The sequence below is a fragment of the Devosia sp. P1_H9 genome (assembly GCF_056405135.1).
On the sequence record NZ_JBFUCQ010000012.1, the window covers coordinates 55,615 to 108,476 of the forward strand.

64 protein-coding genes (2 of these 64 only partly in view) are annotated in these 52,862 nt (G+C 65.1%); 35 read left to right on the plus strand and 29 right to left on the minus strand.

Annotation, left to right across the window (positions count from 1 at the left end):
- From hrcA to AC1DYL_RS19550, 3 genes are all read left to right on the plus strand, one after another.
- A protein-coding gene (hrcA, locus tag AC1DYL_RS19540) for a heat-inducible transcriptional repressor HrcA (RefSeq protein ID WP_477174445.1) crosses the window boundary here: on the plus strand, window positions 1-568 show its 3' portion. 527 nt of this gene lie to the left of the window's left edge; only the last 568 of its 1,095 coding nucleotides appear in the window; its start codon lies beyond the left edge, outside the window; the stop codon is at window positions 566-568.
- A gap of 92 nt (window positions 569-660) precedes the next feature.
- The gene (grpE, locus tag AC1DYL_RS19545; RefSeq protein ID WP_477174446.1) at window positions 661-1,284 is read left to right on the plus strand and encodes a nucleotide exchange factor GrpE; all 624 of its coding nucleotides are present in this window, start codon (window positions 661-663) and stop codon (window positions 1,282-1,284) included.
- A 76-nt stretch (window positions 1,285-1,360) separates the two neighbouring features.
- Window positions 1,361-2,104: a class I SAM-dependent methyltransferase gene (locus tag AC1DYL_RS19550; RefSeq protein WP_477174447.1), complete on the plus strand. Its 744-nt coding sequence runs from the start codon at window positions 1,361-1,363 to the stop codon at window positions 2,102-2,104.
- An 11-nt stretch (window positions 2,105-2,115) separates the two neighbouring features.
- On the opposite strand, the gene AC1DYL_RS19555 is transcribed toward AC1DYL_RS19550, so the two are convergent.
- The 4 genes from AC1DYL_RS19555 to AC1DYL_RS19570 are packed head-to-tail and all read right to left on the minus strand — an operon-like array spanning window position 2,116 to window position 3,873.
- The gene (locus AC1DYL_RS19555) at window positions 2,116-2,469 is read right to left on the minus strand and encodes a hypothetical protein (protein WP_477174448.1); all 354 of its coding nucleotides are present in this window, start codon (window positions 2,467-2,469) and stop codon (window positions 2,116-2,118) included.
- An 18-nt stretch (window positions 2,470-2,487) separates the two neighbouring features.
- On the minus strand, window positions 2,488-2,841 hold the full coding sequence (locus AC1DYL_RS19560; protein WP_477174449.1) for a hypothetical protein: 354 nt from the start codon (window positions 2,839-2,841) through the stop codon (window positions 2,488-2,490).
- A gap of 8 nt (window positions 2,842-2,849) precedes the next feature.
- The gene (gene pncA / locus AC1DYL_RS19565; RefSeq protein WP_477174450.1) at window positions 2,850-3,482 is read right to left on the minus strand and encodes a bifunctional nicotinamidase/pyrazinamidase; all 633 of its coding nucleotides are present in this window, start codon (window positions 3,480-3,482) and stop codon (window positions 2,850-2,852) included.
- A 16-nt stretch (window positions 3,483-3,498) separates the two neighbouring features.
- Complete coding sequence (locus AC1DYL_RS19570) at window positions 3,499-3,873, minus strand: hypothetical protein (RefSeq protein ID WP_477174451.1); 375 nt, start codon at window positions 3,871-3,873, stop codon at window positions 3,499-3,501.
- A 202-nt stretch (window positions 3,874-4,075) separates the two neighbouring features.
- On the opposite strand from AC1DYL_RS19570, the gene AC1DYL_RS19575 reads away from it, so the two are divergent.
- From AC1DYL_RS19575 to AC1DYL_RS19610, 8 genes are all read left to right on the plus strand, one after another.
- Window positions 4,076-4,411, plus strand: coding sequence for a hypothetical protein (locus tag AC1DYL_RS19575; protein ID WP_477174452.1), 336 nt, complete (start codon window positions 4,076-4,078; stop codon window positions 4,409-4,411).
- Window positions 4,412-4,681: 270 nt separating this feature from the next.
- Window positions 4,682-6,589: a molecular chaperone DnaK gene (gene dnaK / locus AC1DYL_RS19580; RefSeq protein ID WP_477174453.1), complete on the plus strand. Its 1,908-nt coding sequence runs from the start codon at window positions 4,682-4,684 to the stop codon at window positions 6,587-6,589.
- Window positions 6,590-6,697: 108 nt separating this feature from the next.
- Window positions 6,698-7,150 carry a hypothetical protein gene (locus tag AC1DYL_RS19585; RefSeq protein WP_477151797.1) on the plus strand — a complete coding sequence of 151 codons (453 nt, stop codon included), beginning with the start codon at window positions 6,698-6,700 and terminating at the stop codon, window positions 7,148-7,150.
- A 288-nt stretch (window positions 7,151-7,438) separates the two neighbouring features.
- On the plus strand, window positions 7,439-8,470 hold the full coding sequence (locus tag AC1DYL_RS19590) for an alpha/beta hydrolase (protein WP_477174454.1): 1,032 nt from the start codon (window positions 7,439-7,441) through the stop codon (window positions 8,468-8,470).
- Between the two features lie 147 nt (window positions 8,471-8,617).
- A complete protein-coding gene (gene dnaJ / locus AC1DYL_RS19595) occupies window positions 8,618-9,739 on the plus strand; it encodes a molecular chaperone DnaJ (protein WP_477151799.1) in 1,122 nt (373 codons plus the stop codon).
- A gap of 102 nt (window positions 9,740-9,841) precedes the next feature.
- Entirely contained in the window at window positions 9,842-10,213 is a 372-nt protein-coding gene (locus AC1DYL_RS19600; protein WP_477174455.1) for a VOC family protein, read from the plus strand.
- A 60-nt stretch (window positions 10,214-10,273) separates the two neighbouring features.
- Window positions 10,274-10,846, plus strand: a complete 573-nt coding sequence (locus AC1DYL_RS19605) for an NADPH-dependent FMN reductase (RefSeq protein ID WP_477174456.1) — start codon at window positions 10,274-10,276, stop codon at window positions 10,844-10,846.
- Between the two features lie 36 nt (window positions 10,847-10,882).
- Complete coding sequence (locus AC1DYL_RS19610; RefSeq protein WP_477174457.1) at window positions 10,883-11,458, plus strand: histidine phosphatase family protein; 576 nt, start codon at window positions 10,883-10,885, stop codon at window positions 11,456-11,458.
- On the opposite strand, the gene AC1DYL_RS19615 is transcribed toward AC1DYL_RS19610, so the two are convergent.
- Window positions 11,455-11,907, minus strand: a complete 453-nt coding sequence (locus AC1DYL_RS19615) for a MarR family transcriptional regulator (protein WP_477174458.1) — start codon at window positions 11,905-11,907, stop codon at window positions 11,455-11,457. The two genes, AC1DYL_RS19610 and AC1DYL_RS19615, sit on opposite strands and share 4 nt — an antisense overlap.
- A 125-nt stretch (window positions 11,908-12,032) precedes the next feature.
- Here AC1DYL_RS19615 and pyrF point away from each other — a divergent pair, with 125 nt between their 5' ends.
- The 3 genes from pyrF to AC1DYL_RS19630 are packed head-to-tail and all read left to right on the plus strand — an operon-like array spanning window position 12,033 to window position 14,216.
- Window positions 12,033-12,731, plus strand: a complete 699-nt coding sequence (gene pyrF, locus AC1DYL_RS19620) for an orotidine-5'-phosphate decarboxylase (RefSeq protein WP_477174459.1) — start codon at window positions 12,033-12,035, stop codon at window positions 12,729-12,731.
- Between the two features lie 49 nt (window positions 12,732-12,780).
- Window positions 12,781-13,587, plus strand: a complete 807-nt coding sequence (gene dapB / locus AC1DYL_RS19625; RefSeq protein ID WP_477174460.1) for a 4-hydroxy-tetrahydrodipicolinate reductase — start codon at window positions 12,781-12,783, stop codon at window positions 13,585-13,587.
- A 14-nt stretch (window positions 13,588-13,601) separates the two neighbouring features.
- A complete protein-coding gene (locus AC1DYL_RS19630; protein ID WP_477174461.1) occupies window positions 13,602-14,216 on the plus strand; it encodes a 2,3-bisphosphoglycerate-dependent phosphoglycerate mutase in 615 nt (204 codons plus the stop codon).
- A 129-nt stretch (window positions 14,217-14,345) separates the two neighbouring features.
- Here AC1DYL_RS19630 and AC1DYL_RS19635 read toward each other — a convergent pair whose 3' ends face one another.
- Window positions 14,346-15,209: a methylated-DNA--[protein]-cysteine S-methyltransferase gene (locus AC1DYL_RS19635; RefSeq protein ID WP_477174462.1), complete on the minus strand. Its 864-nt coding sequence runs from the start codon at window positions 15,207-15,209 to the stop codon at window positions 14,346-14,348.
- 57 nt (window positions 15,210-15,266) lie between these two features.
- Window positions 15,267-15,755 (minus strand): DUF2244 domain-containing protein, encoded by a 489-nt coding sequence (locus tag AC1DYL_RS19640; RefSeq protein ID WP_477151808.1) that lies wholly within the window; start codon window positions 15,753-15,755, stop codon window positions 15,267-15,269.
- Between the two features lie 30 nt (window positions 15,756-15,785).
- Between AC1DYL_RS19640 and nth the strand changes: the two genes are divergently transcribed.
- Window positions 15,786-16,469, plus strand: a complete 684-nt coding sequence (nth, locus tag AC1DYL_RS19645) for an endonuclease III (protein WP_477174463.1) — start codon at window positions 15,786-15,788, stop codon at window positions 16,467-16,469.
- A gap of 129 nt (window positions 16,470-16,598) precedes the next feature.
- On the opposite strand, the gene AC1DYL_RS19650 is transcribed toward nth, so the two are convergent.
- A complete protein-coding gene (locus AC1DYL_RS19650; protein WP_477174464.1) occupies window positions 16,599-17,048 on the minus strand; it encodes a DUF2214 family protein in 450 nt (149 codons plus the stop codon).
- Between the two features lie 90 nt (window positions 17,049-17,138).
- Between AC1DYL_RS19650 and AC1DYL_RS19655 the strand changes: the two genes are divergently transcribed.
- Together AC1DYL_RS19655 and AC1DYL_RS19660 are read left to right on the plus strand one after the other, a co-directional pair.
- Complete coding sequence (locus AC1DYL_RS19655; protein ID WP_477174465.1) at window positions 17,139-17,738, plus strand: TetR/AcrR family transcriptional regulator; 600 nt, start codon at window positions 17,139-17,141, stop codon at window positions 17,736-17,738.
- Between the two features lie 78 nt (window positions 17,739-17,816).
- Complete coding sequence (locus tag AC1DYL_RS19660) at window positions 17,817-18,818, plus strand: adenosine kinase (RefSeq protein ID WP_477174466.1); 1,002 nt, start codon at window positions 17,817-17,819, stop codon at window positions 18,816-18,818.
- 125 nt (window positions 18,819-18,943) lie between these two features.
- Here the strand turns inward: AC1DYL_RS19660 and coaA are convergent, their stop codons facing one another.
- Genes coaA through AC1DYL_RS19695 form a run of 7 tightly spaced genes read right to left on the minus strand, consistent with a single transcriptional unit; the run spans window position 18,944 to window position 22,975 of the window.
- Window positions 18,944-19,894, minus strand: coding sequence for a type I pantothenate kinase (coaA, locus tag AC1DYL_RS19665; RefSeq protein WP_477174467.1), 951 nt, complete (start codon window positions 19,892-19,894; stop codon window positions 18,944-18,946).
- Entirely contained in the window at window positions 19,894-20,220 is a 327-nt protein-coding gene (locus AC1DYL_RS19670) for a phosphoribosyl-ATP diphosphatase (protein ID WP_477157410.1), read from the minus strand. Before AC1DYL_RS19670 ends, coaA begins: the two co-directional genes overlap by 1 nt.
- Window positions 20,217-21,026 carry an imidazole glycerol phosphate synthase subunit HisF gene (gene hisF, locus AC1DYL_RS19675; protein WP_477174468.1) on the minus strand — a complete coding sequence of 270 codons (810 nt, stop codon included), beginning with the start codon at window positions 21,024-21,026 and terminating at the stop codon, window positions 20,217-20,219. The genes AC1DYL_RS19670 and hisF overlap by 4 nt, the downstream gene beginning before the upstream one ends.
- On the minus strand, window positions 21,023-21,247 hold the full coding sequence (locus AC1DYL_RS19680; RefSeq protein ID WP_477174469.1) for a hypothetical protein: 225 nt from the start codon (window positions 21,245-21,247) through the stop codon (window positions 21,023-21,025). Before AC1DYL_RS19680 ends, hisF begins: the two co-directional genes overlap by 4 nt.
- Window positions 21,247-21,981 (minus strand): 1-(5-phosphoribosyl)-5-[(5-phosphoribosylamino)methylideneamino]imidazole-4-carboxamide isomerase, encoded by a 735-nt coding sequence (gene hisA / locus AC1DYL_RS19685; RefSeq protein ID WP_477174470.1) that lies wholly within the window; start codon window positions 21,979-21,981, stop codon window positions 21,247-21,249. The genes AC1DYL_RS19680 and hisA overlap by 1 nt, the downstream gene beginning before the upstream one ends.
- Window positions 21,978-22,628, minus strand: a complete 651-nt coding sequence (gene hisH, locus AC1DYL_RS19690) for an imidazole glycerol phosphate synthase subunit HisH (RefSeq protein WP_477174471.1) — start codon at window positions 22,626-22,628, stop codon at window positions 21,978-21,980. Before hisH ends, hisA begins: the two co-directional genes overlap by 4 nt.
- Window positions 22,625-22,975, minus strand: coding sequence for a DUF2628 domain-containing protein (locus AC1DYL_RS19695; RefSeq protein ID WP_477174472.1), 351 nt, complete (start codon window positions 22,973-22,975; stop codon window positions 22,625-22,627). Before AC1DYL_RS19695 ends, hisH begins: the two co-directional genes overlap by 4 nt.
- Window positions 22,976-23,098: 123 nt before the next feature.
- Between AC1DYL_RS19695 and AC1DYL_RS19700 the strand changes: the two genes are divergently transcribed.
- Both AC1DYL_RS19700 and AC1DYL_RS19705 read left to right on the plus strand, forming a co-directional pair.
- Window positions 23,099-23,257, plus strand: a complete 159-nt coding sequence (locus AC1DYL_RS19700) for a hypothetical protein (protein ID WP_477174473.1) — start codon at window positions 23,099-23,101, stop codon at window positions 23,255-23,257.
- A gap of 20 nt (window positions 23,258-23,277) precedes the next feature.
- Window positions 23,278-23,661, plus strand: a complete 384-nt coding sequence (locus AC1DYL_RS19705; RefSeq protein WP_477174474.1) for a hypothetical protein — start codon at window positions 23,278-23,280, stop codon at window positions 23,659-23,661.
- 3 nt (window positions 23,662-23,664) lie between these two features.
- Here AC1DYL_RS19705 and hisB read toward each other — a convergent pair whose 3' ends face one another.
- Entirely contained in the window at window positions 23,665-24,252 is a 588-nt protein-coding gene (gene hisB / locus AC1DYL_RS19710) for an imidazoleglycerol-phosphate dehydratase HisB (protein ID WP_477174475.1), read from the minus strand.
- Window positions 24,253-24,446: 194 nt separating this feature from the next.
- On the opposite strand from hisB, the gene hslV reads away from it, so the two are divergent.
- Genes hslV through hslU form a run of 4 tightly spaced genes read left to right on the plus strand, consistent with a single transcriptional unit; the run spans window position 24,447 to window position 27,335 of the window.
- A complete protein-coding gene (hslV, locus tag AC1DYL_RS19715; RefSeq protein WP_477174476.1) occupies window positions 24,447-25,007 on the plus strand; it encodes an ATP-dependent protease subunit HslV in 561 nt (186 codons plus the stop codon).
- Window positions 24,994-25,512, plus strand: coding sequence for a GNAT family N-acetyltransferase (locus AC1DYL_RS19720; RefSeq protein WP_477174477.1), 519 nt, complete (start codon window positions 24,994-24,996; stop codon window positions 25,510-25,512). Before hslV ends, AC1DYL_RS19720 begins: the two co-directional genes overlap by 14 nt.
- Complete coding sequence (locus AC1DYL_RS19725) at window positions 25,509-26,018, plus strand: N-acetyltransferase family protein (protein ID WP_477174478.1); 510 nt, start codon at window positions 25,509-25,511, stop codon at window positions 26,016-26,018. The genes AC1DYL_RS19720 and AC1DYL_RS19725 overlap by 4 nt, the downstream gene beginning before the upstream one ends.
- 6 nt (window positions 26,019-26,024) lie before the next feature.
- A complete protein-coding gene (hslU, locus tag AC1DYL_RS19730) occupies window positions 26,025-27,335 on the plus strand; it encodes an ATP-dependent protease ATPase subunit HslU (RefSeq protein WP_477174479.1) in 1,311 nt (436 codons plus the stop codon).
- Between the two features lie 48 nt (window positions 27,336-27,383).
- On the opposite strand, the gene AC1DYL_RS19735 is transcribed toward hslU, so the two are convergent.
- The 6 genes from AC1DYL_RS19735 to AC1DYL_RS19760 all read right to left on the minus strand — a co-directional run bounded on the left by AC1DYL_RS19735 (window position 27,384) and on the right by AC1DYL_RS19760 (window position 34,231).
- Complete coding sequence (locus AC1DYL_RS19735; protein ID WP_477174480.1) at window positions 27,384-29,126, minus strand: ABC transporter ATP-binding protein; 1,743 nt, start codon at window positions 29,124-29,126, stop codon at window positions 27,384-27,386.
- A gap of 109 nt (window positions 29,127-29,235) precedes the next feature.
- Window positions 29,236-31,200: a putative bifunctional diguanylate cyclase/phosphodiesterase gene (locus AC1DYL_RS19740; RefSeq protein WP_477174481.1), complete on the minus strand. Its 1,965-nt coding sequence runs from the start codon at window positions 31,198-31,200 to the stop codon at window positions 29,236-29,238.
- Window position 31,201: 1 nt separating this feature from the next.
- A complete protein-coding gene (locus AC1DYL_RS19745) occupies window positions 31,202-32,353 on the minus strand; it encodes an FIST signal transduction protein (protein WP_477174482.1) in 1,152 nt (383 codons plus the stop codon).
- Window positions 32,354-32,555: 202 nt separating this feature from the next.
- Window positions 32,556-32,915 (minus strand): helix-turn-helix domain-containing protein, encoded by a 360-nt coding sequence (locus AC1DYL_RS19750; RefSeq protein ID WP_477174483.1) that lies wholly within the window; start codon window positions 32,913-32,915, stop codon window positions 32,556-32,558.
- Window positions 32,912-33,490 carry a Smr/MutS family protein gene (locus AC1DYL_RS19755; RefSeq protein WP_477174484.1) on the minus strand — a complete coding sequence of 193 codons (579 nt, stop codon included), beginning with the start codon at window positions 33,488-33,490 and terminating at the stop codon, window positions 32,912-32,914. Before AC1DYL_RS19755 ends, AC1DYL_RS19750 begins: the two co-directional genes overlap by 4 nt.
- A gap of 24 nt (window positions 33,491-33,514) precedes the next feature.
- Complete coding sequence (locus AC1DYL_RS19760) at window positions 33,515-34,231, minus strand: Tim44/TimA family putative adaptor protein (RefSeq protein ID WP_477157398.1); 717 nt, start codon at window positions 34,229-34,231, stop codon at window positions 33,515-33,517.
- Between the two features lie 158 nt (window positions 34,232-34,389).
- On the opposite strand from AC1DYL_RS19760, the gene AC1DYL_RS19765 reads away from it, so the two are divergent.
- Together AC1DYL_RS19765 and secB are read left to right on the plus strand one after the other, a co-directional pair.
- Window positions 34,390-34,839, plus strand: a complete 450-nt coding sequence (locus tag AC1DYL_RS19765) for an FxsA family protein (protein WP_477151833.1) — start codon at window positions 34,390-34,392, stop codon at window positions 34,837-34,839.
- A gap of 74 nt (window positions 34,840-34,913) precedes the next feature.
- The gene (gene secB, locus AC1DYL_RS19770; RefSeq protein WP_477174485.1) at window positions 34,914-35,420 is read left to right on the plus strand and encodes a protein-export chaperone SecB; all 507 of its coding nucleotides are present in this window, start codon (window positions 34,914-34,916) and stop codon (window positions 35,418-35,420) included.
- A 6-nt stretch (window positions 35,421-35,426) separates the two neighbouring features.
- On the opposite strand, the gene dnaQ is transcribed toward secB, so the two are convergent.
- Genes dnaQ through AC1DYL_RS19790 form a run of 4 tightly spaced genes read right to left on the minus strand, consistent with a single transcriptional unit; the run spans window position 35,427 to window position 38,156 of the window.
- Complete coding sequence (gene dnaQ, locus AC1DYL_RS19775; protein WP_477174486.1) at window positions 35,427-36,137, minus strand: DNA polymerase III subunit epsilon; 711 nt, start codon at window positions 36,135-36,137, stop codon at window positions 35,427-35,429.
- Window positions 36,134-36,733 carry a dephospho-CoA kinase gene (gene coaE, locus AC1DYL_RS19780; RefSeq protein WP_477174487.1) on the minus strand — a complete coding sequence of 200 codons (600 nt, stop codon included), beginning with the start codon at window positions 36,731-36,733 and terminating at the stop codon, window positions 36,134-36,136. Before coaE ends, dnaQ begins: the two co-directional genes overlap by 4 nt.
- Entirely contained in the window at window positions 36,733-37,554 is an 822-nt protein-coding gene (locus tag AC1DYL_RS19785; RefSeq protein WP_477174488.1) for a shikimate dehydrogenase, read from the minus strand. The genes coaE and AC1DYL_RS19785 overlap by 1 nt, the downstream gene beginning before the upstream one ends.
- A 5-nt stretch (window positions 37,555-37,559) precedes the next feature.
- Window positions 37,560-38,156 carry a Maf family protein gene (locus AC1DYL_RS19790; protein WP_477174489.1) on the minus strand — a complete coding sequence of 199 codons (597 nt, stop codon included), beginning with the start codon at window positions 38,154-38,156 and terminating at the stop codon, window positions 37,560-37,562.
- A gap of 421 nt (window positions 38,157-38,577) precedes the next feature.
- Between AC1DYL_RS19790 and hemE the strand changes: the two genes are divergently transcribed.
- The 8 genes from hemE (at window position 38,578) to AC1DYL_RS19830 (ending at window position 47,232) form a co-directional block, all read left to right on the plus strand.
- A complete protein-coding gene (gene hemE / locus AC1DYL_RS19795; protein WP_477174490.1) occupies window positions 38,578-39,612 on the plus strand; it encodes a uroporphyrinogen decarboxylase in 1,035 nt (344 codons plus the stop codon).
- Window positions 39,613-39,615: 3 nt separating this feature from the next.
- Window positions 39,616-40,050, plus strand: coding sequence for a protoporphyrinogen oxidase HemJ (hemJ, locus tag AC1DYL_RS19800; protein WP_477157391.1), 435 nt, complete (start codon window positions 39,616-39,618; stop codon window positions 40,048-40,050).
- Window positions 40,051-40,228: 178 nt separating this feature from the next.
- Window positions 40,229-41,494 carry a transcription termination factor Rho gene (gene rho / locus AC1DYL_RS19805; RefSeq protein ID WP_055047046.1) on the plus strand — a complete coding sequence of 422 codons (1,266 nt, stop codon included), beginning with the start codon at window positions 40,229-40,231 and terminating at the stop codon, window positions 41,492-41,494.
- A 126-nt stretch (window positions 41,495-41,620) separates the two neighbouring features.
- A complete protein-coding gene (mnmE, locus tag AC1DYL_RS19810; protein WP_477174491.1) occupies window positions 41,621-42,943 on the plus strand; it encodes a tRNA uridine-5-carboxymethylaminomethyl(34) synthesis GTPase MnmE in 1,323 nt (440 codons plus the stop codon).
- 86 nt (window positions 42,944-43,029) lie between these two features.
- The gene (gene mnmG / locus AC1DYL_RS19815; protein WP_477174492.1) at window positions 43,030-44,892 is read left to right on the plus strand and encodes a tRNA uridine-5-carboxymethylaminomethyl(34) synthesis enzyme MnmG; all 1,863 of its coding nucleotides are present in this window, start codon (window positions 43,030-43,032) and stop codon (window positions 44,890-44,892) included.
- Window positions 44,892-45,524: a 16S rRNA (guanine(527)-N(7))-methyltransferase RsmG gene (gene rsmG, locus AC1DYL_RS19820; RefSeq protein WP_477174493.1), complete on the plus strand. Its 633-nt coding sequence runs from the start codon at window positions 44,892-44,894 to the stop codon at window positions 45,522-45,524. Before mnmG ends, rsmG begins: the two co-directional genes overlap by 1 nt.
- A 27-nt stretch (window positions 45,525-45,551) precedes the next feature.
- A complete protein-coding gene (locus tag AC1DYL_RS19825) occupies window positions 45,552-46,352 on the plus strand; it encodes a ParA family protein (protein ID WP_477151844.1) in 801 nt (266 codons plus the stop codon).
- A 10-nt stretch (window positions 46,353-46,362) separates the two neighbouring features.
- The gene (locus AC1DYL_RS19830) at window positions 46,363-47,232 is read left to right on the plus strand and encodes a ParB/RepB/Spo0J family partition protein (RefSeq protein WP_477174494.1); all 870 of its coding nucleotides are present in this window, start codon (window positions 46,363-46,365) and stop codon (window positions 47,230-47,232) included.
- 180 nt (window positions 47,233-47,412) lie between these two features.
- Here AC1DYL_RS19830 and holA read toward each other — a convergent pair whose 3' ends face one another.
- The 3 genes from holA to leuS are packed head-to-tail and all read right to left on the minus strand — an operon-like array spanning window position 47,413 to window position 51,567.
- Window positions 47,413-48,432, minus strand: a complete 1,020-nt coding sequence (holA, locus tag AC1DYL_RS19835) for a DNA polymerase III subunit delta (protein WP_477174495.1) — start codon at window positions 48,430-48,432, stop codon at window positions 47,413-47,415.
- Window positions 48,432-48,944: an LPS assembly lipoprotein LptE gene (gene lptE, locus AC1DYL_RS19840; RefSeq protein ID WP_477174496.1), complete on the minus strand. Its 513-nt coding sequence runs from the start codon at window positions 48,942-48,944 to the stop codon at window positions 48,432-48,434. Before lptE ends, holA begins: the two co-directional genes overlap by 1 nt.
- On the minus strand, window positions 48,931-51,567 hold the full coding sequence (gene leuS, locus AC1DYL_RS19845) for a leucine--tRNA ligase (RefSeq protein WP_477174497.1): 2,637 nt from the start codon (window positions 51,565-51,567) through the stop codon (window positions 48,931-48,933). The genes lptE and leuS overlap by 14 nt, the downstream gene beginning before the upstream one ends.
- A gap of 99 nt (window positions 51,568-51,666) precedes the next feature.
- Between leuS and AC1DYL_RS19850 the strand changes: the two genes are divergently transcribed.
- Together AC1DYL_RS19850 and chrA are read left to right on the plus strand one after the other, a co-directional pair.
- Complete coding sequence (locus AC1DYL_RS19850) at window positions 51,667-52,344, plus strand: YggS family pyridoxal phosphate-dependent enzyme (protein ID WP_477174498.1); 678 nt, start codon at window positions 51,667-51,669, stop codon at window positions 52,342-52,344.
- Between the two features lie 57 nt (window positions 52,345-52,401).
- On the plus strand, window positions 52,402-52,862 hold the beginning of the coding sequence (chrA, locus tag AC1DYL_RS19855; RefSeq protein WP_477174499.1) for a chromate efflux transporter. Its footprint extends 907 nt past the window's final position; the window shows 461 of its 1,368 coding nt (coding positions 1-461); it begins with the start codon at window positions 52,402-52,404; its stop codon lies beyond the right edge, outside the window.

The following is a 52,862-nucleotide window of genomic DNA, read 5'->3' on the forward strand; positions in this document are numbered from 1 at the left end:
AAACCGCGTGCTGCCGCTGCCGCCCGGGCTGACGGCGAGCGCCCTGACGCAGGCCTCGAACTACCTGGCGCATTTCGCGGTGGGCAAGACGCTGAACGAGACCCGCAAGGCCCTGCAGACGCAGCGCGAAGCCACCGTTCATGAGCTCGACGAGCTGACGCACAAGCTGGTGGATGCCGGGCTCGCGACGCTCTCGGGCTCGGGCAGCGCTTCGCCACCGACGGTGATCGTGCGCGGCCGGGCCAACCTGATCAACGACACCATGGCGTCGGAGGAGCTGAGCCGGGTACGGCAGCTGTTCGACGAGCTCGAGAGCCGCGACGGGCTGATCGAACTGTTGGGGGATACCGAGACGGCGCAGGGGGTGAAGATCTTCATCGGCTCGGAGAACAAGCTGTTCTCGCTCTCCGGCTCGTCGGTGATCCTCAGCCCGTACAAGGATGCCAACCAGAAAGTGGTGGGCGTGCTCGGCGTCATCGGGCCGACGCGGCTGAATTATGCGCGCATCGTGCCGGTGGTGGATTATACCGCCAATGTCGTCTCCGCCATGATGGCCCGGAAGGGCTGACACCGCACCGGAACCTTTCCAAGGCTTGAATCTTATCGCTCATTGGCCGATATGCGGGGCAAACGCGATCAGCGACAAAATCCAAGGTCCCAATGAACGACGATACGAGCAAGCCCGAGGACGACAAGGCCGCTTCCACCGCGACCGAAGCCCAGGGCACGACGCCAGAAGACAAGACCGCCGAGACGGCAGCGACGCCCGATCCGATCGACGCCCTCAAGGCGGAGAACGGCGACCTGCGCGACAAGCTGCTGCGCACCATCGCCGAGATGGAAAACCTCAGGAAGCGCACCGAGCGCGAGATCGGCGACACGCGGTCCTATGCCATCGCCGGCTTTGCCCGCGACATGCTGACGGCGACCGATTCGCTTTCCCGCGCCCTGATGGTGCTGCCGGCCGAAGCCCGTGACAGCGCCGACCCGACGGTCCGCTCGCTGATCGAAGGCATCGAGATGACCGAGCGCGAGATGCAGCGGCTGCTCGCCAAGCACGGCGTCAAGCCGATCGAGGCGGAAGGCCAGAAGTTCGATCCGCACAAGCATCAGGCGATGTTCGAGGTTCCCGATCCGTCGCGCCCCGAAGGCACCGTGGTGCAGGTGGTGCAGGCCGGCTTCGCCATCGGCGACCGGGTGCTGCGTCCGGCCATGGTCGGCATCGCCAAGGGCGGCGGCGCCAACGGTGCCCCGGCCGAGGGCGCAGTGGACAAGAGCGTCTGATCTCACCTTATTCGGTGATGTCGAGAAGGGCGCTCCGGCGCCCTTTTTTGTTGCCCGGTTGCGAAGGAGGAGCGCGATGGACAGCCTTTACGACGACGCCGATCTCTACGATCTCGTGGCGCCGCCGGATGCCGCGATGGAGCGCTTCTACGTCGAAGCGGCAGGAGGACCGGGGCAGCGCGTGCTCGAACTCGCCTGCGGGTCGGGCCGCTTCACAGTGCCGCTGGCGGCAAGCGGAGCGCTGGTGACCGGGGGCGATCTGTCCGAAACCATGCTGTCGCGGGCCCGAGCCGCCGCGACCGAACGCGGTGTGTCGGCGGAGTTCCTTCAGCTCGACATGCGTGATTTCGTGCTCGGCCGGCACTTTGACGCGATCGTCATCGCGGCCAACTCGCTGATGCACCTCCACTCGCGCGCCGACTTCGCCCGCGCCTTCTCGGTCATCCGCCAGCATCTTGCGCCGGGCGGGCGGCTGGTACTCGACGTGTTCGTGCCGAACCAGCGCCTGCTCAGCCTGCCGGCTGGGCGGCGTGAGCTGCTGGGCACGTTCGCGCACCCGCGTCTAGGTGAAGTCACCATTGAGGAGACGATTGCCTACGATCCGATCACCCAGGTGAGCCACGCCGACTGGTACTGGTCCACCGTCGACCGCAAGGATTTCCGCCACACCCCGCTCGAACTACGGCAGATCTTTCCGCAGGAGCTGCCGCTGCTGCTCGCCTCAGGCGGGCTGCGGCTAGTGGAGCGGTATGGGGATTTCAACCGGGGTGCACTGACAGCGGGCAGCCGGCGGCAGGTCTGTGTTTGCACGGCGGCGTAGGGCGTAGCGGCTCAGGCGTTCATGACTGCGTCGGGGGTGCACTGGGCCCCCTTGAACTTGAGCTTACCCTTGGCTCGGTCCTTGGCCACCTGCGTCTCGAACTTCTGCTTCAGCTTGCTGATCTCCGCCTCAGAGAAATCTTCCCAGTGGAGGCGCGCTACCGCGAACTTGATGTCGAGCTCACCCTCCTCCTTGACCTTTCGGGCGGCCGCATTCTTGCCTGCTGCGCGCAGGTCGGCGGCCTCGAGCAGGAAGCTGTAACCGCAATAGAGCGCGCGTTCGGTCTGCTTGGGGGCGGACTTCGCAAGTGCCGGAGTGGCAATCAGGAGAGCCACGGAAACGGCGGCTAGGACGGCCAGGCGCATATGAATTCCCCCGATGGTTCAGTTCGCTGCCGAAACCACCAGGTCCGGGCACGTCGTCACATCATACTTCGCGCCGGGCTTCCCCATCTCGTCGACGACGCGGCTGTCATAGGCGTCGCGCAGCGCGGTGATGGCGTTGTCGTCGTTGCCTTCCGCTTCCAGCATCATGTGGGCGCGGCCGGCGAGGTCGTCGGACCAGGCCTCGTATTGCTGGGCTTCGGCGTCCTCGCCCGAATCGTAGGCGTCGGTGGCGAGCCAGAAGAAGGCGCTGCCGCACCAGAGCAGCCGGTCAGCGGCGGGTGACGGCTCGGCGGCGATGGCCGGCAGGCTCCACAGTCCGATCAGCAGCAACCCCAGAACGACCCTTCGCATCTCAACCCTCAGGCGATGTCCCCGGCGACGATCCGCTTGACCCCGGCGGCGGTCATGTCGGTCCAGGCCTGGGCCAGCGAGCCCGAGGTGTCGATGGCGCGGCAGGCGTCCTCGATCACGTAGGTCTCGAAACCGGCATGGGCCGAATCGACCGCGGTCCAGTTTACGCAGAAATCGGTGGCGAGACCGGCAATGAACAGCCGCTTGAATTTGCGCTCGCGCAGGTACCCTTCGAGCCCGGTCTTGGTCTTCCTGTCGGCTTCCTGGAAGCCGGAATAGGAATCGACCACCTCGTGGTAGCCCTTGCGGATCACCAGCTGGGTGTGAGGCAGCTCGACATCGGCGGAGAACTCGGCGCCGTGTGTGTCCCACACACAATGGTCGGGCCACAGCACCTGCGGGCCATAAGGCAGCTCCATGATTTCGAACGGCGTGGCGCCGGGGTGCGTCGAGGCGAACGAGATGTGGCCGCGCGGGTGCCAGTCCTGGGTCATCGCGACGTTTTCGAAGCGACGGCCGAGCCGGTTGATGGGGATGATGATCTCGTCGCCACCGGCGACGGCAAGCTTGCCGCCCGGGAGGAAATCATACTGCAGGTCGACCACGAGGAAGAGGTCGTCGGAGCGGGGGGTAAAGGCCATGCGGGTCTTGTCTATCTCATTGGCCGATCAGGGCCGAACAATCCTGAAATGAAAAAGCAGCGTCGTCATTGGCGCGAGCCGAGCCGTTGACCACGCGGCCGATGGAATTTTCGAGGTCCTGGCGATAGTCGGCCAGTGCCTCGTCGGTATAGCCGGCTTCGAGGTAGATCGGGATGGCGCGCTGCAGCAGCAACTGGCCGCCATCGGCATAGACCTTGGCGGAGGCCAGCTTTTCGGGCGTGGCGTCAGCCGGTGCGTCGCGGGTCATCAACTCGAATGCGGTGCCGCACCACATGTCCATCTGCGCCTCGGACGGCACCTCCTGCGCCATCGCGGCGAGGGGGAGCAACGGGGCCGCGAGGAGCGGGGCGATGACAAGGAACCTCAGCATAGTCGCGTTCCCCAGGGCGGCAACGAGCGCTTCTTAGACCATAACCGGGGCCGCAACGACAAGCCGCGTCGGCGCACCGCCGCGCGGCTGATGGTGAGATTTCTCTAACCACGGCGATATCGGGCCTTTGAGGCTTATCGGACTAAAATGCTAAGCGAAAGCCCGGCGCCGCGACTCCCGCGCGCCAGAACTGGGGGCTAAATTGAAACTGTCGATCCTGGGCGGCGCCGTGGCGCTGCTGCTGGTCGCGCTGCCTGGCGCGGCGCTGGCCGAAGACCTGACCTTCAAGCTGACCAACAACTCGTCCTATGCGGTGAAGAGCCTCTTCACCTCGCCGGCCGATGTGGACAGCTGGGAAGAAGACGTGTTCGCCGACAAGTACCTGCCGGCCGGCAACTTCGTCGACGTCACCATCGGCGATGGCCGCGAGCAGTGCGTCTACGACATGAAATTCGTGCTGGAGGACGATTCCGAGTTCATCGAGCCGGGCGTCGACCTCTGCGAGCTGGGCGAATACACGCTGAGCGACGCGACGTAAGGCCTGCCGGAGGGCGCAGCGTAGCTGCGCTCTCCACCGTTGGTTTCTGTACAATCGGGGCCGCTGAAGCACCTCCTACGTGGTGTGTTCCACCCGAAAGCCGGGACTTTGTGCCCGGACTGCGCTTGCACCCCCAAAAACCCCCTCCTATATAGCGCTCAAGGCCCGGCGACGGGTCAGTTTCAACGCGGGAACCCGGACACCCGACGAGGGATCAGGAACTGCCGGATGGGGTTTCATCCGGGTTCGCCAGGAAAGAGGCAGTAGGTAATGGGTAAAGTCATCGGAATCGACCTGGGTACGACCAACAGCTGCGTCGCAGTCATGGACGGCGCGACCCCCAAGGTCATCGAGAATGCGGAAGGCGCACGCACCACGCCCTCCATGGTTGCGTTCACCAAGGACGGCGAGCGGCTCGTCGGCCAGCCGGCCAAGCGCCAGGCGGTCACCAACCCGGAAGGCACGCTGTTCGCGGTAAAGCGCCTGATCGGCCGGCGCTACAACGACCCGATGGTGGAAAAGGACAAGGGCCTCGTGCCCTTCAAGATCGTCAACGCCGACAACGGCGATGCCTGGGTCGAGGTCGAGGGCAAGAAGTACTCTCCCTCGGAAGTCTCGGCGATGATCCTGACCAAGATGAAGGAAACCGCCGAGTCGTATCTCGGCGAGAACGTCACGCAGGCGGTGATCACCGTTCCGGCGTACTTCAACGATTCGCAGCGGCAGGCCACCAAGGACGCCGGCAAGATCGCCGGCCTGGAAGTGCTCCGCATCATCAACGAGCCGACGGCGGCAGCGCTCGCCTACGGGCTCGACAAGAAGAACACCGGCACCATCGCGGTCTATGACCTGGGCGGCGGTACCTTCGATATTTCCGTGCTCGAAATCGGCGACGGTGTGTTCGAGGTGAAGTCGACCAACGGCGACACCTTCCTCGGCGGCGAAGACTTCGACATGCGCCTCGTCGATTACCTGGCGGCCGAGTTCAAGAAGGACCAGGGCATCGACCTCAGGAGCGACAAGCTCGCGCTGCAGCGCCTGAAGGAAGCGGCCGAGAAGGCGAAGATCGAGCTCTCCAGCTCGACCCAGACCGAAATCAACCTGCCCTTCATCACCGCCGACGCATCGGGCCCGAAGCACCTGACGCTGAAGCTCACCCGCTCCAAGCTCGAGAGCCTCGTCGACGACCTGATCCAGAAGACGGTCGATCCGTGTCGCCAGGCCCTCAAGGACGCGGGCGTTTCGGCTGCGCAGATCGATGAAGTGGTGCTGGTCGGCGGCATGAGCCGCATGCCCAAGGTCCAGGAAGTCGTGAAGCAGCTGTTCGGGAAGGAGCCACACAAGGGCGTGAACCCGGATGAAGTGGTCGCCATGGGCGCCGCCATCCAGGCCGGCGTGCTGCAGGGCGACGTCAAGGACGTGCTGCTGCTCGACGTGACCCCGCTCAGCCTCGGCATCGAGACGCTGGGTGGCGTGTTCACCCGCCTGATCGACCGCAACACCACGATCCCGACCAAGAAGAGCCAGACCTTCTCGACCGCCGAGGACAACCAGAACGCGGTAACCATCCGCGTGTTCCAGGGCGAGCGCGAGATGGCCGCCAACAACAAGCTGCTCGGCAATTTCGACCTCGCCGGCATTCCCCCGGCGCCGCGCGGCGTGCCGCAGATCGAAGTCACGTTCGACATCGACGCCAACGGCATCGTCAACGTTTCGGCCAAGGACAAGGGCACCGGCAAGGAGCAGCAGATCCGCATCCAGGCCTCGGGTGGCCTTTCGGACGCCGATATCGAGCGCATGGTCAAGGAAGCCGAGCAGAACGCCGACGCCGACAAGAAGAAGCGTGAGGCGGTCGAGGCCAAGAATCAGGGCGAGTCGCTGATCCACTCGACCGAGAAGTCGCTGAAGGACTATGGCGACAAGGTCACCGCCGAAGAAAAGACTGCCATCGAGACGGCGATCACCGATCTGAGGGCTGTGCTCGAGGGCGACGACGCCGATGCGATCAAGGAGAAATCCGCGACGCTGGCCGAAGCTTCGATGAAGCTGGGCGAGGCGATGTACAAGCAGAGCCAGGCGGAAGCCGAGGCCAAGGCCGAAGGCGGCGACAACCCGGCCGACGACGATGTCGTCGACGCCGAGTTCGAAGAGGTCAAGGACGACAAGAAGTCGGCCTAAGGAGGCCGATGGGACGACAAGAAGTCGGCTTAACGACACCCGCAAGATTGATTCGAGGGCTCGGCGATTGCCGGGCCCTTTTTGTTTGCCGATGTGATAGGGATATGAATGTTCCCAGATCTCAGCAAATTCTCCGAACCGGAAAAGCTCCGGAAATTGATGGCCAACGCCCGCCGGCTCGGGCACGACGACTACGCGTTCCAGATCCGCATGCGGATCGCCGAACTCGCCGGCCTGCCGTTCCGTGACCCGCTCGAGCGCGAGTTCTGGACCGCGGTCAGTTACGCCGAAGAGGTGAAGACCGAAGCCAGCGGCAAGACCACACGGCTCGCCGGTACCCGCACCAAGCACAAGAAGTACGGCGCGATCCGCTGCCTCGGCGATTGGGCGATGGACCCCAACCCGACCGAAGGCCTCGACAGCCTCGTCGAGCACCAGCGGGCCGAACTCAGCGGCGAAGCGATCGTCGTGCGCCATGCCGACAAGTTCTCGGTGGAAGCGGTGGCCAACGCTGCCGCCAAGCTTGCCGCGCACGGCATCACCCGCGAACAGGTGGCATAAGCAACTCCGCGAGTGGCATAGGCCTCGCGTTTCACGTGAATCAGCTTATCTTTTAAGGCCCTGGAGCGATCCGGGGTCTTTGTTTTATTTTGACCGGCATCGCCCGATTCCGGCTTTTTCTAAATCCTGCCGCACCCCCGCCTAAATGTCTTCACATCGGCAACTAGACTCGCTGCCGTTCGAAAGTGGGCGCCGCGACCGTCAGCAGCGGGGCGCCCGTAAGGGACCGAGGATTACCCAGGGCCGGGGATTCCGAGGTTTGGGCGGCGACTCTCGAGAGGATTTTGTATGTCATCGGTAGAGGTGAGGAGGTTCGCCGAGAACGGCGGACTTCACGCGGCGGCGACCGAAATGGAGCCGGCCGAGCGGCTTGATGCCGACATGCGGCACGTGCTGACGGTGCTCCAATCGATGGGCGCCAAGCGCATCGATGAGTGCCGTTCGCCCGAAGCGCGGGCCCTGCCGACGCTCGACATGGCGCTGCGCCGGATCCTGCGCGATCAGGTGGACGACATGGGCGTCGGTATGGAGATGCGGCTGATTCCCGGTCCTACGGACGACATCCGCGCCCGTATCTACGTGCCGCAGAACGACATCGTCATGGGCCTGAGGCCGATGATCCTGTTCCTCCATGGCGGCGGGTTCGTCTTGGGCGATGTGGACAACTACGATGCGACCCCGCGATCCCTCGCGGCCCGCACCGGCGCGGTCGTGGTCTCGGCGCATTACCGGCAGGCTCCGGAACACCGCTTTCCGGCGGCGCACGAAGATGCCTATGCGGCCTGGAGTTGGCTCCTCGAGCATGCCGAATCACTGGGCGGCGATACGAAGCGCGCGGCGATCGTCGGCGAGGGCTCGGGCGGGAACCTGGCGGTCAACGTGGCGCTCAGGGCGCGGGCAGAGGAGAAACCGCTGCCGATCCACCTCGGCCTCGTGACGCCGATGGCGGCTATGCTGTTCGACCTGCCCTCGCACCTCCAGAACGCCGAGAGCTTCCCCTTTTCCACCGTGACGCTCGAATGGGCGGCGCGAAAGCTGTTCCGCAAGAAGGACGACGCGCATGACGCGCGGATGAACATTGCCGGGCGGGTCGACCTTGCCGGTCTGCCGCCCGCGACGATCATCCTCGCCGAAGTCGATCCGTTGCGCTCGGAAGGCGAGGCGCTGGCCGATGCGCTGCGCCGCTCAGGCGTCTGGGTGGACATGACGCTCTACGAAGGGGTGACGCACGGCTTCTTCGGGCTCTATCGCATCGTCAACAAGGCGATGTTCGCGCAGGGCCAGTTGAGCCGGAACCTGGTCGCGGCATTCGGCGGCTAGCAGTTCACCTACATCGGACTGGTGGAAAAGCCACAGCGGGCACGTGCGTCGAGCCCGCAGGCCTCGATAGTGTTGCCGTCTCGCACCAGAGTACTTATCTAGGCCGGATGCCTGATGCGGGGCGCAGGCAACCAAGGACAAGGCCGATTGGCGAAACGCGATTTTTATGAAGTGCTCGGGGTCCCGAAAGGCGCCGACGAAGCGGTGCTCAAGGGCGCCTACCGCAAGCTTGCGATGCAGTTCCACCCCGACCGGAATCCGGGCAACGCCGACGCCGAACATAAGTTCAAGGAAATCAGCGAAGCCTACGACACGCTGAAGGACCCGCAGAAGCGCGCCGCCTACGACCGCTTCGGGCATGCGGCGTTCGAGAACGGCGGGCGCGGTCCGGCCGGGTTCGGGCCCGAGTTCACCTCGTCGATGTCCGATATCTTCGAGGACATCTTCGGCGACTTCATGGGCGGCCGTGGCCGTGGCGGCCAGTCCCGCCTGCGCGGCTCGGACCTGCGCTACAACCTCGAAATCAGCCTCGAGGAGGCATTTGCCGGGCGCACCGTCGATATCGACGTGCCGACGCTCGCCGCCTGCGAGACCTGCGACGGCTCCGGCGCCAAGCCGGGCACCGGCATGTCGACCTGCCGGCATTGCAACGGCCAGGGTAAGGTGCGCGCGGCGCAGGGCTTCTTCACCATCGAGCGGACCTGCCCGATCTGCAACGGCCGCGGCCAGATCCTCGAGCAGCCCTGCACCGATTGCGGTGGCCAGGGCCGCCGCCAGCAGAATCGGACACTGAGCGTCGATATCCCGAAGGGGATCGAGGACGGCACCCGCATCCGGCTCGCCAACGAGGGTGAGGCAGGCTTGCGCGGCGGACCGCCGGGCGATCTCTACATTTTCATCTCGATCAAGCCGCACGACCTGTTCCAGCGCGACGGCGCCGACCTCTACGCCCGCGTGCCCATCGCCATGACGACGGCGGCGCTCGGTGGCGAGTTCGAAGTGCCGACGCTCGATGCGGCACGGGCCCGGGTGAAAGTCTCGACCGGCACCCAGCCCGGGCAGCGTGTCCGCCTCAAGGGCAAGGGCATGCCGATCCTCCGCTCCAAGGATTTTGGCGATCTCTACGTGCAGCTCGACGTCGAGACGCCGCAGAGCCTGTCGAAGCGCCAGCGCGAGCTGCTCGAGGAGTTCGAACGCGAATCGACCCGCGAGAACTCCCCCACCAGCGAAGGCTTCTTCGCCAAGCTGAAGAGCCTGTTCGAAAACTGACACCTGGACCGCCGGCGACGCTTCGCGCGTTGGCTGCTGACAGAAACTGGCATCCGCCCGGTCTAGGACTGGTGCCGTTCTCCTCAGCCCAAGGTGCTCCAGATGAAGTTTGCCTCCGTGCGGGTCGTCACCGATCAGTTCGACGTGCTCGTCGATTTTTATGCCGCGCTGACCGGTGTGCAGCCGACTAGGCTCGCTCCCGGCTTCGTCGAAATCCGGCTTGATGGCTGTACGCTGGCCGTCTCGTCGCGCGAGATCATCGAAAGAGTGAATGGCGGGGCGATCGTTCCCCAGGCCAACAGGTCGCTGATACTCGAGCTGCAGGTCGATGACGTGGACGGCCTGCTGGCGCGGACCGCGGCGCTGGCAGAGATCGTTCAGCAGCCAACCACCATGCCCTGGGGCAACCGGTCGATGCTGCTTCGCGATCCTGACGGAGCCATCATCAACATCTTCTCCCGTCCCAAGAATTGACGCTCAAGCTGTCGGTCGCGCTTGCCACCAACGCCAAACGCCCGCTAGCGTCCGGCCGCCATGACCGATACCCCTCCCCACAAGACCGCCATCACCATCTGCGGCTCGCTCCGCAAGAACGCCATCAACGAGCCGCTACGCCGGCACATGTCGGCAAAGCTCCGCGAAGCCGGCGTGATCGTCACCGATCTCGATCTCCGTGATTTCGAGATGCCGATCTTCAACCAGGACATCGAGGATGCCGGCGAAACGCCGGAGGCGGCCAAGCGCCTTGCGGACATGTTCCGCAGCCACGACATCGTCCTCATCATCAGCCCCGAATACAATGGCGGGATCACGCCGCTGATCGCCAATGTCGTGTCCTGGGTGAGCCGCGAGAAGCCGAACCCGTTCAAGCACGCGGTGTTCGGCATCGGCGGGATGAGCGACGGCAAGTACGCCACGATCTTCGCGCTGTCGCACTTGCGCGACAGCCTCAGCAAAATCGGCGCCCTGGTGGTGCCGACGCTGCTCGGGCTCGGGCCCTATCCCGCTGTGTTCGACGAGAACGGCGAGCCGAACGAGGCCAACATCAAGTGGAAGGTCGGCCAGATGGTGAAGGAGCTCACCCACTTCTCGCGCGGCGGCATCTGACCGGTGTACGCACTATACGTTACTCACCCCGAGGTGGTGATCGACCCCAAGGTGCCGACGCCGCGCTGGGGGCTCTCGGCGCTGGGACGGTCGCGAGCAGAACGTTTTGCGAACCACCCACTGGTGAATGGCCTGGCCCGCATCGTCTCGAGCACGGAAACCAAGGCTCTCGAGCTCGCCGCGATTCTCGCCGCCGGCTGTGGCGCGCTTGTGGATAGCGGGGATAAGTTCGGCGAGAACGACCGCAGCAGTACTGGTTTTGTTCCTGCGGCGCGGTTCGAGCAATTGGCCGACGCGCTGTTCGCGCGCCCCGATGCGTCGGTCGAGGGTTGGGAGACGGCACGGGACGCACAGAAGCGGGTTGTTGGCGCGTTCAATGAAGTGCTCGCCGGCCATGATCCAACGCTGCCGATCGCCTTCACCGGACACGGCGCGGTGGGCACGCTGCTGAAGTGCCACCTCGGCAATCTCACCATCGCGCGGTCCGAGGACCAGCGCCGCATCGGCAATCCGGGCGGCGGCAATGTCTTCGTCGTGCGGCTCAGTGACAAGAAGCTGCTGACCGACTGGATCCCAATGGAAGGGCTGTCGGGGACGATCGACGGGCTTTAGCTCGGATCCTTCCGGCCGGGCGCCCATTCGCCGAGGCCGAACAGCTCCACGGCATCCTCAAGCGCCAGCTTCAGACCGTCGAGCCGCGCCACGTCGTGATCGACCTCGCGCAGCCGGGTCGGGCCGGCGAGCGGCGCCCTCGACAGCAGCTCCGTGCCCGCCCCGGTCAGCCCGACCAGCCGGGCGCGCCGATCGCGCGGATCGGTCTTCACCGTCACCAGGTCCATGCGGCGCAGTTCGTCGATCGATTGGCCGAGCGTCGCCGGATGCATCACCAGTGCCTTCCTCAACGCCGCCAGCGGCAGTTGCGGCCGCTCGGCGCAGATGCGGAGCACCGACAGCTGCAAGCCGGTGATGCCGAAGCGCTTCTTCAGGTCGGCGTGGAAGGCCTCGGTGGCACGCTCGAGCCGCACCCAGGCGACAATGGCGGAAAGCGCCTGCTGCTGCATGATTGGTCTATGATTCCATTACGTTGCGCGGACGCTATGGCGCCATAGCATTTGGCGCAAGCGGGCATTTCTGCTTGCCCGATTCGGCCGGCTGTGGCACTGACCGGAAAATCCGGAGACATCTGATGGCAGGCACACTGATCGTCGCACTCGATCTCGACACCCGAGACGAGGCGGAACGCTTGATCGCGCAGCTCGGCGACTCGGTCGATTTCTACAAGATCGGCTACCAGCAGTTCTACGGCGGCGATGGGCTGAACCTCGGCAAGGCGCTGCTCAGCGCCGGCAGGCGGGTGTTCTTCGATCTCAAAATGCTCGACATCGACAACACGGTCGAAAAGGGCGTCGCGGCGATCGCGAAAACCGGCGCCACCATGGTGACGGTCCACGCCTACCCGCAGTGCATGCGCGCAGCCGTGCGCGGCGCGGCCGGATCGGACCTCTGCGTGCTGGGCGTATCGGTGCTGACCTCGATGGACGACGCCGACCTGGTCGAGGCCGGCTTTGCCCGCGACACGGCGGGGCTCGTCGCTCTGCGGGCGCAACAGGCGCGCGACGCCGGTATTGGCGGGCTGGTCAGCTCGCCCCATGAGGCCGAGATGGTGCGCTCGATCGTGGGGCCGAAAATGTCCATCGTCACCCCCGGCATCCGACCAGCAGGCAGCACGCATGATGACCAGAAGCGGGTCACCGGCCCAGCCGAGGCCCTCGCAGCCGGCGCCAGCCACCTGGTGGTCGGGCGCCCGATCACCGCGGCGGCTCATCCGCTGAGCGCGGCGCAGGCGATCCTCGCCGAGATGGCCGGCGGTACCCGGCTGGCATGAGCGAAGCGGCTGGGCTATAGGCGACGGCACGAGTTCCGTAGGAGCAAGCATGTCTGACCTCAAGGTCGCCATCGCCGGAGCGGGCGGCAAGATGGGCGCGGCCAATATCCGCGCCATCGCCGCGACACCCGGCATCACCGTGGTTTCGGCCTTCGATCGAGCCGGCGCGCCGGTGATCGGCAAAGATGCGGGCGAGCTGGCCGGCATCGAGGCGCTGGGCGTCACCGTCGTCGACGACCCTGCAGCCGCGTTGGATGGTGCGGACGCGATCATCGATTTTACCGCCCCGGCGAACTCCGTGGCGCTGGCGAAGGAAGCGGCGAAGCGCGGGCTCGTCCACGTCATCGGCACCACCGGCTGCAGCGAGGCGGACGATGCGGCGATCCGCGAGGCGGCGTCGAGCGCCCGCATCGTCAAGGCCGGCAACTTCTCGCTCGGCGTGAACCTGCTCATGGGTCTCGTAAAGCAGGCGGCGGCGGCGCTGCCGGGCTTCGACATCGAAATCCTCGAAATGCACCACAACAAGAAGGTCGACGCCCCCTCTGGCACCGCCTTGATGCTCGGCGAAGCCGCCGCGCGTGGCCGCAATCTCGATCTCAAGACGCACTCGGTCCGCGTGCGGGACGGCCATACCGGGCCGCGCGAGGAAGGCAGCATCGGCTTTGCGACGCTGCGCGGCGGCAATGTCATCGGCGAGCACCGGGTGATCCTCGCTGGTCCCAGCGAGCGGATCGAACTCAACCACATCGCCGACAACCGGGCGCTGTTCGCCGACGGTGCAGTGCGCGCCGCGCTCTGGGCCCGCAGCCAGAAGCCGGGCTTTTACAACATGGCCGACGTGCTCGGCTTCAACTGACAAGGGTTTTGACGATGACTGGAACGCTGATCCTCGTTCGCCACGGCCAGAGCGAATGGAACCTGAAGAACCTGTTCACCGGCTGGCGCAACCCTGATCTCACCGAGAAGGGGATCGAGGAAGCCCGCAGCGCCGGAAAGCGCCTGAAGGCCGCCGGTTACGTGCCGGACAGCTACTTCACCTCGGCGCTGAAGCGCGCCCAACACACGCTCGACCTGATCCTCGAGGAGACCGGCGTCACCGAGGTGACGATCAACCGCTCGAAGCTCCTCAACGAGCGTGACTACGGCGACCTGAACGGACTGAACAAGGACGACGCGCGGGCCAAGTGGGGCGAGGAGCAGGTGCACATCTGGCGCCGCTCATACGACGTCCCCCCGCCCGGCGGCGAAAGCCTCAAGGAAACCGCGGCCCGCACCCTGCCCTATTACGACGCCCGCATCGCACCGCTGCTGAAGGCCAGCAAGACCGTGCTGGTCGCCGCCCACGGCAATTCGCTGCGCTCGATCGTCATGGCGATCGAGGAGCTGACGCCCGAGCAGATCCTGAAGCGGGAACTGGCGACGGGCGAGCCGGTGGTCTATCGGATCGGCGCGGACGGGAAACTGGCGGAGAAGGTGGCGGTCTAGGCTTCCGTTTCCGCGGGGGTCATCCCCGCGAAGGCGGGGACCCAGTGGGATGCTTCAAGGTCCAATTGCGCTGATGGATAGCACTGGGTTCCCGCCTTCGCGGGAATGACGGCGGTGGTTGGGCACCAGCTACGCCCCCACAACCCCCGACTCCCAGCCCAGGATCGCCCGCTTCCGCGGCACGCCCCAGTGGTAGCCGGTCAGCGCGCCGCTCGTCCCCACCACGCGGTGACACGGCACCACGAAGCTGATCGGGTTCTTTCCCACCGCGGCCCCCACCGCCCGTGCCGCCGTGGGCCGACCGATGTGGTTGGCGACCCGTTGATAGGTCGTCGCCTTCCCCACCGGGATGCGTAGCAGCGTTTCCCACACCTGCACCTCGAAATCGGTGCCGATCAGCACGACGCGGACCGGCTCTTCCGGGTTCCAGCGGCTCGGATCGAACACCCGGCCGGCCACCGGGGCGACAGCCTTGTCGTCGCGGCGATAGCGGGCGTTGGGCCAGCGGTTGGCCAGATCCTCGAAGGCTTCCTCGATCGACATGTTCTCGTCGGCAAAGCCGATACCGCTCAGCCCGTATTCCGTCATGGTCAGCACCGCGGTGCCGAACGGCGACGGGGCGGCGCCCCAGATCATCTCGAGGCCCTCGCCCTTCGCCCGGAAGGCGCCGGGCGGCATGGCCTCGTGGGTGACGAACAGGTCGTGCAGGCGCGAGGTCGACGACAGGCCCACCTCATAGGTGGTGTCGAGCACGCTCTGCTGGTCGGCCAGCAACTTTTTCGCGTGATTGAGCGCCACGGCCTGGGCGAAGCTCTTGGGGCTCAGCCCGCACCAGCGGCGGAACAGGTCGGTGAGCTGCCGCTCGGTCAGCCCGAGGGCACGGGCAAAACGCGGCAGGTCAGTTTCGTCGGGCAGCGTCTCGCTGAGATAAGCGATCGCGGCCTGGACGGTCTCGTAGTCCGAGTTGGCGATGATGGTCTGGTGCTTGCTCATGGCCGGAACATAGGCGCGCGCGCCGCCGGTTGCGACCCGGTTTTGACGCTCTTGTGCCTAGACCCGCGCGCGCTTCAGCGCCGTGCCGAAAGCCTTGGCGAAGCTCGACTTTTCGTCCTGGTTGAGGAACTGGCCGAGCGCGACGTCGCGGTCGCGGGTCCTCAGATGCAGCGCTACGGTGCGCTCGTTGAAATCGCGGTCAACCACCAGCTTGACGAAATAGGGGTTGAACCGGCTGAGGGTTTCCTTGCCAGTGCCGTCGACCTGCTTCAGCTCAAGCTGATCGGGCCACAGCGTCACTTCCTCGTAACGCTTCCCATCGCGCTGCGAGGCGCTGAGCGCCCACCAGATCAACGCAATGTCGAGGCCGAGAAAGCCGACGATCGGCCAGGCGCCCATCGAAAAGAAGACCATGCCGGGAATGGTGGCCAGCACCGCAAAGAGCACCACGACGACGCGAACACCCTTGCGTCCCAGCGATCGATGGGGCGTCAGCTTTGCCGCGAATAGCGGCCTCGCTTGCGTTTGGGTCGTCATCTTGGGCATCAGTATAGCCTCAGAATCGGGATGACGGAAATGGCGCAGCAAAAAGTGAAGCGACTGCCAAAGGGCCTACCAACGTCAGATGTCGAAGCCATTTTCGGCGCTTTTGCGGCGGCGGAGCCCGAACCGAAGGGCGAACTCGACTACGTCAACCCGTTCACGCTGCTGGTGGCGGTGGTGCTTTCGGCCCAGGCGACCGACGCCGGCGTGAACAAGGCGACCAAGCTGTTGTTCCAGCTGGCCGATACGCCCGAGAAGATGGTCGGGCTCGGCGTCGCCGAGATCGAGGACAAGATCAAGACCATTGGCCTCTTTCGCAACAAGGCAAAGAATGTCTTCGCGCTGAGCCAGCAGCTGATCGAAAAGTTCGACTCAAAAGTGCCGGAGGATCGCGAAGCACTGGAGACGCTCCCGGGGGTCGGGCGGAAGACCGCGAACGTGGTGCTCAACATTGCCTTCAAGCAGCCGACGATCGCGGTGGACACCCACCTGTTCCGCGTCGCCAACCGCACCGGACTGGCGCCGGGCGACAACCCGCTGGCGGTGGAGACCGGGCTGCTCAAGGTGGTGCCGGACCCCTACCTGCTGCACGCCCACCACTGGCTAATCCTCCACGGCCGCTACATCTGCAAGGCACGCAAACCCGATTGCTGGCGCTGCATCATCAGCGAATGGTGCAAGTTCGAACCGAAGACACCAGCGCCGAAGGGCACTTAGAACCCTCACCCGTCCCGGCTTTGCCGGTCCGCCCTCTCCCCGACGAGGAGAGGAATAGAGGCGGCCCTCGAAGGTCCGGAATTCTTCTCCCCGTCGGGGAGAAGGTGGCCGATAGGCCGGATGAGGGGTCTACGCTCCATAGCCGCGTGCCATAGCCGCGGCGAAGCTGGGGATGGACACCAGCAGCGCCGCCTGCACATACAGAAACCGCCGCGCCGCCGAAACCTCCGGCGCTGCCGGGGCGAAACCCGTGTCCGCCTTCGCAGTCTTCCGCCAACGAGCAATCGCGATCGTCGGCGGGATCGAAGCCAACCCCACGCCGAGGAAGGCGATCATCTTGGCCCAGAACACCCAGTTGCCGACATAGTACTCCCAACCGGCCGCGCCGAAGATCACCCGGATGATGCCGACGACGATCACCAGCCCGGCCATCGCCCCATAAGCGCCATCCAGCGCCCCGAGTTGGCCGAGGCGCTTGCCCTCGATGCCGGGTCGCAGCAGGGCGAGTTCGGCGGCGAAGATCGCCACCAGGGTGAACACCGCGAGGTGGTGGGCAATGGCGAGGATCAGGTCGGTCATCATGTCGCTCCGGTTCGAAGAGATGCGCCTCGACCTGTGCGAGGCAGCATGTTAACACTGTTCGCATCGAAGTAAGCCCACATGTGAGCAATGTCAACATCTGAGGGTTCCGACCGCTATCATCATGGCGACCTGCGCCGGGCGCTGGTCGAAGCGGCACTGGAGCTGCTGCTGGAAGGCGGCACGGAAGCCTTGGGCATGCGCGAGCTGGCGCGGCGGGTCGGCGTCTCCGCGGCAGCGCCGTACCGGCATTTCCGCGACAAGCAGGCATTGATCCAAGCAGTCGCCGCGGCGGGGTTCGCACTCTTCCTCGATGCGGTGGAGGCGGCAAAGGCCGGCTTGCCGCAAGACGAGCAGTTCGGGGCGATGGCTGAAGCCTACGTGCAGTTCGCGCTACGCTACCCGCGGCTCTACAAGCTGATGTTCTCGTCAGAACTGGGCAAGTTCGAGGACAAGGATTTGCGGCGCGCAGCCGACGCGGCCTACGAGAGCCTCGCAGTTGCTGCGGCGAAGGAAGATCCAGAGGCCCCGGGGGAGGCAGCGATCAGCGCCTGGGCCTTTGTCCATGGGCTCTCGATGCTCCTGCTCGATGAGCAATTACTCGGCGTCTCCGCTGCCAATGCCGAGCCGCTGGTCAAGGCGTTGACCCGCCGGCACGCGCTGCGCTTCGGAAAGCCGCGCCCGGCCTGAGGTTGGCGTTGCGCCAGAGCGCAATCTCCTCTATTTCCGGCGCGGTTCTTTTTCGCACCATTCATTGAAGGATCGCCGATGGCCGAGACCCGGTTCGACGTTCTCACCATCGGCAACGCCATCGTCGACGTCATTGCGCCCATCGATCCCGGCTTCCTCGAACGTGAGGGCCTGTCGGAAGGCATCATGCACCTGGTCGATGCCGACCGTTCGGCCTACCTCTACGACCGGATGCCAGACCACAAGCGGCAAATCTCGGGCGGCAGCTCCGCCAACACGGCAGCCGGCGTCGCCTCGCTGGGCGGCAAGGCCTCGTTCGTGGGCAAGGTCGCAGACGATCCGCTTGGCGACGTGTTCGCCGACGACCTCGCACGGATCGGCGTGCACTACGGTGTCTCGCGTCTGAAGGATGGTCCCGCGACGGCCCGTTCGATGATCCTCCTCTCGTCGGACGGCGAGCGGACCATGAACACCTACCTCGGCGCCTGCCACCAGCTCACCACCGCCGACATCAAGGAAGACGAGATCGGCGCCGCCACGGTGACCTATATGGAGGGCTTCCTCTGGGACCCGACTGAGGCGAAGAAAGCCTTCGTGATGGCCGCCCACTACGCCCACAAGCATGAGCGGGCCGCCTCGTTCACGCTGTCGGACCCGTTCTGCGTCAACCGCTACCGCGACGAGTTTCTCGACCTGATCCGGTCCAAGACCATGGACATCGTCTTCGGCAATATCGAAGAGCTGAAGTCGCTGTACCAGACCGACTTCCACGGCGCCGTACAGGCCATCGCCAAGGACGCCGAGCTCGCCGCCATCACCATGGGCGCCGACGGCGCCATGGTGGTGCACGAGGGCGAGATCATCACCGTGCCGGCATATGCCGTGCCCGAAGTGGTCGACGTCACCGGCGCCGGCGACCTCTTCGCCTCGGGGTTTCTGCTGGCCATCGCCCGCGAGCGCGACTACCGCACCGCGCTGCAGGCGGGATGCCTCGCCGCGAGTGAAGTGATCTCGCATATCGGCGCGCGCCCGGTAGCGGATTTGCAGGCGCTGGCGGCCGAAAAGGGCATCGAGATTTAGTGCGTGGGGCGCCCCTCACCCCGACCCTCCCCCCAGAGGGGCGACGGCGATGTGGCAATGTCGGTGCAAAGTGCGTCCCCTCGCCCCTCTGGGGAGAGGGTTAGGGTGAGGGGCAGCCAAGCACACTAGACCTTCCGCAGCGCCACCCGCTCAATCGCGTGGCTCGGCCCTTTGGTCAGCACCAAATCTGCCCGGCTCCGCGTCGGCTGAATGTTGTCGCGTAGGTTCGGCAGATTGATCTCTTTCCATGCCCACATGCCGAATGCCTCGGCTTCCTCCGTGCTCATCTTGGTGAAGCGGTGGAAGAAGCTCTTGGGGTCGGCGAAGGCGGTTTCGCGCAGGCGCCGGAAGCGTTCCATGAACCAGGTGGTCAGGTCGTTCTCGTCGGCATCGATGAAGATCGAGAAATCGAGGAAGTCCGAGGCGAAGAGGATCGGCTTGCCGGACTTCGGCATTTCGCCCGGCTGCAGGATGTTGAGCCCCTCGACGATCAGGATGTCGGGCCGGTCGATGGTGATGAACTCGCCATCGATGACGTCGTAGACCAGGTGCGAGTAGACCGGCACCTTCACGTCGGGCTTGCCGGACTTGATGTCCGAGAGGAACCGGATCAGCGCGCCGCGGTCGTAGCTCTCGGGAAAGCCCTTACGTTCGGCTAGCTTCAGTTCGTCCAGCTGCTTGTTCGAATACAAGAACCCGTCGGTGGTGACGAGGTCGACCTTGGGGGAGCTCGGCCAGCGGCTGAGCAGCGCCTTCAGGATGCGGGAGGTCGTGGACTTTCCCACCGCCACGGAACCGGCGACACCTATGATGTACGGCACCTTCCGGCCATCGGCGCCGAGGAATTTCGTAGAGGCGCGGTGCAGTTCCTGCGTCGCCTCGACATAGAGCGAGATCAGCCGGCTCAGCGGCAGGTAGATCTCCTCGGCCTCGATGAACGAGATCGGGTCGGTGAGAGCCCGCAGGCGCTTCACGTCATCGGCGTCGAGCGTCATCGGCTCATCGGCACGGAAGCCGCTCCACTCGGCCTTGGTGAAATAGTGGTAGGGCGCGAGCTCGAGCTTCTTGACCCCCATTAGCTTTGGGCCTTCCCGCGCGACGCCTTCTCCTCGAGGCCCGATTGCGCCGTGCGGCGCTCGAGCTGCGCCATCACGTCGGCGAGCGGTACGCCGGCGGCCCGGAGCAGCACCAGGAGGTGATAGATCACGTCGGACGCTTCGCCCTCGGTGCCCTTCTTGTCCTTGGTCACAGAGGCGATGATGATTTCGGCCGCTTCCTCGCCGAACTTCTTGGCGCAGCGCTCGACGCCGCCAGCGAGGAGTTTTGCGGTGTAGCTCTCCTCCGGCGAGGCGCCGGCGCGGGCGGCGATGCGCTGGTCCAGCGCTTCGAGTGTGAAGCTCATTTCGTGGCTCCCGGATTGAGGTCGTGGCGCATGGCGATGCCGTGGCGCTCCATGTAGTCCTTGGCTTCGCCCACCGTGTAGGTGCCGAAGTGGAAGATCGAGGCGGCGAGCACCGCCGAAGCGTGCCCCTCCTTCACCCCATCCACCAGGTCGTCGAGCGAGCCGACGCCGCCCGAGGCGATAACCGGCACATGCACCGCATCGGCGATGGCGCGGGTGAGCTTCAGGTCGAACCCGGACTTGGTGCCATCGCGATCCATCGAGGTGACGAGCAGTTCCCCCGCGCCGCGCTCGACCATGCGTGCGGCGAACTCGACAGCGTCGAGCCCGGTGGCGTTACGGCCGCCATGGGTGAAGACTTCCCACTCGTCCATGTTGTGCTGGCCGGGGGCGCGAACCTGGCGCTGGCGGGCATCAACCGAGACGACGATGCACTGGTCGCCGAACTTGTCGGCGGCCCGGGCGACGAAGTCGGGATCGTTCACCGCCGAGGTGTTGATCGCCACCTTGTCGGCGCCTGCCAGGAGGAGCCTCCGGATGTCCTCGATCTTCCTGACCCCGCCACCCACCGTCACCGGCATGAAGCAATGCTCGGCGGTACGCGCCACCACGTCGAAGATAGTCTCGCGGTTGTCGGAGCTGGCAGTGATGTCGAGGAAGCAGAGCTCGTCGGCGCCGGCGGCGTCATAGGCGATGGCGGCTTCTACCGGGTCACCGGCATCCACCAGATCGACGAACTGCACGCCTTTCACGACGCGGCCGTCCTTCACGTCGAGGCAGGGAATGATGCGGGTCTTGAGGCTCATTGGCGCGGATCCGAGGGCGGGCGCTTCAGCCGGGCGTGGATCGCAAAGCCGAAGGAGAACACCCAGAAAAAGAATGCGAACAGTCCAGCAAGGCCGAACAGCGTAGGCAGGATGCCGGAGAAGCCGGCGTAGAACAGCGCCAATATGGGCACCAGCGCCAGCGGATACCACCAGAGGCGCACCCGCTCGACCAGTACCGGCTTGTTCTTGAGCTCAGCCATCAGGCGGCCCGCTGCTTCAGCAGCGCTATTGCTTCACGTGAATCAATACGCCCGTCATATAGCGCGCGGCCGGAAATGGCGCCTTCGAGGATCTGGTAGCGGGGCTCGGTCATAGTGCGGATATCGTCCATCGAGGCGAGGCCGCCCGAGGCGATCACCGGGATCGACACGGCTTCCGCCAGCTCCAGCGTCGAGGGCCAGTTGATGCCCTTGAGGATGCCGTCGCGGTCGATGTCGGTGTAGATGATCGCGGCGACCCCAGCGCCCTCGAAGCGCTGCCCGAGTTCGATCGCGGTGAGTTCCGACGTCTCCGCCCAGCCCTCCACCGCCACCTTGCCGCCGCGCGCATCGATGCCGACCGCTACCTGGCCGGGGAACAACCGCGCTGCTTCGCGCACCAGCGCCGAATCGCGCACCGCGATGGTGCCGAGGATGACGCGGGCAAGCCCGCGGCCGAGCCACTCCTCGATATGCGCGATGGTGCGAATACCGCCGCCCAGCTGCACCGGGAAGCTCACGGTGTCGAGAATGGCCTGCACCGCATCGCCGTTGACGCTCTTGCCGGCGAACGCGCCGTTGAGGTCGACGACGTGCAGGTACTCAAAGCCCTGGTCCTCGAACGACTTCGCCTGCGCCGCAGGATTGTCGTTGAACACCGTCGCCTGTTCCATGTCGCCAAGCTTCAGGCGAACGCACTGGCCGTCCTTCAGGTCGATCGCTGGGAACAGGATCATGGCTTCCACCTCAGGAAGTTGCCGATCAGGGTCAGGCCGAGGCTCTGGCTCTTTTCGGGGTGGAACTGGGTGCCCAGCATGTTGTCGCGCCCGACGATGGCGGTGACCTCCTGGCCGTAGTCAGCCGTGGCGATCAACGTCTCGGGGCGGTCCACCGCCAGGTGATAGGAGTGGACGAAATAGGCGTGCAGCCCATCCGGTCCGTCGGGGATGCCCGATAGCAGCGGGTGGGGCTGCCGGATGGTCAGCGTGTTCCACCCCATGTGCGGGACCTTGAGGTCGCCTTTCGGCTCGAGCCGCACGACAGCGCCGGGGATCCAGCCGAGCCCCTTGGTGATCGCCTTCTCGCGGCCTTCGGTGGCCATCAGCTGCATACCGACGCAGATGCCGAGGAACGGCACACCGCCCCCGATCACCCGCTCTTCCAACACCTCGACCATGCCGGTGACGGCATCGAGCCCGGCGCGGCAATCGGCGAAGGCGCCGACGCCGGGCAGGACGATCCGGTCGGCGCGGCGCACAACCTCGACGTCGTCGGTGACAAGGATCTCGTCGGCGGTCCCGGTTTCGCGGGCGGCGCGCTCGAAGGCCTTGGCGGCCGAGCGGAGGTTGCCCGAGCCGTAGTCGATAATGGTGACGGTGCTCATCGGGTCGGCCGCTTCAGGTAGTCGACCAGCGCCAGATCTTCACCGTCGGCGATGATTTCGGTGCGATAAAGGCCGCCGCGCTTGCCGGTCTTCACCCGGCGGAAGCTCGAAGCCTCAAAACCGATCAGGGTGGCGAACAGCGCGTAGATCCAGAATGCCGCTTCACCACCGATCACCACGCTCGAAGCGATGATCGCCACGGTGCCGACCACCCAAACCGTGAGCAGCAGCCAGAGCCCGTGGACGAGCGCATGCACCGGCGGCAGCAGGGCTGCGGACCAGGAGAAGCGATCGGCCACCGCAGTGGGCGCATCGTTCGGGCGCTCGTAGACGGAATAGAGGGTCACGGTTATCCTCGTGTGGATCGGCGTGGTTGCGGGTTCGCCTTAGAGCAAAACCCGCGCGGTTGGAAGATGAGGGAACCGACCGCCTGCCATGCCGTTCGTTCAACAGGCTTCGAGGAGAGCTCCATGACGCACGATTCACCCGATCCGCATGGCGACGGAACCATGGGTTCCAAGCCCAGCCAGGGCATCTTCATCGGCTGGCTCGCCGTCGGGCTGCTCGTGCTGATGGCGGTCTTCACCGCGGTCCTCATCGGCGCGGGCGTCACGCACGGCTTCAGCTGAGCCTCGCCGGGACGCGCAAGATGGCCGACGGCAAATACCTCGCGGTGTTCTACAGCGACAAGGCCGGGCCGAAGTGGCAGGCCTGGTACGCGCTCTCCGAGGAGGAACGGAGAGCCAAGGACGCGATCGGCCTGCCGGCGCTCGAAGCCTGGGACGCAGAGCACAAGGATTCGATCGTCTACCAGGGCGGACCGCTGGGCAAAACCAAGCGCGTCTCCGACGACGGCGTGGCCGACGCTGTCAACGAGCTAACGGTCTTCGTGGTAGTTCGGGCGCCGTCGCTGGAGGCGGCGGCGCAAATGTTCGAGGGCCACCCGCACATGACGATCTTTCCCTGCCACGCGGTGGAGGTGATGCCGCTGCTCGGGATGGAGACGGACGACGAGGGTCGGCCGAAGGGCTAAGCGCTAGAGCGTACCCTTGGTCGAAGGGATCGCATCGGCGGCGCGCGGGTCGATCTCGACGGCCGAGCGCAGCGCCCGGGCAAGCGCCTTGAAGGCGCTCTCGGCGATATGGTGGTTGTTGTCGCCGTAAAAGGTCTCGACGTGCAGCGTGATGCCGGCATTCATGGCGAAGGCCTGGAACCACTCGCGGAACAGCTCGGTATCCATCTCGCCCACCTTGTCGCGGGTGAACTCGACCTTCCAGACGAGGAACGGCCGGCCCGAGACATCGAGCGCAACGCGGGTGAGCGTGCCATCCATCGGCAGGTCGGACGAGGCATAGCGGCGGATGCCGCGCTTGTTGCCCAGCGCCTGCTTCACGGCTTCACCGAGTGCGATGCCAACGTCTTCCGCGGTGTGGTGGAAATCGATGTGCAGGTCGCCCTTGGCGACGACGCTCATGTCGATCAGCGAGTGCTTCGACAGCTGGTCCAGCATGTGATCGAGAAAGCCGATGCCGGTCTGCATATCGTGCTTGCCGGCGCCGTCGAGGTTCACCGACACCTTGATGTCGGTCTCATTGGTCTTGCGGGTGATCTCGGCGGTGCGCATGGCGGCAGTCCCTGTTAGCGCGGCGGCTGTAGCAGATAGCGCCAGAGGGGTGAAGATGCGGTGAAAGCGGGGCGGCTCCTCGTGAGAGGTGTGACCCAGGTAACCTCCGCGAAACTACCCAACCGGCTAGCCAGGTTTGCATTCCCCCGACCCGTGCCTAAATAGGGACCAACAGTTCTGGAGTATTTCCCAACATGTCGAAGGACAACGAGTTCCCCGGCTGGCACGGCACGACCATCGTCGCGGTGCGCAAGGGCAACAAGGTGGTGGTCGCCGGTGACGGACAGGTCTCGGTCGGCAACACCGTGATGAAGCATTCCGCCAAGAAGGTCCGGCGCCTTGCCGACGGCAAGGTGATCGGCGGCTTCGCCGGCGCTACCGCCGACGCCTTCACCCTGTTCGAGCGGCTCGAGGCCAAGCTGATCCAGTACCCGGACCAGCTGATGCGCGCCTCGGTCGAGCTCGCCAAGGACTGGCGTACTGACCGCTACCTGCGCCGGTTGGAAGCCATGATGATCGTCGCCGACAAGGACGTGACCCTGGTGCTCACCGGCACCGGCGACGTGCTGACCCCCGACCACAATACGATCGCCATCGGTTCCGGTGGCAACTACGCCTATTCGGCTGCGCTGGCGCTGAGCGAGAACACCGAACTCGATGCCGAGGAGATCGCGCGCAAGGCGATGAAGATCGCGGCCGAGGTCTGCATCTACACCAACGAGAACGTCACGGTCGAAACGATTGAAACCGTCTGACGCCCACCACTACGGCTTCCGGCCCGTGACGAAAACTGACCTGCCGCTGCTGGCGCGCTGGCTGGCGGAGCCGCACGTGGCGAAATGGTGGGACGACAGCGTGGATGAAGCGCTGAAGTCGATCGAGGGTCACATCGACAGCATCTCGGTGGAGCCGTTCATCGTCGAGCTCAACGGCAAGCCGATCGGCTACATCCAGAGCTACGATCCGCACCTCGAGGACGGGCACCCGTACCAGGACCAGCCGACCGGCACCCTGGGGATCGACCAGTTCATCGGGGTGCCCGAACTGATCGGCAAAGGCCACGGCCCGCGGCTGATCGAGGCGTTCGTCGAGCTACTGTTCGAGGAAGGCGCCATCCGGGTGATCATCGATCCCGATCCGGCCAATGCGGCGGCGGTCCGGGCATACGAGAAAGCCGGGTTCGAGAGCTTCGATACGCGGCACTCGGAATATGGCCCGGCGCTGATGATGGCGCGGAACGCCGACGGAGATTTCGCGTGAGCTGGACCACCCGCCGGCTCGCCGCCGCAGACGCCGAAGCCTACCGGTCGCTCCGGATCGAAGGGCTGCAGAACTCGCCCGCCTCGTTCGGCTCGAGCCTCGCGGAGGAGATCGACAAGCCGGCTTCGGCCTGGGTCGACCGCCTCGACAAGGGCTTCGTGTTCGGCCTGTTCGATGCGGAGGCGCTGGTCGGCACTGCCGGCTTCTATCGCGAGGCGATGCTGAAGTCGGCGCATCGCGGCCACCTGGTTGGCGTCTATCTCAGCCCCGGCTCACGGGGCAAAGGCGGCGCGGACCTGTTGATCGCCGCGGTGATCGCGGAAGCCCGCAACCACGTCCTGCAGCTGCACCTCGCGGTGACGCAGGACAACCCAACGGCCCGCCGGCTCTACGAGCGGCACGGCTTTGTGACATACGGCGAAGACTCGCGCGGCCTGAAGGTCGATGGCGTCTTCTACGATGACTATCTCATGGTGCTGCGCCTCGATGAGGGCAGCGGAAAGTGACGGATTATGAGTGACACCAATTTCTCCCCGCGCGAGATCGTTGCCGAGCTCGATCGCTACATTGTCGGCCAGCATGACGCGAAGCGCGCCGTCGCTGTGGCGCTGCGCAATCGCTGGCGCCGGCAGCAGCTGCCCGATGACCTCCGCGCCGAGGTGACGCCCAAGAACATCCTGATGATCGGGCCGACCGGCGTCGGCAAGACCGAGATCAGTCGCCGGCTGGCCAAGCTCGCCCAGGCGCCGTTCATCAAGGTCGAAGCCACCAAGTTCACCGAAGTCGGCTATGTCGGCCGCGATGTCGAGCAGATCATCCGCGACCTGGTCGAGGCCGGCATTTCGCTGCTGCGCGACAAGAAGCGCGGCGAGGTGCAGGCGCAGGCTCACCACAATGCCGAAGAGCGGGTGCTCGACGCACTGGTCGGCTCGTCCGCCTCGCCGTCGACCCGCGACAGCTTCCGCCAGAAGCTCCGCACCAACGAGCTCGACGACAAGGAAATCGAGATCGAGATGCAGCCGACGGGCAATCCGGGCGGCTTCGACATCCCCGGCATGCCGGGCGCCAATATCGGCGTGATCAACATCCAGGACATGCTCGGCAAGGCTTTTGGCGGCCGCGGCGTGAAGCGCAAGGTCAAGGTCAGGGACGCGCATCAGCCGCTCCTCGCCGAGGAGGCCGACAAGCTGCTCGACCAGGACCAGCTCAACAAGGAAGCGGTGGATCTCGTCGAGAACCACGGCATCGCCTTCATCGACGAGATCGACAAGATCGTGAACCGCGAAGGCGGCTACGGTGGTGGCGTCTCCCGCGAGGGCGTACAGCGCGACCTGCTGCCGTTGATCGAAGGCACCACGGTCTCCACCAAGTACGGACCGGTGAAAACCGACCACATCCTGTTCATCGCCTCGGGCGCGTTCCACGTCGCAAAACCCTCGGACCTGCTGCCCGAGCTGCAGGGCCGCCTGCCGATCCGCGTCGAGCTCAAGGCGTTGACCCGGCAGGACCTGATCGGCATCCTCAACGACACCGATGCCAGCCTCATCAAGCAGTACGTGGCGCTGATGAAGACCGAGGGCCTGACCCTCGACTTCACCCCGGACGCGATCGAAGCGATCGCCGACGCGGCAGTGCAGGTGAACTCGACGGTCGAAAATATCGGCGCCCGCCGGCTCGCCACCATCCTCGAGCGGCTGGTCGAGGACATCTCGTTCGACGCCCCGGACAAGGCCGGCGAGACGATCCGCATCGACGCCGCCTATGTGCAGGACCGCATCGGCAAGATGGCCGCCGACACCGACCTCAGCCGCTTCGTGCTGTAAGGCAACAGAACGACGAATTGAGAAGGCCGGGAGCGATCCCGGCCTTTGCTATTCTGCTGCGGTGGTGCCGCCGAACTGTGCGCCGTGCAGCCGCGCATAGGCGCCCGCCCTGCCGATCAGCTCGGCATGCGTCCCCTGCTCGACGATACCCTCGCTGCTCACCACCACGATACGATCGGCATTGCGGATGGTGGCGAGCCGGTGCGCCACGACGAGCGTCGTGCGCCCCTCCGACAGTGCGGCGAGCGCCTGCTGAATGGCGTACTCGGTCGCGGTGTCCAGCGCCGAGGTCGCTTCGTCGAGAATGAGGATCGGCGGGTTCTTCAAGAAGATGCGCGCGATGGCGAGCCGCTGCTTCTGGCCACCCGACAGCTTTACGCCACGCTCGCCGGTCGGCGTATCGAGCCCGTCCGGCAGTGACAGCACGAACTCGTCCAGCGCCGCGCGGCGCAGCGCGTCCATGACCTCCTCGTCGCTGGCGCCGAGGCGGCCATAGGCGACGTTCTCTCGAATGGTCGAGCCGAACAGAAATACATCCTGCTGCACGATGCCGATCTGGCCACGCAACGAGGCCTGGGTCATGTCGCGGATGTCGACGCCATCGATGCTGATGGCGCCGGCGGTGACATCATAGAAACGCGGCAGCAGCGAGCAGATGGTGGTCTTGCCGGCGCCGGACGGGCCGACAAAGGCCACGGTCTCGCCCGCGGCGATCGTGAGGTTCAGCCCGTCCAGCACCTTGTCCTTGGACGCCGGATCGCCCGAATAGGCAAAGCTCACATCCTTGTAAACGATGTCACCCTTGAGGCTCTCGACCGGCTTCGCCCCAGGCCGATCTGCAGTATCAGGCTCCGTGTCGATCAGCGTGGTGAACCTGCGGAACCCCGCGATGCCCTTGGGATAGCTCTCCAGTACCGAGGTGATCTTGTCGATCGGGCGGAAGAAGACGTTGACCAGCAGCAGGAAGCCGATGAAGCCGCCATAGCTCAGGTCGCCCTTGATGACGAACCAGGTGCCGGCGACCATCACCACCAGCTGCACGAATCGGGTGCTGAAATAGCTGAGCGTAATCGACGCCGTCATGATGGCGTAGGCGCTGAGCTTGGTGGCGCGATAGCCCTCGTTGTTCTTGGCGAACAGGCCGCGCTCATAGTCCTCGTTGGCGAAGGCCTTGACCACGCGGATGCCGCCGACGCTCTCCTGCACGCGGGTGTTGAAGTCGCCGACCTGGCGGAACAGCTGCTGCCAGGTGCGGGTCATGCGAGAGCCGTAGCGGCTCACCAGCCAGGTCATCAGCGGCACGATGATGGTGGTCATCAGCGCCAGCTGCCAGTGCACCGTGAACATCAGGATGAAGGCGCCGATGAAGGTCATCACCGCGATGAACAGGTCTTCCGGGCCATGGTGAGCAACCTCGCCCACCTCCTCGAGATCCTTGGTGACGTGGGTGATCAGCTGGCCGGTCTTGTTGTTGTCGAAATAACGGAAGCTGAGCTTCTGGATGTGATCGAAGGCCTGCCGGCGCATGTCGGTCTCGATCGAGATGCCGAGCGCATGGCCCCAATAGTTGACGATAGCGATGAGCGCGGTGTTGAGCGCGTACACCGCCAGCAGCAGCGCAGCCGTGCCGGCGATCAGCCCCCAGTTCTGGCCCGGCAACAAGTCGTCGACGAACAGCTTCACCGCCAGCGGGAAGCCCAGCTCAAGAACGCCGGCCAGTACGGCGCAGCCGAAATCGAGAAAGAACAGGTGCTTATAGGGTGCGTAATAGGCAAAGAACCGGCGCAGCATGAAACTCGTCCGAACAGGTCAGCAAATATCGGCTAGCGCATAGTCCGGTTGCCGGAGGCTGTCCACTCGCCGGTGTGTTCCACGTGAATCCGCGAAGTGGCAGCGGCGGTCAGGGCCGGCGGGCGTTGCTCGCAGTCTTGGCCGCGAGCGAGGGCTCCTGCTGCACGGCCGATTCCGCCATGGTGTCGAAGGCAAGGTGCAGCAGCTGGCGCACCGCCTGGCGACTCATCGGCTCCGAGATCAGGAAGCCCTGTGCTTCGGTGTAGCCGAGGAGCTGGACATCCTTCAGCTGTTCGGGGGTCTCGACCCCTTCGGCGGTGGTGACCATGCCCATGCGCTGGCCGATATCGGCGACCGATCGCATGATGATCTGGGCGCCCTGCCGGTTGTCCAGCGCGCCGACGAACGAGCCGTCGAGCTTGATCTTGTCGAACGGAAAAGCCAGCAGATAGCTCAGCGCCGAGTAGCCCGTGCCGAAGTCATCGAGCGCCACCTTGAGCCCGAGGGCGTGCAGCCGGTGCAGGGTATCGAGGTTCTGCTGGCTGTTCTCGAGGAACAGCGTCTCGGTGATCTCGATCTCCACCCGATCGGCGGCGAGGCCGCTGGCACGCAGCGCATCCATCACGACGCCGACCAGGTCGCCACGGCCGAACTGCACCGACGACACATTGACGGCAACGTGCATCCTTGCCGGCCAGCTGGCCGCCTCGGCGAAGGCCTGGCGGATGACCCATTCGCCGATCGGCACGATCAGCCCGAGTTCCTCTGCCAGCGGTATGAACTCAGCCGGCGGGATGATGCCCTCGGTCGGATGGCGCCAGCGCAGCAGTGCCTCGAAGCCGGCGATGGTCTGCGAGTCAAGGTTGAGGATGGGCTGGTAGAACAGTTCGAACTCCCCGTTGGCCAGGGCACGGCGGAGGTCGCGCTCGATGCGGCTGCTCTCGCTGAGCGTCCGCTGCAGGTCCGGCTCGAAGAAGCGGCATCCGCCGCGTCGTCCGCGCTTGATCGAGTAGAGCGCCAGGTCGCCGTTCCTCAGCAATTTGTCGGCGCTCTGGCCATCGCGCGGCGCCATGGCGACGCCGATGCTCACGCCGACCAGCACGGCGTGATCGTCGATATCGAACGGCCGGCGGATCGCCTCGAGAATCGACTTGGCCAGCACCAGCGCGCTTTCGGGGGTGCCGTCGGGGTGCAGCACGGCGAATTCGTCGCCACCCATGCGGCCGACGGTTCCGGCGTCTCCGACACACTCGCGCAGGCGAGCCGCCACCTGTTTCAGCAGCTTGTCGCCGGCGGCGTGACCCATCGAGTCGTTGATCGCCTTGAAGCCATCGAGATCGAGACAGAGCACCGCAAAGCTGCCGCCTGTCGGCAGTGTATCGATGGCCTGCCCGAGCAGCTGGTAGAGCAGGTTGCGGTTCGGCAGCTCGGTGAGCGAGTCGTGATAGGCCTGGTGCGTGAGCTCGGCCTGCATGTTGTGCAGCTCGGTGATGTCACGGTGCATGGTCACCCAGCCGCCATCGCCCATGGCGCGGTGGGTGACCGACAGCACCCGCCCATTGTTGAGATGGTGCGTCGTCGTCGAACTCACGCCGTCCGCCGCCGTCATCAGCCGCTCGCGCAGATAGGCGGCCGGATCGTGGCCGGCGGAGGTCCCGGCGGCGATGCGGGCCCTGAGGATCGAGACAAGCGAGGTGCCGACGCGGCCGAACCGGCGCGGCAGGTTGTAGATGTCGAGGTACTGCCGGTTGCAGACCACCAGCCGGCGCTGCCTGTCGAACATGGCGAGGCCCTGCGACATGTTCTCGAGCGCCGTGAGGAAGCGGGTGTTCTGGGTGCGCAGCTTCTTCTGGCTCTGGCGCAGCTGCGCGGTGCGGTTCTCGATCTCGGCCTCGAGCCCGACCTGGAACGCCGTCAGCTCACCCACCATGAGCTCGATCGATCGATCGGTGCGCGTGCGGTCCAGCTCGGCGTCGTCGTAGGCAGCCGTCACCAGCCGTTCGAGCGCCGCCAGGTCGACACGCCCGGCGGCGTCCGTCGATTTTTCCAGCTGCCGATCGAACAGCTTACGCAAATCAGGCCGCCTGCTCTGCCAGTACTGTTACCGTCATCGTCTGGTTATGCAGCTGGCAGAAGCCGGAGACCTCGTGCGGTGATATTTCGCCGTACGAATAGAAGCCGACCGGCACACAGCTCTTCGCCAACTCAGCGGTTGCCGCCTCGATCTCCTCGTCGATGCGCTGCCCCATCAGCAAACGACGGCCAATGCAGCTGACGAAGATGGCGGCGCTCTGTTCATCGGGCTCCGGATGCGCATTGAGCACGGCGCGCTGGGTCGCCTCCGCCGCACCGGCGCAGAGCCGGTTGAAGCTGCCGCGCATCAGCTGCGCCGACCAGTCCTCGGGCATGTCGCCCGCAAATGTCATCGAGCCCGACTCATGATCGACGGCAAGGATGGTGCGAACGACGCTGCGTTCGGGGTGTTTGGGATCGAAGATGCGCAGCGGGAACAGCAGCGCCGAGCCGGGCAGGTTCTGGCTCTCCTCCGGCCCGAGATAGAGCTTGTAGAGATCGAGCGCCGGCTTGCCGTCGACCTCGTACAGCACATTGCCGTCGGAGCGGGTGATCTGGCGCATCGGCCCGAACACATCCCAGCCGCCGGCGCTGCCGTGACCGATGCGGATGGCATCGCCGTAGAAACCAACCGCTGCAATGGTGTTGGGCGCCGGAGGGCTATCACAACCCACGAGGGTCTGGGCAAAATCAGCGCCGTCACCGGCAAGGCCGCCGCTGACCGGCACGTCGCGCCCGACTTCGCTGACGACGCCTTCAACCAGCGCGCTACCATTGACGTGCAATCCGTCCGACAGGATGAACACGCCGGCCAGGCGGTCGCCCTTGAGCGCAGCGCCGATGGCGGCGCCGGTGGCGCGGGAGTCGCTAGAGCCCTTTATCTCGGCGCGGGCGACGCGCAGGTCGGTCGCCGCGAAGTCCAGTGCCAGGGCGCAGGCAGTGTCGTCGCTGACGTCGAGGCCGGCGAGTTGCCCGCCGGTCGAGCACCCCAGCAGGTGCGCGTCGGGAAAGCGGGATCGCAAACTGTCGTAAAGCTCGCCGTCGGCGAGCATCTGGCGCGTGCCGAAATAGAAGACCAGACCAGCCCGGTCGAGAGACGCACCTGCCTCCGACCATTGGGACTGCTTGTCCCAGAACAGTTGCGAGGCGCGCATACCACCTTCTCCCAACATCCAGCAGATGGTGACGATTGTGTGGACCAAACCTTAACGTTTCGCCGCAAGACCTGCGTTAGTTTGTCTCCAAGGCTGCTACTCCAACTACTTAGTGCCGATCAGCATGCCCGTAAACTATACCGCGCGCCACTTTTCAGAGCGCGAATGTCACCGTGGCCACACGCACCCGAATAGGCGTCGCCTACTTCACTCGGCGGGCGACTTCGGTACTGAGATAAGCCAGATCTTCCGGCGCCAACTTGGCAATATCGCGGGCTAGGCGGTTGGAGAGTTCGGTGGCCTCGGGGGGCATTCCGGCAGTGTCGATGGTGATCCTGGGGTCGCTCATCTCCGCAAGGCGCTGCAGCTCCTCGGCGTCGTCCCAGATGACGTTGAAATAGGCGATGATCTTTTGCATCAGCGCGAAGGTCGGCTTGCCGCGGCGGCCATGTTCGAGGGCGCTGAGATAGGCGCTGGAAACGCGCAGCGCCTTGGCCATGTCCTTCAGCGTCACGCCGCGTTCGTCACGCATCTGGCGAAGCTTCAGCCCGAGTGGAGTCATCGATAATCCCGCTCCCGTCGTAACCGCACGTAGAAGGCACCATCGCCGCCATGGCCTTGCGCCGCCGTATCCCAGCCCGCGACCAGCGGCGCGAGGTTTGGCGCGCTGAGCCATACCGGCAGCATGGCGCGAAGCACCCCGCGTTCGACGATCACCGCTGCGTCGTCGCCGAGCTTCTTCAGCCCCTTGCCGGTGATCACCAGCAAGGTTCGATCGCCGCGCGCTGCCCGAGCCTGGATGAAGCGGGTGAGCGCTGCGTGCGCCTCAACCTGGCGCATGCCATGCAGGTCGATCGTCCCATCGATCTCTTCGCGCCCCCGCTGCAGCCGCTGCTTCAGGTTGGGTTCGATCCCGGCGCGCGGCTGCTTGGCCGGCCGGCCGTCGGATTGATATGCCGGCATGGCCGGCAGCAGGCGGTGGCGCTTGGGCGGCGGCGGAGTAGGTATCGGCAGCGGCTCGGTGTCGAGGTTCACGATCGACCGCGGCGGCCGCAGCGGCGAAACCGTCTGCGACACCTCGAGCCAAAGGTGCCAGTCGGGGAGCTGGCCCTTTCCATCCGACCGGCGCTTGGCCATCGCATCGCCCCCGAGCGTGGCCTCTTATTCGAGCTGACTGGTGGCGACGAGCTTCCAGTTGGGATCGCGCGCCTTGGGGTTGCGCGCAAAAGTCCATTCGTCGGCGATGTTGGTGACCTGGTCGGCATTGCCTTCGAGCAGGTTGCCGTCCTTGTCGCGGGTGGCCGAGACCACTTCAGCGTGGAAGCGGATGGTGACGCTGGCGGCCCGCTTGTCCACTTCGGCTTCCGAAATCTCGACCTTGGGCAGCCCGACAAAGGTGAAGTCGATCTTGTGGCCGGCGGCCTCGCGATCTTTGATGACGCGCTCGAAGCCGTCATAGACGTCCTTTTCGAGCAGGTTCTTCAGGGTCTGGCGGTCCCCGGCGGCGAACGCCGTGACGATCATCTCGTAGGCGGACTTGGCGCCTTCCATGAAGCTCTTGGGCCCGAAGTTCGGGTCGGCGTCAGCGATCGCATTGAGGCCCGCTGCAACCTTGTCGTCGCCATGCGAGAACTGGGTGATCTCGGTCTCGAGCTTGCGCGCCGCGCGGGCCTGATCCTCGTCGGTCTCTGGAACCGGACGCGGGCGCATCTGCACCACCGTGTCGTCGCCGGCCTTCACCGGCGCCGCCTCACGCTGGCGCTCCAGCGGGGAACGCTCACGACCGGTACGGGTGCCGAGGACCTGACGCAGGCGGAACAGCACAACGATCGCCAGACCAATGACGATGAGCGTGGGGATATCGAAGAATTCATCCATCGGACGTGCTACTCGCGCCAGGGGAAAGGGGGCGTCCGGCTCGCGGAGCCAAAAATGTGACCTATATATAGGGAAACGCTCAGCCGGAAACCAGTTCACGTTTGGCTGAGGAGCCCGGCGGGGCCTTTATGACGCAGCGCTTTCGAAAGGGTTACCCATTGGGCCGCCTATTGTTCCTGATCTTTCTGCTGGTGCCGCTGGTCGAGATCGCGTTCTTCGTGGTGATCGGCAACGCCATCGGCTTGTGGCCGACGCTGGCGGGCGTAGTGGTGACGGCGATCATCGGTTCGCTGGTGATCCGCATGCAGGGACTGTCGCTGCTCAACGAGATCCGCTCGACGGTGGGGCGAGGGCAGTTGCCGGCGCGAGCATTGGCCGACGCGATGATGGTCGGGGTCGCGGGACTGCTGCTGCTGTTGCCGGGCTATTTCTCCGACCTCATCGGCATCCTGCTGCTGATCCCGCCGGTGCGCTCGGCAATCTACGCCTTTCTCAAGTCCCGGGTGACGGTCGTCACGTCGACCACCGGGGCCGGTCCCGGCTTTGCGCAACGGCGTGTCGACGATGGCACGATCGACCTCGATTCGGACGAGTGGCGGCCGCGCTGAAAGCCACCGCGCTTGTGGCTGAGTGCCAAAGGTGCTAGCCACCCGGCCGACCGAAAGCTCGAGGATTTTCGACTATGGCTGACCAGACCCCGCCCGAGGCCGCGCCGGCACCCGCGAACGCCAGCACGGCGCCCAGCTACAGCCTCGTCGGGCAGTACACCCGCGACCTGAGCTTCGAGAACCCGGGCGCGCCCGGTTCGGTGCTGTTGGGCGGTCCGAACCCCAACTTCACCGTCGGCATCAATGTCGGGGTGAAGAAGCAGGCCGACGATCTCTACGCCGTCGAAATCAACCTCAACGCCAAGGCCGAGCGCGACAAGACCGTGCTGTTCAACGTCGAGCTGGTCTATGGCGGCGTGTTCCGGGTGAGGAACGTGCCCGAGCAGCAGCTGCCGGCTCTGCTGATGGTCGAGTGCCCGCGAATGATCTTTCCGTTCGCCCGCCATGTGCTCGCCACCATCGTTCAGCTGGGCGGCTTCCCGCCGCTGATGATGGAGCCGGTGGATTTCAACGCGCTCTACATCCAGAACGTCCGCAACCTGCAGGCGCAGCAGGCTGCTCCGGGCACGCCGACGAACTAAGCGGGCCTACTCGGCCGCCGCGAGTTCGGTGGGATAATTGCTCCACAAGGCGTCGGCGCCGAGCGTGCCGACGAGCTTCAGGTGGGCGGCGAATTCGATGTCCGTCAGCCGCGACGGCAGCGGTACCGGCCGCTGGCGCGCCGGCACCATCGTTACGGTGATGCCGCTCTCGATATGCGTCTCGGCCACCAGTGCCAGCGCCACCTGCCGGCCGCCGATCAGCTCCAGATAGACATCGGCGAGGATCTCGCTGTCGAGCAGCGCGCCGTGCAGTACGCGCTTCGAGTTGTCGATGCCATAATGCTTGCAGAGCGCGTCGAGGCTGACGCGTGCGCCCGGATGGCGCTCGCGCGCCACCATCACCGTGTCGATCACCTCATTGGAGAGGCTGGGCTTGCCGAGCTTTTCGAGCTCGAAGTTGAGAAAGCCCATGTCGAACGGGGCATTGTGGATCACCAGCGTGCCATCGCCGATGAATTCGAGGAAGGCGTCGGCCTCGGCGCTGAACAGCGGCTTGTCGCGCAGGAACTCGGTCGACAGCCCATGCACCCGGAATGCTTCATCCGGCACGTCACGCTCGGGATTGAGATAGACGTGGAAATGCCGGCCGGTCGGGATGTGGTTGATCAGCTCGACGCAGCCGATTTCGACGATGCGGTCGCCCGTCACCGGCGACAGGCCGGTGGTTTCGGTATCGAGGACGATTTCGCGGCTCATTGGCGGGCTTTGGCTTCCTGACGCAGCCTCTGCACCAGGTCGGCAACCGATTGGCGGGTCGCTTCGATGGTGTCGGCGGTGTCGATTATGTAGGTGGCGCGTTTCACCTTTTCAGCCTGCGTTAGCTGACGGGCAAGGATGGCCTCAAGCTTTTCCACCGTCATCCCGGGACGAGCCAGGGCACGCCGGCGTTGCTCGGCCGCATCGACGATGGTGACGATGACGGCATCGAGCCCCCAATCGACGCCGTTCTCGAACAGCAGCGGAATATCGACCACCGCAATCGCTTCACCACGAGCTTCGGCATCGGCGAGGAACGACCTTATCCTCGCCCGCACCAGCGGATGCACGATGGCCTCGAGCTGCTGCAACCGCCCGGGATGGCCAACCAGATGCCGACTGAGCTTTTCGCGATCGATGACACCGTCCACCGTGACCCCGGGAAAAGCTGCCTCGACCGGCGCGACAGCCGCGCCGCGGTAAAGGTCATGCACCGCCTCGTCGGACGAAAAGGTCGAGATGCCGAGATCGGCGAAGGCCTTGAGCACCGTCGATTTGCCCGTCGCGATCGATCCGGTGAGCCCGAGCTTCAGCATCAGAGCGTCGCCTCGATCTTTGCTCGCAAGGCCTGGGTAACCTCCGGGCGGACGCCAAACCAGGCCTCGAAACCAGGAACGGCCTGATGCAGCAGCATGCCGAGCCCGTCGACGGTGCGGAGACCCAGGGCGCGGGCATCGGCCAGCAAGGGCGTAACGAGCGGGACGTAAACGATGTCGGTGACGAGCGTGTCGGGGCGGAGCTCTCCGAGGTCGAAATCCTCGAAGCGGCTGCCGTGCATGCCGACCGAGGTAGTGTTGATAATGAGACCAGCAAGCGGCGCTGCTTCGTTGACCTCGTCGAGCGCGCCGATGGTGATGTCGCCCCCCAGCTCGCTGGCGAGACGGTCGGCCGTGGCGCGTGTCCGGTTGAGCAGGATGATGGGTATGCTGCGGCTCTGCAGCGCAACGAGGATGGCCCGAGCGGCCCCGCCGGCACCGAGCACGAGGGCAACCTCGAGGTTCTGGTCCCATCCGGGTGCGTTCTGGTCGAGGTTGCCCAAAAAGCCCATGTAGTCGGTGTTAAAGCCGTGAATCTGGCCGTCCGACCGCCGCACCAACGTGTTAACCGCCCCTATCGTCGTCGCGAGTGGGTCGACGCTGTCGCAGAGGGCGAACACCGCCTCCTTGTGGGGTATGGTCACGTTGCCGCCGGCGAACTCGCCCTGGCGCAGGCGCTCGACGAAGGCCGGGAGCTCAGCGGGGGCGACGTCGATCGCCTCATAGCTGCCATCGATGCCATGCTCGGCGATCCAGCTGCCGTGGATCAGCGGCGAGCGGGAATGCTTGATCGGGTGGCCGATGACGAAGGCTTTTTTCACGTGAATCACTGAGCGAGGGTTTCAGGGGCATGCTGACGCAGCGCGGCCAGCAAGGGCAACAGCGGCAGCCCCAGAATGGTGAAATAGTCACCCTCGATCCGCTCGAACAGCCGGATCGACGGGCCCTCGAGCCGATAGCCACCGACCGAACCGAGCACTCCGGGCCCTTCGAGCGCGAGGACCGCGTCGCGTTCCACCGCATCGAAGCGGCGCATGGTGAGCGATGCCGTGTCCGTCGCGGACCAGAGCAGGCGGCCTCCGCGGGCCAGGGCGACACCGGCATGGAGGAAATGCGTGTGCCCTGCCAGCCGATCTAGCTGGTTCGCCGCGACGGCAAGGGTCTCGGGCTTGTGCAGAAGGTCCCCATCAAGCGCCAGCACCTGGTCCGCACCGATGACGACTGCCCCCTGCCGGGCCGTTGAAACCGCGATGGCCTTCGCCTCGGCCAGGTGACGCGCCACGGATCGAGCGTCGCCGCCTTTCCCCAGCACATCGGCTTCGAGCGCTCGCTCGTCGATTTGCGCTGGACTCGCTTCGAATCGGAGCCCAGTGCCCGCCAGTAGGGCCTTTCGCGCAGAACTCTGGGAGGCGAGGATCAACATGAACCGGGTTTTCCACACTGTCCTCATTCGCTCAAGGGCGGCGGCGGTGGACAACCGGCCGTCGCGGCGCAACGGCCGAGTTCTCCCCGCTGGGACGAGATCGCTCAACAGGCCGGCCCCGCGGGACAGTTAACAAAGGGTTAAGGTGAGTTGTGGGGATAACCGGTTGCGTGAAGCACCTGTCCATCAACAGGCTCGTTAACGGATCGTCAACCATTGTGACATGGTTAAGACTTAGTAAACGGCCCGACTCCCGAGGCACCCCTCTTCTCTTCACCGCCGATGATTCACAGGCTTCGCTGGCGTTACCGCCGCGCGCTTCTGTCGCCGCCTATCTCGTTGTGGGCAGCCGTGAATTCCTGCAAAACACCGCCATGATAATGATGATTAAGAATCTAGATTCTTTAGGATTGGTTGGGCGATGACCCAAACGCCGGTGCTCAAACCACTGCTCGAGACGGTGCTCGGTCGGCGCCAGCAGCGGCTGCCGATCTGGATCATGCGCCAGGCCGGACGCTATCTGCCGGAGTATCGCGAGTTGCGAGCGAAAGCCGGCAGCTTTCTCGATCTCTGCTACAATCCGGAACTGGCTTCGGAAGTGACGCTGCAACCTTTGCGCCGCTTCGATCTCGACGCAGCGATCCTGTTCTCCGATATCCTGGTGATCCCGGATGCCCTGGGCCAGTACGTCAGGTTCGAAGCCGGCGAAGGCCCCCTGCTTGAGCCCGTGACGGCAGACTCGATCCCACGGCTCGATCCCAAAGGGGCTTTGGAGAAGCTGAGCCCTATCATCGAGACGGTCAGGAGGGTTCGAGCTGGCCTCACCCCCGACAAGACCCTGATCGGCTTCTGTGGCTCGCCCTGGACGGTTGCCACCTACATGATCGGCGGACGCGGTTCCTCCGACCAGGCGGCGGCCCGAGTGTTCGCCCTGACCCAGCCGGCGGCGTTCGTACAGCTGATCGATATCCTCGTCGAAGCCAGCATCGACTACCTCGCGGCGCAACTGCAGGCCGGTGCCGATGTGGTGCAGCTGTTCGAGAGCTGGGCGCTGAACCTCGACGAGATAGCGTTCCGCAACTGGGTAATCGAGCCGAACCGCCGGATCGTCGAAGGGCTGCGGAAACTCATCCCGGGAGCACCGGTGATCGGTTTTCCGCGCGGCGCTGCGGGGAACTTGCCGGCCTATGCCAAGGCGACCGGCGTCAACGTCCTCGGCCTCGACTATGCGACACCGCTCGGCTTTGCCGCTGAACTCCCGGCCGGTCTCGGCGTGCAGGGCAATCTCGATCCGCTGCGCCTACTCGCCGGCGGTGAGCAGATGGACAATCGCATCCGCGAAATCGTCGCCGGCTTCCGCGATCGCCCGCACATCTTCAACCTCGGGCACGGGATCGTGCCGGAAACGCCGATCGCGCATGTCGAGCGGCTGATCGCAGTGGCGCGGGGAGCGTAGGCGATGGATTTCTATCCATGGGTCAAGGCGCTGCACATCCTCTCGGTGATCGCCTGGATGGCCGGGATGCTCTACCTGCCGCGGCTGTTCGTCTATCACGCCGACGCCGAGCAGGGCTCGGTCCAGTCCGAGACCTTCAAGGTGATGGAGCGGCGGCTCTATCGCGGCATCACCACGCCGGCGATGATTGCGGCCTGGGTGTTCGGCCTGTGGCTGGCCTTCGGCTTCGGCATCGTCGATTTCAGCCAGGGCTGGATGTGGCTGAAGGCAGTGATGGTGATCCTGCTGAGCGGCATCCACGGTTTCTACGGCCGGCTGCTGCGCGACTTCGCCAATGACCGCAACACCCGACCGGCAAAGTTCTTCCGCGCCATCAACGAAATCCCTTTCGTCATCGCCATCGTCATTGTCATTTCGGTGGTGGTGAAGCCATTCTGATGCGCTCCGCTGAGCAGCCATTGTTCCACGCGAATCCGCATTCCGCTTGAATGTGGCGAAGGTTTTAGCTATCTGAAGCGCACTGCCTGATCGATGGGCGCCTCCCCGGCGCTTTCCGGGCGAACCCCCCTCTCCGTACATCCCCGCCACTTACGTTTGCCCAAGGGTCTTCCGCGCAATGGAAAATATGAAGCTCAGCGAGCTCAAGGCCAAGACGCCTGCCGAATTGCTTGAATTCGCCGAGACTTACGAGGTCGAGAACGCCTCGACGATGCGTAAGCAGGAACTGATGTTCGCCATCCTCAAGGAACTGGCGGCACGTGAAGTGGACATCACCGGCGAAGGCGTGGTGGAAGTCCTTCCCGACGGCTTTGGGTTCCTCCGCTCGCCGGACGCGAACTACCTCCCGGGCCCGGACGATATCTACGTCTCCCCCTCGCAGATCCGCCGCTTCTCGCTGCGCACCGGCGACACGGTTGAAGGCCAGATCCGGTCTCCCAAGGAAGGCGAGCGCTACTTTGCGCTGCTCAAGGTCAACACCATCAATTTCGAGGACCCCGAGAAGGTCCGTCACAAGATCAACTTCGACAACCTGACGCCGCTCTATCCCGATGAGCGGCTGCGCCTCGAGCTCCCCGACCCGACGGTCAAGGACAAGAGCGCCCGGATCATGGATCTGGTGGCGCCGCTCGGCAAAGGCCAGCGCGCGCTGATCGTTGCGCCGCCGCGTACCGGTAAGACCGTACTGTTGCAGAATATTGCACAGTCGATCGCCATCAATCACCCCGAGTGCTACCTCATCGTGCTGCTCATCGACGAGCGCCCCGAGGAAGTCACCGACATGCAGCGCTCGGTGAAGGGCGAGGTGATCTCCTCGACCTTCGACGAGCCCGCGTCGCGCCACGTCCAGGTCGCCGAGATGGTGATCGAGAAGGCCAAGCGCCTCGTCGAACACAAGCGCGACGTGGTGATCCTGCTCGATTCGATCACCCGCCTCGGCCGCGCCTACAACACCGTGGTGCCGAGCTCGGGCAAGGTGCTCACCGGTGGCGTGGATGCCAACGCGCTGCAGCGGCCCAAGCGCTTCTTCGGCGCTGCCCGCAACATCGAAGACGGCGGTTCGCTGACCATCATCTCGACCGCGCTGATCGATACCGGCTCGCGCATGGACGAAGTGATCTTCGAAGAGTTCAAGGGCACCGGCAACTCGGAAATCGTCCTCGACCGCAAGGTCTCCGACAAGCGCGTGTTCCCGGCGATGGACGTCACCAAGTCCGGCACCCGCAAGGAAGAGCTGTTGGTCGAGCCGGATATCCTCAGGAAGATGTACGTCCTGCGCCGTATCCTCAACCCGATGGGCACGGTCGATGCGATGGAGTTCCTGATGGACAAGATCCGTCAGACGAAGACGAACTCGGACTTCTTCGACTCGATGAACACCTAAGCATCGAAGCCGGCGTGACCTTCACCTGGCTTCCCCAACCCATCGCCGTCATCCCCGCGAAAGCGGGGATCCATGGCGCCACAGGCACCGAAGCTTCGTTGCTCAGTACAGGCGCGGAGGCGGTTCATGCGCCTCGATGACACCATAGTCGCCCTTTCCTCAGGCTCGGTCCCTTCAGGCGTCGCCGTCATCCGCCTGTCCGGCCCGGCTTCCGGCCGCATCCTGACTGACATGCTCGGTTCTCTCCCGACGCCGCGCCACCTGAAGCTCGCCGACATCCGCCTTGACGGCGAGGTCCTCGATCGCGGTCTCGTCGCCTGGATGCCCGGCCCCCACAGCTTTACCGGCGAGGACTGCGCCGAGCTGCAGGTGCACGGCTCCCCCGCTGTCGTCCGTGGCATCCTGCGCCGCCTCAGTTCACAGCCAGGTATCAGGCTCGCCGAGGCCGGCGAGTTCACTCGCCGTGCCTTCGAGAACGGCAAGCTGGATCTGGTCGAGGCGCAAGGACTGGGCGACCTGATTGAGGCCGAGACCGAGAACCAGCGGGCGATCGCGTTCGCTCGCCTTCAAGGTGGCCTGACCCGTGCCGTGGAGGGTTGGCGCGAACGCCTCCTCGACCTTCGTGCGGAGGTTGAGGCACAACTTGATTTTTCCGACGAGGGTGACGTCGGTGCGTTGCCATCCACGTTCGTCGACGACATCAAAGCGTTGAAAAGCAGTATCGACGAGGTGATATCCCGTGGGCGGGGTCACGTTCTACGCAACGGTTTCCGGGTGCTGCTTGCCGGGCCGCCAAACGCCGGCAAATCCAGCCTTCTCAATGCCCTTTCCCGCTCAGACGCTGCGATTGTTTCCGATGAGCCCGGAACAACGCGCGATCTCAAGGAAGTGCCCCTCGACGTCAAAGGCCAACTCATCATCCTGATCGATAGCGCCGGCCTGCGGGAAACGACATCGAAAGCGGAGGCTATAGGCATCCAGCGGACAAAGTCGGCAATGGCGGCCGCCAACCAGGTGCTGTGGCTACTATCGCCTGACATACCTTGGGAGGATCCACCAGGCTTCCCTGAGTTTTCCGAGCGGCCATGGCTTGCGCCGCCTATCGGCTTGGTTGGCACCAAGGGTGACATCGGAAGCGTACCGGGAACCAGCCTGACGGTCTCGGTGCAGACGGGTGAGGGTATCCAGGCCCTGCTCGACCGGCTCCATGAGGTGTCCGGTGCGTCAATGGTAAACCCCGCCGACGTCCTGGTCAGCCACCAGCGCGACCATGATGCAATAATAGCGGCCCGGCGGGCACTCAGCCGGGCAACAGACCACCTCGATCAGCCAGAGATTCTGGCCGAGGATTTCCGCAGCGCGTCGGCAGCGCTCGAACGCCTGCTCGGGAAGATGGATGCGGAATCCGTCCTGGACCACCTGTTTGCGGCCTTCTGCATCGGCAAGTGATTCACGTGAAACGCTGCCCTGCCGCAGTGCCGGTTGATTCACGTGAAACATTGGACTAGACCGCCGCTCCAAAGGAATTCTGCGAGATGAGCGACTTCGGCGTCATTGTTGTTGGAGGCGGGCACGCCGGCTGTGAAGCCGCGGCCGCCTCGGCGCGTCTTGGCGTCCCCACCGCGCTGATCACCCACAAGTTCGCCACCATCGGCGAAATGAGCTGCAATCCGGCGATCGGCGGCCTCGGCAAAGGCCATCTGGTGCGCGAGATCGACGCGATGGACGGGCTGATGGGCCGGGTGGCCGACGTTGCCGGCATCCAGTTCCGCGTCCTCAATCGCCGCAAGGGTGCCGCTGTCCGCGGCCCTAGGGCCCAGGCCGATCGCAAGCTCTACCGGCAGGCGATGCAGGCAGCGATCCTGGCGCAGCCGAACCTGACCGTGATCGAAGGTGAGGTCGACGATCTCGTGGTCGCGGATGGCCGTATTGCGGGCGCGGTGCTGCTGGATGGCCGGCGCTTCGGCGCCAAGGCTGTCGTTCTCACCACCGGGACCTTCCTCCGTGGCCTTATCCACCGAGGCGAAGAGACCACGCCTGCCGGCCGCGTCGGCGAGAAGCCGGTGCTCGGGCTTTCGACCCGGCTCGAGGCGCTTGGCCTCACCCTCGGGCGGCTGAAGACCGGGACCCCGGCGCGTCTCGATGCGACATCGATCGACTTCTCCGGGCTTGAAGAGCAGTGCGGCGACGATCCGCCCGAGCCGTTCTCGTCGCTGACCACGGCGATCACCACCCCGCAGATCAGCTGCTATATCACCCGCACGACGTCCGATACGCATCGGATCATCTCGAACAATCTGCACCGTTCGGCGATGTACTCCGGCCGGATCCAGAGCCGCGGTCCGCGCTACTGCCCGTCGATCGAAGACAAGGTCGTCCGCTTCGCCGATCGCGACAGCCACCAGATCTTCCTCGAGCCCGAAGGCCTCGACGACAACACGATCTATCCCAACGGGTTGTCGACCTCCCTTCCCGCTGAGGTCCAGGAAGCTTTCCTCAAGTCGATGCCGGGCTTGGAGAATGTCCGGATCATACGCCCCGGCTATGCGATCGAATACGACTACGTCGATCCGCGCGAGCTCCGCCCGACGCTCGAGCTGAAGCGGCTGCCGGGTCTGTTCCTCGCCGGACAGATCAACGGCACCACCGGCTATGAAGAGGCGGCGGCACAAGGGCTGTACGCCGGCGCCAACGCCGGCCTCGCAAGCAGCGGCAGTGACGCGTTCCACCTTTCGCGGACCGAAAGCTACCTCGGCGTGATGGTCGACGACCTGGTGACGCGGGGGGTAAGTGAGCCCTACCGCATGTTCACCTCACGCGCCGAGTTCCGCCTGCACCTCCGCAGCGACAACGCCGACCAGCGCCTCACACGGATCGCGACCGAGGCGGGGTTGGTCGGCGAAGAACGCCAGCAGCACTTTGAGACGCGCTCGGCAGCCTTGGCCGCCGGCCGTGCAACGCTGGATCGGCTGCGGACGACGCCGACAGCCGCCCGCAAGGCTGGCCTGGCGGTGAATGCTGACGGGCACGAGCGCAGCGCATTCGAGCTGTTGTCCTATCCGGACGTCGAAGCAGCCAACCTTGTGCCGCTCTGGCCGGAGATTGCCGACCTGTCGCCCTCCATCGTCGAGCAGCTGACGGTCGATGCGCAATACGCCGTCTACCTGCAGCGTCAGCAGGCCGACATTGCGGCAGTTAAGCGCGACGAAAGCCGGGAGATCCCTGACTGGCTCGACTATGCCGCCCTGCCGGGCCTGTCGATGGAGATGCGGCAGAAGCTGGAGCAAAGGCGGCCGGCGACCATTGCGCAGGCCCAGGCCATCGAGGGCGTCACGCCCGCCGCCATCACGCTCATCCTGTCGGTGGTTCGCCGGGGTAGCCTGCGCCAGGCCGGCTGATGGGCGATCTGACCGCCTTTTCCGGCGGCTTCGTCAGGCCGGAAGCCGTGGTGCGCAAGGATCTGGAATCGTTTGCTGCGCTGCTGAAGAAATGGAACGCGGTGCAGAATCTTGTTTCACGTGAAACAGAGAATGCCCTGTGGTCGCGCCACATCCTGGATTCGCTGCAGGTTCTGCCCCTCCTGCGGCCGACGGATGAGCGTTTGCTCGACGTGGGATCAGGCGGAGGCCTGCCCGCCCTGCCACTGGCCATCGCCTTGAAGGGCGGGCCGGCCCACATCACCATGGTCGAGCCGATCGGCAAGAAGGTCGCCTTCCTACGCCAAGTCGCCCGCGAACTGGGGCTTTCCGCCGACGTGCACGCCGGGCGGACCGACAGTTTTGATTCACGTGAAACATCTTTCGACGTCATCACCTCGCGCGCGCTCGCGGCGTTGCCGACGCTGCTGGAACTTATCCACCCCTTCTTTGGGCCCGAAACCCGCGCGATCCTGCACAAGGGGCGGGATCATGCTGTGGAGCTCGCGGAAAGTCGTTTGGCGTGGGAGTTCGACGTGGTAATAACCAAGAGCGCCACCGACGAGGCCGGCGTATTGCTGGAAATCAGCAATTTGCGACGGAAAACCATATAGTTAGCGGAAACGCTCGGAGGCCGTGCCTTGGCTCCTCGAATCCTGACCCTCGCCAACCAGAAGGGTGGGGTCGGCAAGACCACTACCGCGATCAACCTGGCAACCGCGCTCGCTGCGATTGGCGAGCGGGTGCTGATCGTCGACCTCGATCCGCAGGGCAATGCCTCGACGGGACTCGGAATCTCGCGTTCCGGCCGCGATGTGTCCAGCTACGATCTGCTGATGGGCGACGCCAAGGTGGCGGCGGCGGCCGTGATGACCAGCGTACCCAACGTGGCCATCGTGCCCTCGACGCTGGACCTGCTCGGCGTCGAGCTGACCATCGCGCAGCAGGCGGACCGGGCGTTCCGGCTCCGCGACGCCTTCAGGGCAATGAGCGACCTGACGATCAACGGCCAGTCGGTGAGCTACGTGCTGATCGATTGCCCGCCGTCGCTGAACCTCCTGACCATCAACGCCCTGGTGGCAGCGGATGCCGTGCTGGTGCCGCTGCAGTGCGAGTTCTTCGCGCTCGAAGGTCTGAGCCAACTGCTTCAAACCATTGAGCAAATTCGCACCACGCTGAACCCGCGCCTGTCGATACAGGGTGTCGTGATGACGATGTTCGACCGTCGCAACAACCTCAGTGAGCAGGTGCTGGCCGACGTGCGCTCGGAGATGGGCTCGCTGGTCTATGATACCGTCATACCGCGCAATGTCCGTCTGTCCGAGGCGCCGTCCTATGGCAAGCCGGCCCTGCTCTATGATCTGAAATGTGCCGGCAGCCAGGCCTATCTGCGCCTTGCTACCGAAGTTATCCGGCGTGAGCGCCAGCTCATGGCCGCATGAGGAAGTTGGAATGAACGAGAAATCTTCACGGCTCGGGCGAGGCCTTGCGGCGCTGATCGGCGATATGGCGACCATGGAAGGCGCGCGGCTCGCCGATAGCGGCAGCAAGCGCCTGCCGGTCGACTTCCTGATCGCCAACCGCGCCAACCCGCGGCGGGATTTCGATCCGGACCAGCTGGAAGAGCTGACCAGCTCGATCCGCGAGAAGGGCGTGATGCAGCCGCTGCTGGTGCGGCCGACGACCGATCCGAACCAGTTCGAGATCATCGCCGGCGAGCGCCGCTGGCGCGCCTCGCAGCGGGCCGGGCTCAACGACGTGCCGGTGATCATCCGCGACGTCGACGACAAGGAAGCGCTCGAGCTCGCGATCATCGAGAACGTGCAGCGCGTCGACCTAAATCCGCTCGAAGAAGCAATGGGTTACGCCCAGCTGATCGAGCAGTTCGACTACACCCAGAACGACCTGGCGCAGGTGATCGGCAAATCCCGCTCGCACGTCGCCAACACGCTGCGCCTGATGAAGCTGCCAGACGACGTGCGCGGCATGCTGGCGAGCGGCGACCTCACGGCCGGCCATGCCCGTACGCTGATCACGGCGGAAGATCCGGTGGCGTTGGCCAAGCGCATCGTCGGTGGCGGGCTTTCGGTGCGCGAGGCGGAAGCCATGACGCAGCGCGAGATCAACGCGCCGAAGAAGAAGCCGGCGCCGGCCGAGCAGAAGGACGCGGACACCGCAGCGCTCGAGAAGCGTCTGTCCGATGTGCTGGGGCTGCACGTCGCGATCGACCACAAGGACCAGGGCGGGCGGCTGGAAATCCGCTACCGGACCCTGGAGCAGCTCGACGGCATCTGCATGAAGCTGACCGGCTACGGGGTTTAGCACCGTCGACTGGCAGAAGTTCATGGTCTAACGCTGGTCCATCGTTGGACTTCGCGCGTCGAAGCCATCGGTTTCCAGCGGATTCGGTCGTTCAGACGGCGTTCATTTCCGCTTATCCGGGCCAACGGAAATAGTCAGCCACGCTGACGTTGGCACCGCTGATCCACGTGAAACATTGAGCTAACGCTCTGCAGCCATTGTACAAATTGCCAGAAGCGCGCGGCGGCTGACGGTGTCGGCGAGGCCGTAGCGCTTGCGGCTATCGGCGACGGCGAGCTGCAGGCGATCCAGCGCAGCGCTCAGCGCGTCGTCGGTCCAGAGGCGCAACTGGCGCTCGATCGACGAGCGGCGCGAGAAGTGCGGCTTAGGGCGGGCGTTGTCGAGCACAGCGCCGGGGGACTTGCCACTGTCGACCTCGACGCGCCAGCGGCGGAGCGTGGTGAAATGGCTCAGCGCGCTGGCGAGGATCTGCTGCGAGTTGACGCTCTGGGCGATGGCGCGCTCGAGCGCGGTGTCCAGATCAGCGGCATGGCCGGTGCCGGTGGCGTCGACGACTTCGTCGAGGACGAGGGCGGCGTTGTCGGCGCAGAGCGTCAGAATGTCGTTGCGTGTCAATAGCTTGGAGCCGGCGGCGAATAGAACGACCTTCTCGAGCTCGCGGCGAGTGATCTCGCGGTCGTTGCCAAGCGTGTCGCGGAGAGCGGCGACGGTGTCCTGGTCAGCGCGGATGCCGGCCTTGGAGAAGGTCTCGGAGATCAGGCGGCCGAGCGATTCGTCATTGTCGGGGTAGCAGGGCAGCGCCCGGCCGAGTTTCGCAGCCTCCACCAGGGCGCGAAGCGGATCCTTGGGGGGGAGGTTGCCCGCCTCGAGGATGATGATAGAGCCCGGATCGTCGCGCAGTTCGGTGAGCGGCATAACCAGCGACTTGCCGGCGCTGCGGACGCGAATGACGCGGCGATCGCCGAACAGCGAGGTTGTCTTGGCCTCGACGGCGAGACGCGACGGGTCGGCGTCGAGCTCGGCGCCGTCGAGGATGACGAGGTTCATGCTGTCGGCATCGTTGCCGGCGTAGCGACGAGCGAGGCGCTGGCCGGTTTCACGGACCAGGCCGGCATCGGGGCCGTAGGCGAGGATGATCCCAGCTTCGAGGTCCGGCCGGTCGACGAAGCGGCTGACTTCGTGCGCCTTCAGCGCCCCCATCAGGTGGCCGACTGGGTAAGCGCGCCGAGAAGGGTAAGGCGTACGGTCTCCGCCAGCTCGCGCGCGGCGCGCTCGATGGCCTCGCGCTCGGCCTCGGAGGCGGCGAGCGCTTGGCTGTCGGTGGTATAGAGCGCGGCGGCCGAGCGGGTGGTGGACAGGACGATGGAGCCGTCAGCAGCGACCAGCTCGATCTTGGCGGTCACGGTAGCCTCGCGTTGTTCGGCGGGGCGTGTGACGCCGGACCGCGTCAGCTTGCGCGTCGTATCCGAGGTAGTGATGCGGACGGTGGGGCTTGCCGGATCGGTGGCGCGGCCGAAACGCAGGGCCAGTTCCTGGTAGATGATCTGCTCGGCGCGGCTATTGGGCTTCGAATAGTTCAGCGCATGCCGTTCGGTGCCGATGCCACGCTCGCCATAGACCGGGGTCAGCCCGGTGCAGCCGGCAAGCGCGGTCGCGCCGAGCAGGCTCAGCGCGACAAACGCGTGACGCAGCAGCGACTTAGACGACCACATTGACGATCCTGTCGGGGACGATCACCAGCTTCTTGGGCGGCTTGCCTTCCAGCATGCGGGCAACTGCCTCGAGTGACAAGACCTCTTTCTCGACCAGTTCCTTGGCGGCGCCGACAGGGACAGTGATCTCGCCGCGGCGCTTGCCGTTGACCTGGACCGGGAGGACGACGGTGGACTCGACCAACAGCGTCGGATCCGCCACCGGCCAGCCGGCGTCGACGACCAGGCCCGTCTTGCCGAGCGCGGCCCAGCAAGTCTCGGCGAGGTGCGGCATCATCGGGGCGACGAGCTGTACCAGGCGCTCCACCGCCTCGCGCAGGGCGTCGCGCTGTGCGGGTGACACGCTGCTGGCGACCGATTGCGAGAATTTGGTGATGGCGTTGGAGAGCTCGTAGATCTGGGCCACGGCGCGGTTGAAGCGCAGGCCCTCGATCTCGCCGCCGACATTGTTGACGGCACGATGGACGACCTTGCGGAGGTCCAGCACGCCAGCATCTCCGGTACCGGTCAGGCGGGCCGCGATGTCGTCCTCGAGGTCAAGGAAGTCGCCGACCAGCTTCCAGACGCGTTGCAGGAAGCGGCTGGCGCCTTCGATGCCGGCCTCGGTCCACTGCACATCGCGCTCCGGCGGGGAGTCGGACAGCATGAACCAGCGGGCGGTATCGGCGCCGTAGGTCGAGACGATCTCGTCGGGGTCGACGACGTTCTTCTTGGATTTGCTCATCTTTTCGATGGAGCCGATGACAACGGTCTCGCCAGTCTGCAGCATGCTGGCGCGGCGCTCGCCGTCGACCTGCTCGATCCGGATGTCGGCGGGCGAAACCCATTCGCCATTCGGACCGGAACCGAGCTGATAGGTCTCGTGCACCACCATGCCCTGCGTAAACAGGCCCTTGAACGGCTCCTCGATGTTGAGGTGGCCGGTCTGCTTCATGGCGCGGGTGAAGAAGCGCGAGTAGAGCAGGTGGAGGATCGCGTGCTCGACGCCGCCGATATACTGGTCGACCGGCAGCCAGGTGTTGGCGATGCCCGGAACCGTCGGGGTGGCGGCGTGCGGATCGGTGAAGCGGGCGAAATACCAGGAGCTATCGACGAAGGTGTCCATGGTGTCGGTTTCGCGCTGCGCCGGGCCGGCGCATTGCGGGCAGGCGACATGCTTCCACGTCGGGTGGTGATCGAGCGGATTGCCGGGGCGATCGAAGCTCACGTCCTCGGGGAGGACGACGGGCAGGTCCTTGTCGGGCACCGGGACGGCGCCGCAGTTCTCGCAGTGGATCACCGGGATCGGGCAGCCCCAGTAGCGCTGGCGCGAGACGCCCCAGTCGCGCAGGCGGTAGTTGACCTCGACAATGCCCTGCGGGCGGTTGTCGACGACGCGGCCAGCGAAGTGCTCGGCGATCGCCTTCTTGGCGGCGTCGATCTCGAGGCCATCGAGGAAGCCCGAATGGAAGATCCGGCCGGGGCCGTTGTAAGCCTCTGAGTCGACTTCGAAGTTATCGGCGTCGGCGCCGTCGGGCAGGACCACGGGGATCACCGGCAGGTCGTAGCGGCGGGCGAAGTCCAGGTCGCGCTGGTCGTGGGCCGGGCAGCCGAAGATGGCGCCGGTGCCGTAGTCCATGAGCACGAAGTTGGCGATGTAGACCGGCAGCGTGGCACCCGGCTTGGTCGGATGCTTCACGTGCAGCCCGGTGAAAATGCCCAGCTTTTCGGCCTTGTCGATGGTCTCGGTGGCGGTGCCGTGGCGCCGGGTTTCGGCGATGAAAGCCGCGATCTCGGGGCTATCCGAGAGGGCGGCGGCCAGCGGATGATCGGCCGAAATGGCGATGAAAGAGGCGCCGAAGATCGTGTCCGGCCGGGTCGTGAACACCTCGATGGACGTGAACTGCTGCCGGAACTCTGCCGTCAGCTCGAACAGCAGGCGCAGACCCTCTGACTTGCCGATCCAGTTGCGCTGCATGACGCGCACTTTCTCGGGCCAGTGGTCGAGGGTGTCGAGGGCCTCCAGCAGGTCCTCGGCGAAATCGGAGACTTTGAAGGCCCACTGGTTCAGCTCGCGCTGCTCGACGACGGCGCCGGAGCGCCAGCCGCGCCCATCGACCACCTGCTCGTTGGCGAGCACGGTCATGTCGACGGGGTCCCAGTTGACCTTGGATTTCTTGCGGGTGACGAGGCCTTCGCGCAGGAAATCGAGGAACAGCTTCTGCTGCTTGGAATAATACTCGACGTCGCAGGTGGCGAACTCGCGGCTCCAGTCGATGCCCAGGCCGATCGACTTCAGCTGCTTCCGCATGGCGGCAATATTGGCGTAGGTCCAGCTCTTGGGGTGGACTTTGTTCTGCATGGCGGCGTTCTCGGCCGGCAGGCCGAAGGCGTCCCATCCCATCGGGTGCAGCACGTTGCGGCCCATGGCACGCATGTAGCGCGCGAGGACGTCGCCCATGGTATAGTTGCGGACGTGACCCATATGGATGCGCCCGGACGGATAGGGGAACATCTCGAGCACGTAGTAGGGCTTGCGGCTGTCGTCGTGCTTGACCTCGAAGGACTTGTTGTCCTCCCAGGCCTTCTGCCAGCGTGGCTCTTCGACACGCGGATTGTAGCGTTCGGTCGTTCTACCAGTCACTTCGGGACAGTCCTTAAGCCGCAGATTGCGTTGCGTTCGTGGGGTTTTTTGGCTACCGGACCTTCATCAGAATTCCGTTAACCGGTCAACAGAAGCGCTATGCAGAACGCCGCTGAAAGCCTCGAAAACATCAGGTCCAGGATCGAGCGCGCGCACCAGCGGTTCGGTCCGCCGCCGGATAGCGTGGAGCTCGTCGCCGTCTCCAAGACCTTCGATGCCGCAGCAATCCGGCCGTTTCTTGACGCGGGGCAGCGGGTATTCGGGGAAAACCGTGTGCAGGAGGCCAAGGAAAAGTGGCCAGAGCTCCGGGCTTCCTATGACGGCATAGAGTTGCACCTGATCGGGCCGCTGCAGACCAACAAGGCGCGAGAGGCGGTGGCGCTGTTCGACGTGATCCAGACGGTTGACCGCGACAAGCTGGCGGGCATCCTGGCCGAGGAGATGAAGCGGGCCGGGAGGCGCCTGCCGGTATTCGTGCAGGTCAATATCGGGCAGGAGGAGCAGAAGGCGGGCATCGCGCCGGCGGACGCGGCGGCGTTCGTGGGGCGCTGCCGGGACCTGCATGGCCTCGATGTGGTGGGGCTGATGTGCATTCCGCCGGAGGCCGATCCGCCGGGCCCGTACTTTGCCCACCTAGCCTCACTGGCGCGAGATGCCGGGGTTGAGAAGCTGTCGATGGGGATGAGCGGCGACTTCGAGACGGCGATCGCCATGGGAGCGACGCATGTGCGAGTGGGTAGCGCTCTGTTCGGGGCGCGGGATGTTATGGCGCCGTAATATCCTTGCAGTACCGGCGTTCGGTGACGAGACGCACCAGAGCGGGAAGATCGCAAAATGACCATCGCGACCGAACTCGAACTCGCGCCGAGCCACCCGACGCTGGGCGAGGCTACAGCCGTCTGGGCCAGGATCGGCCTGTTGAGCTTCGGTGGGCCGGCGGGGCAGATCGCGCTGATGCACAAGGAACTGGTGGAGGAGCGCCGCTGGATCGCGGAGGGCCGGTTCCTCCATGCGCTCAACTTCTGCATGTTGCTGCCCGGACCCGAGGCGCAGCAGCTTGCGACCTATATCGGCTGGTTGCTGCACGGCACGAAGGGTGGGGTGATCGCCGGCGTCCTGTTCGTGCTGCCGGGCTTCATCGTCATCATGGCGCTATCGGCGCTCTATGCGGCTTTTCACGAGACGAGCTGGCTGGCGAGCCTGTTCTTCGGCCTGAAGGCCGCGGTGCTGGCGATCGTCATCGAGGCGGTCATCCGCGTCGGCCGCCGGGCGATCAGGAACCGGGTGATGCTCAC

Coding starts and splice junctions, on each gene's coding strand:
- grpE (WP_477174446.1), top strand. CDS start 661: ATGAACGACGATACGAGCAAGCCCGAGGACGACAAGGCCGCTTCCACC.
- AC1DYL_RS19550 (WP_477174447.1), top strand. CDS start 1,361: ATGGACAGCCTTTACGACGACGCCGATCTCTACGATCTCGTGGCGCCG.
- AC1DYL_RS19555 (WP_477174448.1), bottom strand. CDS start 2,469: ATGCGCCTGGCCGTCCTAGCCGCCGTTTCCGTGGCTCTCCTGATTGCC.
- AC1DYL_RS19560 (WP_477174449.1), bottom strand. CDS start 2,841: ATGCGAAGGGTCGTTCTGGGGTTGCTGCTGATCGGACTGTGGAGCCTG.
- pncA (WP_477174450.1), bottom strand. CDS start 3,482: ATGGCCTTTACCCCCCGCTCCGACGACCTCTTCCTCGTGGTCGACCTG.
- AC1DYL_RS19570 (WP_477174451.1), bottom strand. CDS start 3,873: ATGCTGAGGTTCCTTGTCATCGCCCCGCTCCTCGCGGCCCCGTTGCTC.
- dnaK (WP_477174453.1), top strand. CDS start 4,682: ATGGGTAAAGTCATCGGAATCGACCTGGGTACGACCAACAGCTGCGTC.
- AC1DYL_RS19585 (WP_477151797.1), top strand. CDS start 6,698: ATGTTCCCAGATCTCAGCAAATTCTCCGAACCGGAAAAGCTCCGGAAA.
- AC1DYL_RS19590 (WP_477174454.1), top strand. CDS start 7,439: ATGTCATCGGTAGAGGTGAGGAGGTTCGCCGAGAACGGCGGACTTCAC.
- AC1DYL_RS19600 (WP_477174455.1), top strand. CDS start 9,842: ATGAAGTTTGCCTCCGTGCGGGTCGTCACCGATCAGTTCGACGTGCTC.
- AC1DYL_RS19605 (WP_477174456.1), top strand. CDS start 10,274: ATGACCGATACCCCTCCCCACAAGACCGCCATCACCATCTGCGGCTCG.
- AC1DYL_RS19615 (WP_477174458.1), bottom strand. CDS start 11,907: ATGCAGCAGCAGGCGCTTTCCGCCATTGTCGCCTGGGTGCGGCTCGAG.
- pyrF (WP_477174459.1), top strand. CDS start 12,033: ATGGCAGGCACACTGATCGTCGCACTCGATCTCGACACCCGAGACGAG.
- dapB (WP_477174460.1), top strand. CDS start 12,781: ATGTCTGACCTCAAGGTCGCCATCGCCGGAGCGGGCGGCAAGATGGGC.
- AC1DYL_RS19630 (WP_477174461.1), top strand. CDS start 13,602: ATGACTGGAACGCTGATCCTCGTTCGCCACGGCCAGAGCGAATGGAAC.
- AC1DYL_RS19635 (WP_477174462.1), bottom strand. CDS start 15,209: ATGAGCAAGCACCAGACCATCATCGCCAACTCGGACTACGAGACCGTC.
- AC1DYL_RS19640 (WP_477151808.1), bottom strand. CDS start 15,755: ATGCCCAAGATGACGACCCAAACGCAAGCGAGGCCGCTATTCGCGGCA.
- nth (WP_477174463.1), top strand. CDS start 15,786: ATGGCGCAGCAAAAAGTGAAGCGACTGCCAAAGGGCCTACCAACGTCA.
- AC1DYL_RS19650 (WP_477174464.1), bottom strand. CDS start 17,048: ATGACCGACCTGATCCTCGCCATTGCCCACCACCTCGCGGTGTTCACC.
- AC1DYL_RS19655 (WP_477174465.1), top strand. CDS start 17,139: ATGTCAACATCTGAGGGTTCCGACCGCTATCATCATGGCGACCTGCGC.
- AC1DYL_RS19660 (WP_477174466.1), top strand. CDS start 17,817: ATGGCCGAGACCCGGTTCGACGTTCTCACCATCGGCAACGCCATCGTC.
- coaA (WP_477174467.1), bottom strand. CDS start 19,894: ATGGGGGTCAAGAAGCTCGAGCTCGCGCCCTACCACTATTTCACCAAG.
- AC1DYL_RS19670 (WP_477157410.1), bottom strand. CDS start 20,220: ATGAGCTTCACACTCGAAGCGCTGGACCAGCGCATCGCCGCCCGCGCC.
- hisF (WP_477174468.1), bottom strand. CDS start 21,026: ATGAGCCTCAAGACCCGCATCATTCCCTGCCTCGACGTGAAGGACGGC.
- AC1DYL_RS19680 (WP_477174469.1), bottom strand. CDS start 21,247: ATGGCTGAGCTCAAGAACAAGCCGGTACTGGTCGAGCGGGTGCGCCTC.
- hisA (WP_477174470.1), bottom strand. CDS start 21,981: ATGATCCTGTTCCCAGCGATCGACCTGAAGGACGGCCAGTGCGTTCGC.
- hisH (WP_477174471.1), bottom strand. CDS start 22,628: ATGAGCACCGTCACCATTATCGACTACGGCTCGGGCAACCTCCGCTCG.
- AC1DYL_RS19700 (WP_477174473.1), top strand. CDS start 23,099: ATGACGCACGATTCACCCGATCCGCATGGCGACGGAACCATGGGTTCC.
- AC1DYL_RS19705 (WP_477174474.1), top strand. CDS start 23,278: ATGGCCGACGGCAAATACCTCGCGGTGTTCTACAGCGACAAGGCCGGG.
- hisB (WP_477174475.1), bottom strand. CDS start 24,252: ATGCGCACCGCCGAGATCACCCGCAAGACCAATGAGACCGACATCAAG.
- hslV (WP_477174476.1), top strand. CDS start 24,447: ATGTCGAAGGACAACGAGTTCCCCGGCTGGCACGGCACGACCATCGTC.
- hslU (WP_477174479.1), top strand. CDS start 26,025: ATGAGTGACACCAATTTCTCCCCGCGCGAGATCGTTGCCGAGCTCGAT.
- AC1DYL_RS19735 (WP_477174480.1), bottom strand. CDS start 29,126: ATGCTGCGCCGGTTCTTTGCCTATTACGCACCCTATAAGCACCTGTTC.
- AC1DYL_RS19745 (WP_477174482.1), bottom strand. CDS start 32,353: ATGCGCGCCTCGCAACTGTTCTGGGACAAGCAGTCCCAATGGTCGGAG.
- AC1DYL_RS19750 (WP_477174483.1), bottom strand. CDS start 32,915: ATGACTCCACTCGGGCTGAAGCTTCGCCAGATGCGTGACGAACGCGGC.
- AC1DYL_RS19755 (WP_477174484.1), bottom strand. CDS start 33,490: ATGGCCAAGCGCCGGTCGGATGGAAAGGGCCAGCTCCCCGACTGGCAC.
- AC1DYL_RS19760 (WP_477157398.1), bottom strand. CDS start 34,231: ATGGATGAATTCTTCGATATCCCCACGCTCATCGTCATTGGTCTGGCG.
- secB (WP_477174485.1), top strand. CDS start 34,914: ATGGCTGACCAGACCCCGCCCGAGGCCGCGCCGGCACCCGCGAACGCC.
- dnaQ (WP_477174486.1), bottom strand. CDS start 36,137: ATGAGCCGCGAAATCGTCCTCGATACCGAAACCACCGGCCTGTCGCCG.
- coaE (WP_477174487.1), bottom strand. CDS start 36,733: ATGCTGAAGCTCGGGCTCACCGGATCGATCGCGACGGGCAAATCGACG.
- AC1DYL_RS19790 (WP_477174489.1), bottom strand. CDS start 38,156: ATGTTGATCCTCGCCTCCCAGAGTTCTGCGCGAAAGGCCCTACTGGCG.
- hemE (WP_477174490.1), top strand. CDS start 38,578: ATGACCCAAACGCCGGTGCTCAAACCACTGCTCGAGACGGTGCTCGGT.
- hemJ (WP_477157391.1), top strand. CDS start 39,616: ATGGATTTCTATCCATGGGTCAAGGCGCTGCACATCCTCTCGGTGATC.
- rho (WP_055047046.1), top strand. CDS start 40,229: ATGGAAAATATGAAGCTCAGCGAGCTCAAGGCCAAGACGCCTGCCGAA.
- mnmE (WP_477174491.1), top strand. CDS start 41,621: ATGCGCCTCGATGACACCATAGTCGCCCTTTCCTCAGGCTCGGTCCCT.
- mnmG (WP_477174492.1), top strand. CDS start 43,030: ATGAGCGACTTCGGCGTCATTGTTGTTGGAGGCGGGCACGCCGGCTGT.
- rsmG (WP_477174493.1), top strand. CDS start 44,892: ATGGGCGATCTGACCGCCTTTTCCGGCGGCTTCGTCAGGCCGGAAGCC.
- AC1DYL_RS19830 (WP_477174494.1), top strand. CDS start 46,363: ATGAACGAGAAATCTTCACGGCTCGGGCGAGGCCTTGCGGCGCTGATC.
- holA (WP_477174495.1), bottom strand. CDS start 48,432: ATGGGGGCGCTGAAGGCGCACGAAGTCAGCCGCTTCGTCGACCGGCCG.
- lptE (WP_477174496.1), bottom strand. CDS start 48,944: ATGTGGTCGTCTAAGTCGCTGCTGCGTCACGCGTTTGTCGCGCTGAGC.
- AC1DYL_RS19850 (WP_477174498.1), top strand. CDS start 51,667: ATGCAGAACGCCGCTGAAAGCCTCGAAAACATCAGGTCCAGGATCGAG.